The sequence below is a fragment of the Shewanella marisflavi genome, assembly GCF_023283925.1.
Lineage (GTDB): Bacteria > Pseudomonadota > Gammaproteobacteria > Enterobacterales > Shewanellaceae > Shewanella > Shewanella marisflavi.
The window spans coordinates 805,800-863,470 of record NZ_JAKIKX010000001.1; the positions used below are offsets into that span (position 1 = coordinate 805,800).

Genomic DNA, 57,671 nt, shown 5'->3' on the forward strand with positions numbered 1-57,671 from the left:
TGCAGACGCGCATCCTTCTGTTCCAGCCAAGAAGAGTAGTTGCCTTCCCATGGGATACCCTCACCACGGTCGAGTTCTAAGATCCAACCTGCGGCGTTGTCGAGGAAGTATCTATCGTGGGTAATGGCCACAACTGTGCCTGTGTATTCCTGCAGGAAGCGTTCAAGCCAGGCCACAGACTCTGCATCCAAGTGGTTGGTCGGCTCGTCCAGTAGCAGCATGTCTGGCTTTTCTAGCAGCAGACGGCAGATGGCGACACGGCGACGTTCACCCCCTGAGAGTACCTCAATCTTCTCGTCCCAGTCTGGTAGACGCAGGGCGTTGGCGGCGCGCTCAAGAATGTTGTCAAGGTTATGGGCATCCTGTGCCTGAATGATGGCTTCCAGTTCTCCCTGCTCCTTGGCCAGCGCATCGAAGTCAGCATCAGGCTCGGCGTACAGGGCGTAGACTTCATCGAGACGGGTCAGGGCGTTCTTGGCCTCGCTGACGGCCTCTTCGATGGCTTCGCGCACGGTTTGATTCGGATCTAGCTTAGGCTCCTGAGGCAGGTAACCTATCTTAAGATCTTGCATCGGACGCGCTTCACCCTCAATTTCGGTATCGATACCGGCCATGATGCGCAGTAAGGTGGATTTACCCGAGCCGTTGAGGCCCAAGACACCAATCTTAGCGCCGGGGAAAAAGCTTAAGGAAATATCTTTGAGGATCTGCTTCTTGGGCGGGACTATCTTGCCCACGCGTAGCATGCTGTATACAAACTGAGCCATAAAATTTACTCACTGACGAAACAATGGGGGCAATTCTACTGCAATCGAGTTTGAACTTAAATCGGATTTTTGACGGCTTTAGTACCTGATTCGATGGCGGCAAACTTTTGTTTCGAGCCTCAATGTCGCATTTGTTCATCAGGACGTAATAACACTGCGATTAATGAACTGAGTTCGCGTTTAATTGGCGTTGACTATTCACCACAACTTGGGCCTGAAACTGCGTGGTGAATGAAATAATTGCAGCGGAGCAAGCTGCTGCATAGATACGCATATCGCTTAAGAGAGGTCGATGGCCGCGAGCAAGGCTGTTGGCTGCAACTTTTTGACCATTACGCAGACGAAATGGCCGTTAGTGACCAGCTTTGTTGTTAAGTTTTTAAAACAGTGTTTTCGTACAAAAGGCTGTAATCGCGCCTTTTTATCCCTCATCAAAGAGTAATTGTTGCAAAACAAGGCGTCAGTGGCGTTATTTTGCCTTAAGGGCCAATTTGATGAGCATTTCTCAGTCTTAATCGCAACTATTTTCATGTCGCAAATGCTGGGATTGTGATCGAATGCACTGTAGAATACCGCGCAACCCTACCTTATAAGACTTTCACAGCTGGAGTGACCAATGCTGAAAAAAGAGATGAACATCGCTGACTTTGATCCGCAACTGTTTCAAGCGATCCAGGAAGAGACTCGTCGTCAAGAAGAGCACATCGAGCTTATCGCTTCGGAGAACTACACTTCTCCTCGCGTGATGGAGGCTCAAGGTTCTCAGCTGACCAACAAGTACGCCGAAGGCTATCCTGGCAAGCGTTACTATGGCGGTTGTGAGCATGTTGACATCGTTGAAAACCTGGCCATCGAACGTGCCAAGGAACTGTTTGGCGCGACATACGCCAACGTTCAGCCTCACTCCGGCTCACAAGCCAACAGCGCAGTTTACATGGCGCTACTGCAACCAGGCGATACCGTACTGGGTATGAACCTGGCTCACGGTGGTCACCTGACTCACGGCTCTCCAGTTAACTTCTCTGGTAAGCTATACAACATCGTTCCTTACGGTATCGACGAGTCTGGCAAGATAGACTACGATGAGATGGAGCGTCTGGCCCTTGAGCACAAGCCTAAGATGATGATTGGTGGTTTCTCTGCCTATTCTGGCATCGTCGATTGGGCACGTATGCGTGAAATCGCCGACAAGATTGGTGCTTACCTGTTTGTCGATATGGCCCACGTTGCTGGCCTGATCGCCGCCGGTGTTTATCCAAACCCAGTGCCACATGCACACGTAGTAACTTCTACTACCCATAAGACCCTAGCTGGTCCTCGCGGCGGTATCATTTTGTCTGCGGCGAATGACGAAGACCTATACAAGAAGCTGAACTCTGCGGTATTCCCTGGTGGTCAGGGTGGCCCATTGATGCACGTTATCGCCGGTAAGGCGGTAGCCTTTAAGGAAGCACTGTCTCCTGAGTTCAAGGAATATCAACAGCAAGTCGTTGTGAACGCTAAGGCGATGGCTAACACCTTCATCGAGCGTGGTTTCGATGTGGTATCTGGCGGCACAGAAAACCACTTGTTCCTGCTGGATCTGATCGCTAAAGATATCACAGGCAAAGATGCTGATGCGGCGCTGGGCCGTGCCAACATCACGGTAAACAAGAACTCAGTACCTAATGACCCACGCTCACCTTTCGTGACTTCAGGTCTGCGTATCGGTTCTCCAGCCATCACTCGTCGCGGCTTCAAAGAAGCAGAAGCGGTTGAGCTGACTAACTGGATCTGTGACATTCTTGATGACATCAGCAATGAAGCCACTATCGAGCGCGTGAAGAACCAGGTGCTTGAATTGTGCGCTAAGTACCCTGTTTACGGTTAACCTTAAGGGTTAAATCGGGTAAACTTCGATGGCCGCTACTGATGTTAATATTAGTAGCGGCCATTTTTGTATCTATTGCAAGGGAAAACTCTCTGAGATACTGATTAGCATTTGCTGGAGGCTCAATGCATTGTCCGTTTTGCAGCGCAACCGACACTAAGGTGATCGATTCTCGTCTGGTGGCCGATGGTCATCAAGTACGTCGTCGCCGCGAGTGTCTGCTTTGCCATGAAAGATTTACCACCTTCGAAGGCGCCGAACTGGTGATGCCCAGAGTGATTAAACAAGACGGTAGTCGCCAACCCTTCGACGAAGATAAGTTACGCGGCGGTATGCTGAGGGCGGTAGAGAAGCGCCCCGTGTCCATGGATGAGATAGAGCAGGCCCTGAGCAAGATTAAATCGACCCTGAGAGCCACAGGCGAGCGTGAGGTGACCTCTAAGATGATAGGTAACCTGATGATGGATCATCTGGTGAATCTCGATAAGGTGGCTTATATCCGCTTTGCCTCTGTATACCGCGCTTTCGAAGATGTGTCCGAATTTGGCGAGGCGATTGCCAAGTTGCAAAACGATAAGGCCAAACCGGCCAAGTAGGACAAATGCGTATCTGGGGCTTCCCCCTTTTTCTGACGAGATGGCGAGCGACACATGGCCTGGTCCAAATTTGATTCCCAGATGATGGCGCGCGCCATCCAATTGGCCCGCAAGGGGCAATACACCACAAGCCCCAATCCCAATGTCGGCTGTGTGATAGTACAAGGGGAAACCCTGGTGGGTGAAGGTTTTCATATCGCCGCTGGTGGTCCCCACGCCGAGGTGCATGCCCTGCGCATGGCAGGTGAAAAAGCTAAAGGTGCCACCGCCTATGTGACCCTAGAGCCTTGCAGCCATTATGGGCGAACACCGCCCTGCGCCGAGGCGCTGATAAAGGCTCAAGTGGCCCGCGTCGTGGTGGCGGTAACCGATCCCAACCCCCAAGTTTCTGGCCGTGGCATCAAGATGCTTGAAGAGGCTGGCATTCAGGTTGAGGTTGGCTTGCAACAAGAAGAGGCCGCCGCTCTCAACCCTGGTTTCATGAAACGTATGCGTACCGGCCTCCCTTGGGTCAGCATCAAGCTGGCGGCGAGTCTCGACGGCAAGACGGCGCTCTCTAACGGCGTCTCTAAATGGATAACCGGTCCAGAGGCGCGCCGTGATGTGCAGCGTATGCGTGCCCGTTTTGATGCCGTCGTGACCGGCATAGAGACGGTACTGGCCGATGACCCAAGTCTGAATGTTCGCCATCAGGAGCTGGGTGGCTTGGGTGAGCAACTAACCGATGCCGACATTCGTCAACCACTGAGAGTCGTGCTCGATTCCCGCGCGCGTCTTGGCGCTAAGCCAAAGCTGTTTGACACAGATTCGCCCGTGCTACTGGTGAGCTGCCAGCCCTATCCTGACGCCGTAGTGAGCGCCTGGCCTGAGCAGGTGAGTCAGTTGCAACTGCCGAGCGATAATGGACAGGTGCCGTTAAACGCGCTGCTGGAACATCTGGGCACTCAGGTCAACAGCGTGATGGTCGAGGCCGGGGCGACCCTGGCTGGCGCCTTTATGGCACAAGGGCTTGCCGATGAATTGGTGCTGTATCAGGCACCGAAAATCTTAGGTGGCCATGGGCGAAATCTATTGGCATTGCCAGACTATACTGAGATGGCGCAGTTGCCTGCCCTAAAGCTTTGCGATGAAAGGCGCGTCGGAGCCGATAGACGTTTTACCTTTCAATTGAGTCACAATCATTTACCTAGCGATAAGAGTAGTTAGTCATGTTTACTGGGATCATTGAGGCTGTAGGCAGCCTGAGAAAAATTGAACGTCGCGGCGATGATATTCGCCTGACGGTGGCTAGCGGCAAGCTGGACTTAAGTGACGTTAAGCTGGGCGACAGCATAGCGACCAACGGCGTGTGTCTAACCGTGGTTGAGCAGATGGCCGATGGCTATGTGGCCGATATTTCTGCCGAAACCGTTGCGCTTACCGGCTTTGCCCACTATCAGGTGGGACAAAAGGTTAACCTGGAAAAGGCGGTTACCCCCACAACGCGTCTTGGTGGCCATATGGTGAGTGGTCATGTCGATGGTGTGGCTAGCGTGGATGACAGACAGTATCGCGGCAAGGCGATCGAATTCTGGCTGACCCCGCCCAAGGGATTGGCACGCTATATCGCCCATAAAGGTTCTATCACCATAGATGGCGTCAGCCTGACAGTAAACGAGGTGGACGGTGAGCGTTTTCGTTTGACCATAGTGCCCCATACCGCCAGCGAAACGACACTCATCGATCTTAAGGCGGGTGACAGGGTCAATATCGAGGTGGATCTGATCGCCCGGCATCTGGAGCGCTTGCTAAGTTTTCAGTCGGCAGAGGAAAATCCAGCCAAAAGCTCAGCAGTCACTATGGATCTGTTAGCTCGCTCCGGCTTTTTAAGATAGACGCTGGCAATCCCAGCCAATAGCAGATTAAATAACTCCTACTATAAAAATATTTCAAGGTCTAACAATTCAAGGTCTAACAATGGCACTACACAGTATAGAAGCGATTATCGAAGATATCCGTCTGGGTAAGATGGTTATCTTGATGGATGACGAAGATAGAGAGAACGAAGGCGATTTGATCATGGCCGCCAACCTGGTGACGCCCGAGGCGATCAATTTTATGGCCACCTATGGCCGCGGCCTCATCTGTCAGACCATGACCAAGGCCCGCTGCGAGCAGCTTAACCTGCCGCTGATGGTAACTAACAACAATGCTCAGTTCTCCACTAACTTCACCGTGTCTATCGAGGCGGCTGAAGGTGTGACCACGGGTATCTCTGCCCATGACAGAGCCGTCACCGTTCAGGCGGCGGTTGCCCGCGACGCTAAGCCATCTGATATCGTGCAGCCAGGGCATATTTTCCCTCTGATGGCCCAAGAGGGCGGAGTACTGATCCGCGCTGGTCATACCGAGGCCGGTTGCGACCTGGCTCGTTTGGCTGGTCATGAGCCGTCTGCCGTGATCGTTGAAATCCTTAACGAAGATGGCACCATGGCCCGTCGCCCAGATCTTGAGGTGTTTGCCGAGAAGCATGGCCTTAAGATAGGCACCATTGCGGACCTGATTGAATACCGTAACACCAAAGAAACCACAGTGGTGCGTGAGGCCAAGTGCAAGCTACCGACTCGTTTCGGTGAGTTTGACATGATCACCTACCGCGACACCATAGATAACCAGTTGCACTATGTGCTGGTGAAGGGCGAAGTACAGCCTAATGCCTTGGTGCGTGTGCATCTGCAAAACACTTTTAATGATTTGTTGCATTCAGAGCGTGATGAGAAGCGCAGCTGGCCGCTGGAAAAAGCCATGGCGCGTATTGCTGAAGAAGGCGGCGTGCTAGTAGTACTTGGCCATCAGCAGAGTAACGAAGAGTTGGTTGCTAAGGTAAAAGCCTTTGAAGCTGAAGATAAGGGCGAGGCGGCAGCGCCAGCTCAGTGGCAGGGCACTTCACGCCAAGTGGGTGTGGGATCGCAGATCCTGGCCGATGTTGGTGTCACCAGTATGCGTCTGCTCAGCTCGCCTAAGCGTTATCATTCACTATCGGGCTTCGGTTTAGAAGTGACTGAATATATTGCAGAATAATTCACACGGATAGGATTTCACCTATTTGATATAAATTGCATGGGGATCAACGCCGTAGGCTGTGGTATTATACCGCCTCTTTTTTCCCGTGCCGGGTTTGTTAAGCTAATTTAGGTAAGATAAATGAACGTAGTTCAAGGTAATATCGAGTCGAAAAATGCCAAAGTGGCAATCGTGGTATCACGTTTTAACAGCTTTGTGGTTGAGAGTCTGCTAGAAGGCGCGGTGGATACATTGAAGCGCTTCGGTCAGGTTGCCGATGACAACATTACTGTTGTTCGTGTACCTGGTGCCGTAGAGCTGCCACTTGCGGCACGTCGTGTTGCAGCAAGCGGTAAATTTGACGGCATCATAGCGCTGGGCGCCGTGATCCGTGGTGGTACGCCACACTTTGATTTTGTTGCAGGCGAATGTAACAAGGGATTGGCTCAGGTAGCGCTTGAGTTCGATCTTCCTGTGTCATTCGGTGTTTTGACCACAGATACCATTGAACAAGCTATCGAGCGTTCTGGGACTAAAGCAGGTAACAAGGGCGGCGAAGCGGCACTTGGTCTGTTAGAGATGGTCAATGTTCTGCAAGAACTAGAACAGCAGTTGTAAGATTAGGAACCAAAATGAAACCTTCAGAGCGCCGTAAAGCCCGTCGTTTAGCGGTACAAGCTATCTATTCATGGCAGCTAAGCGGTAATAATGTTGCCGATGTGGAGCATGAATTTCTCACCGAGCAGAAGATCGATGGTGTCGACGTTAGCTATTTCCGTGAATTGCTATCAGGCACCACGACTAAATCGGCTCAGTTGGATGAGTTGATTATCCCTCACCTCGAGCGCCCATTCGATGAGGTTTCGCCTATCGAGAAAGCAGTGCTGCGCATTGCTGCCTATGAGCTGACTTTCCGTAAGGATGTGCCTTACAAGGTGGCGATTAACGAGGCGATTGAACTAGCTAAGGCCTTCGGGGCTGAAGATGGTCACAAGTTCGTTAACGGCATTCTCGACAAGATAGTCGCTAAAAAGTGATACAGTAAACGGCGTCCCAGGATGCCGTTTTTTATGTACAGGTTTAGCCTCGACACCTCCCTCGTCAAAAAGTGTGCTAGCTGATTAACCCTTACTATGGTTCTTAAGACTGTGAAAGAGTTTAAACTAATAGATCATTTCTTTGCCAACCTTGGTCAGACCCGCCGGGACGTTCATCTTGGTATTGGTGATGACTGCGCCCTCGTCCAGCCTGCCGAAAACAAGGCGATAGCCATCTCCTGTGATACCTTGGTTGAAAACGTGCACTTTTATGCAGACATGCCTGCCAAGGCATTGGGTTATAAGGCGCTGGCGGTTAACCTGTCAGACTTAGCTTCTATGGGGGCTGAGCCCGCCTGGATGACGCTCGCGCTTACCTTGCCCGAGGTAGATGAGAGCTGGCTCGAGGAGTTTAGCCAGGGGCTTAATGAGGCGGCGGAGTATTATGGCGTTGCGTTAGTGGGTGGCGATACCACTCGCGGCCCTAAGTCGATCACTATCACGATTAATGGTCAGGTGCCAGAGGGCAAGGCGTTAACCCGAGGCGGTGCCAAGAATGGCGATTGGATCTATGTTACCGGTTCGCTGGGTGATTCGGCCGTCGGACTGGCTATTTTAGGCGATAAGCTGGCCATTTCGGGCGCGGCGCGGGAGCACTTTATTCAGCGTCACTATTTCCCCACCCCTAGGGTATTGGCGGGGCAGTCGCTACGGGGCTTGGCCTCAAGCGCCATCGACCTGTCAGATGGCTTTGTTTCAGACATAGGTCATATTCTTAAGCGTTCGGCGGTGGGCGCCGTGGTGGATGTGAATCGTTTGCCTTTATCGGCCCAGATGCGCGAGTCTCTTGATGAGGCCGAAGCATTGGGTTATGCCCTGACTGGTGGTGAAGACTACGAGCTATTGTTTACCGTTCCCGAGGCCCAGCGCGGCGCATTGGAAACGGCGCTGGCTCACGCTGGCGTGAGCTTTAGCCAAGTTGGCCAGATTGCTACAGGTGATAAGCTGCGCCTTATCAAAGATGGCGAGCCTTACGCACCGACAAATTTTGGTTTTGAGCACTTTTAAGCATGCAGTTATGGTCAACCGATCCGGTTCTTAAAAAACTTTCGTTAGCAAATCCTATTCATTTTTTGGCATTGGGATTTGGCTCAGGTCTTGCGGCCAAGGCGCCAGGGACCTTTGGTACCTTGGCGGCTTTCCCCCTCTACTTCTTGATGGTAGGACTGCCGCTCAGTTGGTATCTGGGACTGACCCTGCTTTGCGTACTCGCCGGTTTCTACATCTGTGAAAGGGCGTCTAAAGATATGGGAGTGCATGATCACGGCGCTATTGTCTGGGATGAGGTGGCAGGGCTGCTTATCACCCTCATCGCCGCGCCAGCAGGCTGGACCTGGTTGGCAGTTGGTTTTGTGCTATTTCGCTTCTTCGATATCCTCAAGCCTTGGCCTATCAAGGTATTGGATGCCAAGGTCCATGGCGGTATCGGCATTATGATAGACGATGTGCTCGCCGGGGTGTTTGCGTTTTTGTGCTTGCAGGGGATTGTCTATCTGGTTGCATAGTGATTGGCTTGCCCAATTGTCATTGAGTTCAAATTAAATCCCGTGTGTCGAAGACCAGAGTGTCAAGACAATCGGGATTTTTGTTTTTAGCACAGCAGGGAAAATTTGATTTGTTGTGGGGCATAAATATATGCTCAGTTTTAGTTGCTGTCAGGCAAGAGGAGACAGGTTATGGATGATGAGAGCCCTAATCAAAACAAGTCGGACGTTGAGTTCAGTGGCAGTTGCCTTTGTGGCGGCGTGGCCTTTAGCTTAGTGGGTCGTTTCGATGCATTTTATTTGTGTCACTGTAGCCGCTGTCAGAAGGGCACAGGCTCGCTTCATGGAGCCAATCTGTTTTCCAATCATTTAGCCCTCAGCTGGCGGCGAGGGGAGGCGTTAGTTCAACATTTTCAACTGGCGAACAGTCGGCATAGCCGTTGTTTCTGTAAGGTGTGTGGCTCGCCTATGCCTTACCGGCTGGAGGCGTTAAATCTGATTGTGGTCCCAGCTGGTTGTCTGGATGTCGAGGTGCCTATTGCGCCGACAGCAAAGCTTTTTATGGCCGAGCGAGCAACCTGGGGTCAGGATCTATTAGCTGTGCCCGGTTTCGATTGCATACCGGAATAAACTTATGCGTTAAAGATCCCCTGATATATGTCAGGGGATGAGAGTAAGACGAAGATCGAATCAGAAGGCTTATTCTTCTGGCGAGTTCTGCCTAGCGTCTTCACTAACCTCAGTTTCCATCTCAGCTGAATTGGCAGGGTTAGCGGTTAAGCGTCTAATAAGCTCCTGGCGCTGTGATTCCAGGTTATTAGTGCGGGCCTGGTAACCCTCAAATGGTGGCACGCTGGAGCAGAGGATAAATTTCCCCATGGGATTGTAAGCGTACCCAATTAGAGTCGATAGCGAGAGTTCATTGGGGCACTGCTTGATGCTTGTCTTGCCAATTAAGATATCCGCGTAGCGGTTGGCGGTATCCTGTGGCTGCATCAGTGGCATCAGGAGTGCCTCGACTATTTGAGTGGTGATGTCTGCCTTGTCGTCAACGCCAGAGGCAGCCTTAGATATTTTGGTAAAGTAATGCCATTCACCTCTCTTGACGCGTTCAAGGGATAAGACGCCCTTGGGCATAGGCCGTTGCCAAAGGCTGGGCAACAAATAGTCTTCGCTCTCTCTATTCATCTGTTCGATGAGCGCTTCACCCAGCTTCATGTTTTGTTGGAGTATCGAGATGGCCATGAGTTTGTTGTGGAGCAAGTTTATTTGTGTAGATGCCTGCAGCCAGAATCGCATATCCTGATCTATATCCGCCAGAAACATGCTAGGTTCGTGGCGGTTTTTCAGAAAGCTATTGAGGATATATAGATGCTGCGCTGCTATAAGGCGGGCTCCGGGGATTGGATTGATAAACAGGTTAAAGTGCGTGTCATCTTGCCAGTGCCTAAGGGAGATTAGAGTACGGTAACGCTCAATCAACCAGGCATAGTCTTTAATAGTGAGTTGTAGTTCGTTTGATTCGGTGAGTAAGTTTATACATTCGCTCAGATAACCTTCTTGACTGCGACAAGTCGGAAGTATTGACTTAGGCAGCTCAAAGGGATGGGGAAAGGCCTTTTCGGGCTGCTGCATCACATCCAACTGTTTGAGCGCTTGATAGCGTTTAAGCCCGAGAGCCATTGGGTCATCATCTTTCGGCGCATCGAAACCCATGGCATAAAGATAGGGGTTGTTTTCAAGATGCTGACTCAAGGCGGTCTCTTCGGCGTTCACCTGCTCAAGGAAGGCGCTGGCCTGTGCTGATGGCTCGCTATCTTGCAGATTGACCAAGAGTAAGATGAGATAGCCGCCGACGGGAATGAGCAGTAGGGTGAATAAGATCCATTTCAAAGCATGGAAAAAATGACGCATTTCAAATCCTTGTGGTGTTCGATGCCGTATCGACAGTAGAGCAACTCAGTCTATCAGAGTCAGCTTTTTTTGTGCAAATAGCTGTGCGTTGGCGAGACCTCCTATCGGACACAAATAAAAAAGCGCGGCTAGAATATTGCCGCGCTTTGCTTGCTAACCAGCCTAATGGTGGCCAATTTTTTGATCTTACGGGCTTAGCCCTGTAGTAACTCTTTGGCATTGGCCAGGGTGTTGTTGGTGATGACATCGCCGCCCAGCAGGCGAGCCAACTCTTCGATACGTTGGTGCTTGTCTAGTGGCACCATAGAGGTCTCGGTTTGACCTGCCTTGCTCTGTTTGTTGACGAACATATGTTGGTGACCATTACCGGCGACTTGGGGCAGGTGAGTCACACAGAGCACCTGAGTCGATTCGCCCAAGCTGCGCAGCATCTTGCCGACCACGGCGGCGGTAGGACCTGAGATCCCCACATCGACCTCATCAAATATAAGTGTTGGCGTCGCTACCTTCTTGGCGGTGATCACCTGAATACCCAGACCGATACGAGACAACTCGCCGCCCGAGGCCACTTTGGCGATGGGCTGCAGCGGCTGCCCAGGGTTAGTGGTTACCTGAAACTCCACCGTGTCGCAGCCGTTGGGCGACATCATTTCGGGGTTAAACTGCACGTCGATGACAAACTTGCCCTTGGGCATGCTGAGTTCGTGAATCGAGCGGGTTACCTGCTTGTCTAGCTCCTTGGCGTAACGCTGGCGGCTCTGGCTGAGTTTTTGGGCATGAGCGATAAAGCTCTCGCGGCAACTTTCAAGCTGCTGAGCGATCTCATCGAGTTTCTCTTCATCCGAGTCCAGTTCGCTCAGCTCCTGGCTCAGTGCCTGATGGTGCTGATAGAGATCTTTGGGGCTTACATGGTGCTTACGTGCCAGCATCATGATTTTCGATAGGCGCTGCTCCAGGGCGGCAAAATGATCTGGGTCCAGCTCCAATCTATCTAAGTAACGTTGTAGTTCGCTGCTGCTCTCCTGAACCTGGATCAAGGCGTCATTGAGCATGTTACCCACCCCTTTAAGCTCAGGATCGTAACCTTCGAGCTCCTGGGCTTGATCTAGGCTCATGTTGAGCAAAGATTCGATAGCGCCCTCTTCGCTATCCTGCAAGAGGTAAAGGGTGCGCTGACAGGCCTGGATCAGCGCTGTGCCGTTGGCGAGTTTCTTATGCTCGGCCTCTATTTCGTCAAACTCTTCTTCGCCCAGGGCGAATTCGTTCAGCTCTTCAACCTGATATTGCAGTAGTTGTTTGCGGGCGATGCGCTCATGTTGCGACTGCTGCAGTTGGCTCAGCTCCTTTTGGATCAGCTTAAAGCGCTGGTAGCTGGAGCTGCAGGCTTCGAGCAGCATCTTATGGTTGGCGTAACTGTCGAGCAGGGTAAGTTGATGCTCACTCTTTAACATAGCGTGATGAGCATGTTGGCCGTGGATGCCGATAAGCAGCTGGCCTAAGGCGCGCATCTGATTAAGAGGCACTGGATTACCATTGATGTAGGCGCGTGAGCGTCCATCGCTGCCAATGGTGCGGCGCAGTATGCATTCGTCGTCAAGCTCAAGATCATTGTCTTCTAACCAACGTCTGGCCAATGGGATATCGTTGAGGGCGAAGCGAGCACTGACTTCTGCCTTGGTGGCGCCCGGTCTGACTGTGTTGGCATCGGCGCGGTTACCCAGGCAAAGCCCTAAGGCATCGATGGCGATGGATTTACCTGCGCCAGTTTCACCGGTAATGCTGGTCATACCGGACTTAAAGTCGAGTTCTAAAAAGCGGACAATGGCAAAGTTATTGATGCTGAGCTGACAAAGCATGATGACATCCTTTTACAAAGTACTGTATTCATGCACAGTATATACTGATTTTTTATACAGTAAATACCTGTGTGCTTTTTACCCGTCAAAATAGATTTTCACCGCCATAGAGTAACCAGTGGTGCAGTAAGGGAATGGTGATAAAGCTAATGACTATCCCCAGACTGATGGTTTGTGCGCTACTGGTGGCGCCCACGTTAAACCTGTGTGCCAGCAGATAGACGCTGGCGGCGGTGGGCAGCGCCGCCAAGAGCACTCCCATCTGCAGTAGTGGCCCTGAGATGCCAAGGGCGCTGAGCAGTAGATAGGCCAGCAGGGGCTGCAGTAGGAGTTTGCTTAGGTTAAGCATAGTCAGTTCGACAATGCGCGACTGGCTTCCTGCAGCGTTGCGGCTTCCTTGATTGGCTTTACACAGCACCATGCCGATGGCAAACAGAGCGCAGGGGCTAGAAGTCATACCAAACTGCCTGATGATATCGGCGATGGGGCGATACAGCTCTATGTGGGCCGCCGATAAAGCAACCCCCGCTAAACTACCCAATATGATGGGGTTTTGGATCAGGGCGAAGAACACTGTCTTCAGCGCACTGTCGGTTTGTCCCTGAAACAGCGCCAGCTGGGCCAGTACAATGGCAAATACCGTAACCGACAATAGACTGGCCAGCGCAGCGGCGGCCAGGGCCAGTTGGTCGCCGGGAAATAGCATCATCATCAGCGGTATACCGATAAACGAGGTGTTGCCAAAGGTAGTGTTGAGGGCGCGAATGGCGGCTAAGGGTTTGTCTTTGGGCTGCATCCAGAGGGAAAATAAGCCGGTGATCAGATAGATAACGGCCATCGCCAGACTGTAGCCGCCGATAAAGCCCCAGTTAGTGATCGCTTCAATTGGGGTTTCGGCCAGCACTATCATCATGATCGCGGGAAAGGCGATGTAGTACACATATTGGTTGAGCACATTGTCGCTGCCCTCGGGCAGTAGCCGGGCTTTCTGTACTATAAAGCCGGTGATCATGATGCCGAACACCACTATCAGTGGCGAGAGAGTGGGTAACATAGACAGGCTGCTTCCTTGGCGTGAGTCTAGCGGGGGGAATATCCGCTTTAGCTTAATACTGACCTTAAGGTTAACACTTAGCCTGGCGAGTCCCTATAACGCGAAAGTCTAATGCTGGGGGCCTGGTCGCCTTTGTAGAGGCTTGGGTGGCGGTAAGATGCCAAGTTCCTGATAGAAATGGATCTGGCGTCTGAGTTCAAATAGGGAGCCGACGCGTCGCTGCTCCCCGATAGTCAGACACCAGGTATTAGTTAACCCATCCGGGTTAGTGAGCACAAATCCTTGGTAGATAAGTTTGCGCATCACGCACCCACGGAGATCCCTATGTTGGAAACGCCTGACTGCACTATCTCTTTGCGCAGTGCCTTGACGAAGTCGGCAGTGATTTTAGGATTTTCTTCGATGATTTCCAGTAATGATGCCTGCAGGGTTTTCTCTTCCTGCATCACCTCATGATTGAAGATGAACTCATCCAGCGCTTCTTCATCCATCTCCTCATCGACTGTTGCCTCGATGTAGTTGGCTACGGTACTTGAGGAGAGTTTGCTGATATTGGTGATATCGTCTTCTACCTTGCTTTGAATGGCGCTTAGCAAGGAGGTTAGGGCAACGGCGGCATCCATGGCCGGGTAGACGCCATAAACATCGAAATCGGCAGGCTCAGGCGTGTTGAGATCCAGACGCTCCAGGTAGAGTTCGATATTGAGCTTAAGCTTTTGATCGTACATAGATTGCCACAGCAGGTTAAGCAGGGTGTCTAGCACTTGAGGATCGCCAAATTCGCACACTTCGCTAAACAACTGATAGTTGGGATACATGCGCTGACACAGGGCGATGGCGAAGAGCTTCTTCTGCTCCAGTTCGAGGGCCTTAAGGCGTTTAAAAAAACCGGGTTTATTACTCATCGATCACATCCATAGATAACTGGGCTATTACTTGATTTGCGGCAGATTCTACCTTAGAAAGCTCGTCAAGTAACTCAAGTATTTCCGGCTCGACCAGATCGACACCGGCATTTTGCTTGAGTGACTGTTCAATCTCTCGACAGAGCCGCTGAGTGGTAGGTACGCCGCAATAGCAGCTGGCGCCGTGGAGCTTATGAACATGGGCTATCATCGCCTCACTGTCCTGATGTTCCAAGGCGGTTGAGATATTCTCTCTGGTTTCGGGCAGCGAATCGATCAGCATCTGCAACATCTCTAGTGCCAGACTGGTTTTCTGGTTGGCCTGGGTCAGGCAGAGTTCCCAATTAAGGGTGTGCTGATCGAAGTGGGTAAACTGAGGCCTTGTCTTCCAGCGGCTGATCACGCTTTTAAGCGCGGCCTCGTCAATAGGCTTTGGCAGGTAGCCGTCCATACCGCTCTGGTCGATACGTTCTCGTTCTTCGGCAATCGCGTGGGCAGTCACCGCCACTATGGGAGTATTGCGGTTGAGCGAATACTCGCGTATCTGCTTGGTGGCGCTAAATCCGTCTGTGCCGGGCATCTGAATATCCATAAAGATAAGATCGAAGCTCTTTGCCTTAGCAAGCTCTACCGCCGCCTGGCCGTTGTTGGCCACAGTCACTTTGGTGACCAGCTCCTTGAGCAGGGTATCAATGAGTTTCAGGTTGGCCGGATTATCATCCACCGCCAACACGCTCATGGGCTCACGAACCTGGCTTGCCTTCACCGCTTCTTTAAAGGGCATGGCTTCATATTGAGCGCGGTGGGGATTAATTAGGGTCACGGCCAGGGCGCGCTCGCCTACAGGCGCCTGCATCACCTTGTCGACGTTTGGCTGGATAAGGTTCATCTTGGTGGCGCTATCGCTGCTACTACATATATAGAGGGTGTAGTCGCTGATTTGGGCAATCTTGTTGAGTACCTCTAGCAGTTCTGGGCTGCTGGCCAGATCGTTGCAGCTGATGATGGCGTAGTCGAAGTGACGTTCCTCTTCACCGGCAATACGGGCCAAGTCCTCGGGCGTGGTGATGCTGACACTCTGCATCCCCCAATGCTGCAGTAAGTTTTCGTGTACCTTGCGTGAAAGCTTGCGTGGCTCGAATAACAATACTGTCTTATCGATAAGCTTGTCGGTTTCCAGCGCCTGACTAATAGGGTATTGGCTTAACTTAAGTGGCAGTGTGAACCAGAAGGTGGAGCCTTTATCCGGTGCCGAGATACAACCAATCTGGCCACCCATACGATTGATCAGTCGCTTGGTGATGATGAGACCAAGACCCGTGCCGCCAAAACGGCGCGAGATAGAGGAGTCAGCCTGACCAAATGCCTGGAATAGCTGGGCCTGATGCAGTTTGTCTATGCCTATACCTGTATCTGTCACTTCACAGCGAATATTGATCTTTTCCGGCTCCTCACTGGTGAGGCGTATCTTAAGGTGAACGCTGCCGCTGTCGGTGAACTTGATGGCATTACCCACCAGATTAGTGATCACCTGGCTAACCCGCAGGGCGTCACCCGAGACGTTATCGTTGATGCTAGGTTCTATGTCGACCACGAGTTCGAGGTCTTTGTCCTTGGCGCTATTGGCCAGCAGAGAGATGGTATCGTCAATCACCTCGCGTAGGGCAAAAGGCATGTTCTCCAGTTCCATCTTGCCCGCTTCCAACTTGGAGAAGTCGAGAATGTCGTTGATGATCCCCAGCAGGTTAGTCGCGCTCTTTTCTATGGTCTTAATATAGTCCTGCTGACTGGCATGCAGTGGCGTTTTGAGCAGCTGTTTGGCAAAACCTATCACTCCGTTGAGCGGCGTACGTAGTTCGTGGGACATGTTGGCTAAGAACTCAGACTTGATACGGCTGGCCTCGAGGGCGCGCTTTTTGGCCAGATCCAGCTCGACGTTTTGGATCTCAATCTGCTCTAGGGTTTCCCGCAGATCTGAGGTCGCCTGGTCAATATTTTGCTGCATCTCCTCATGGTATTCCGACAGGGAGCTTGCCATGGCATTGATACCACGTTTGAGCAGATCCAACTCACCGATTAGGTTGCCATCGACCCTTGTGTCTAGCTTGCCCTCACGGATCTTGGCCACTACGCGCACCATTTCAGTGATGGGGTGAGTGACGTTTTTTACCAGGCGGAAGGTAAACAGTAGGTTCAGCTGTACGCCGATCAGCACTATGATGAAGGCGGCTACGGCTGCTCTGTGCTGTTCCAGCAGAGCGTTTTCTTTGTTGAGCAACACGGCAATATAGCCAAGCTTGGCAGAGTTAACTTGCTGGGCCATGGTGTTGCTGTCGTAGGGGCTGACCAAGAGCTCGCGCTGGCTGGAGAAGATGGGACTGCGCATAATGATGCTGTCGCCAAAGGGTTCAATCGCTGTGGTCTGCAACGAATCTATGGGCTCGTTATAGCGCATAAACTCATGATTTTTATAGTGGTGCGAGGTCACTATTACCCGGTTGTTGGTGTCGAAAATGGCGATAAACTGCACCAGATTAGACTTGTTGAGTTGCACCGAGGTGATCAGGCGTTTGGTGGTTTCGAAATTTTTGGTTTCCAGGCCAATTTCAGCGGAAATGGCCAGGGGCTCGATGATATTGCTGCCCCTTTCGATTAAGCTTTCTTCCAGTTCATAGAAACGATTTATGGTAAAATAGCTGCCAAGCAAAATACCAACCAAAATAGTGGGCGCTAATGCCAGCACGAGAACCCAGGCTCTCAGGCTGTATTTAGTCATATTATCTGCACTATTCATGGAGTTGGTTTTATTCGTCTGCGTTGGTTATAGGTTACATTAGACTGCCAGACTTTGTGCAGTCTTTACTAGTATTTTTATTGTTTTAGAGGCCTAGATGGCACAATTTTATAAAGCTAAACCCCGAAAAACTCAGCGAACTCTCGCCAAGCAAAGTTTCGATGTTACCCAGCTCGACCATCTGGGGGCAGGGATAGCAGATGGCGAGGGAAAAATTGTCTTTATTCCTGGTGCCTTGCCCGGTGAGAGAGTGACGGCGCAGATAACAGAACAGAAGAAGCGTCACGCCAAAGCCAAGCTCATAAAGGTTGAGAGCGCAAGCACTGCGCGTATCGAGCCCAACTGTCCCTATTATGGTCGCTGCGGCGGCTGCGACCTGCAGCATCTGGCGCTGGATTCACAGCGTGATGCCAAGCAAGCTGCCCTGGTGAATCTTATTGAGAAGATGGGGCGTACCCAGGCCCAGCATATCAGTGCGCCGCTGTCGGGTGAGGGCTGGCATTATCGCCGCCGCGCTCGTATGGCAACGCAATATCAGCGAGATAGCAAGCAGCTCAATTTAGGCTTTCGCGCCTTGGCCAGTAGCGATGTGGTCAATATCGATGCTTGCCCTGTGCTGGCTAAGTCGCTATCGGATCTGCTGCAACCTTTAAACCTTTGTCTGAATCAACTCAGTGGCAAACGCACTCTGGGTCATGTGGAGCTCTTGTCGGTGGACTCGGGCGATGGTGTGGTGGTGCGTATCACTACTGCGCTAAATGATAAGGATAAGGCGCTGTTAATCGCCTTTGGACAGGCCCATCAGGTCAGCGTCACCCTGCTGGACGACGATGGTCAGTTAGAGACTGTAACTGGTGAATCGGGTTTACCTTATTACCGCCTGAATGATGGAAGTCAGCTTGGCTTCTCGCCGGGTAACTTTATTCAGGTCAATGGCGAGATCAATCAGCAGATGATCACTCAGGCGATCGACTGGCTCCAAGTCGAGCCGGGCGAGCGGGTGCTCGACCTTTTCTGCGGCGTGGGTAACTTTACCCTGCCGCTGGCCAAGGCTGGCGCTAAGCTAGTGGGGGTCGAAGGAGTCGAGGCTATGGTTACCCAGGCTAAACGCAATGCCGAGGCGAGCGGTGTCGAAGGCACCGAGTTTTACCATGCCGACTTGAGTGCCGATCTCTCTAATGCGGCCTGGCTTGGGCGGATTGATAAGTTATTGCTGGATCCCGCAAGAGCCGGCGCCTTTGAGAGTCTACAATGGTTAAAGAAGATGAAGCCCAAGGCGATTGTCTATATCTCCTGTAACCCAGTGAGCCTGGCCAGAGATTGTGAGCCGCTACTGGCACAGGGATATGTACTGAGCCGTCTCGGGCTTATCGATATGTTTCCCCAGACTCATCATATCGAGGCCATGGCATTGTTTGAGTTGGATAAATAACTCGATTAAGCGGCCAAATAGTCGACGCATATCAATTGACATTGGCGGGGGAATCCCCAAGATAGTGGGTTCGGTATTGGCTATGTCATGTGACACTTTCAGGATGACAGAACAGGTCGAGCAATTTAGGGGCAATAACTTAAGTTATAAAGGACATGCAGTAGATGGTATCTGTTAGAGAAGCACATTTTAAAGACACAGATTTTCAATTAACCGAATGGGTTAATCGTTATCTGAGTGACGCCGAAGAGGCCAGCACCTTACTCGCTCTGATCAAACAGGTCGAGGATTTGGTGGCGAAACATGATGCTAACGATACCCTGCTGATCGGTCGTGCCCGCGAGTTGATCGAGATCCTAGCCCCACTCAACATGGATATCGAAACCCTACAAGCGGCAGTGATCTTCGTGGTGTTTGATGCCGGCCTGCTGACTGAGGAGCAGATGCTTGAGCTGTTTGGCGACAAGTTAACTACCTTAGTGAACAGCGTAGTGACCATGGATGCCATAGGTGCGCTAAAGGTCAATGAGCAGAGCCGCAACGCCGAACCTCAAATCGATAACATTCGGAAGATGCTGCTGGCCATGGTGGAAGATGTCCGCGCCGTGGTGATCAAGCTGGCCGAACGTATCTGTTTGCTGCGGGAAGTGAAAAATGCCGACGAGGAGACTCGGGTGCTGTTGGCCCGTGAGATCGCCGATATCTATGCGCCGCTAGCCAACCGTCTGGGGATAGGTCAGCTCAAATGGGAACTGGAAGATATCTCGTTTCGCTATCTGCACCCTGAGGTCTACAAGGATATTGCCAAGCAGCTTGATGGCAAGCGGGTGGATCGTGAGATCTATATCGAGAATTTCGTTAACCAGCTGCAGCAGCGGCTGGATGAGGAGCAGATCCGCGCCAAGGTCTATGGCAGACCTAAGCATATCTATAGTATTTGGAAGAAGATGCGCGGCAAAGATCTCACCTTCGATGAGCTGTTTGATGTGCGCGCCGTGCGTATCGTCACCGAGCGCTTACAAGACTGCTATGGCGCTTTAGGTGTGGTGCACACCCTTTGGCATCATATCCCGCGCGAATTCGATGATTATGTTGCTAACCCTAAGCCTAACGGTTATCAATCTATTCATACCATAGTGGTGGGCCCAGAGGGCAAGACGGTAGAGATACAGATCCGTACCGAGCAGATGCATGAAGATGCCGAGCTTGGGGTAGCTGCTCACTGGAAATATAAAGAGGGCACCACGGGTAAGCAGAGCGGCTACGAAGAGAAGATCAATTGGCTGCGTAAGATCCTGCAGTGGCAGGAAGATGTGGCCGAGAGTGGCAATTTGGTGGATGAAGTCCGCAGCCAGGTGTTTGAGGACAGGGTCTATGTCTTCACCCCTAACGGTGACGTAGTGGATCTGCCTATGGGCTCAACCGTGCTCGATTTTGCCTACTATATTCACTCTCAGGTGGGGCATAAGTGTATTGGTGCCAAGGTCGATGGTCGTATCGTCCCCTTTACCTATCAGGTGGAAACCGGTGAGCGGGTGGAGATCATTACCTCTAAGCATCCCAACCCTAAGCGGGATTGGCTGAACCCTAACCTAGGCTATATCAAGACCTCGCGCACCCGCTCTAAGATTCAGCATTGGTTTAAGCAGCAAGACAGAGACAAGAATATTGTCGCCGGCCGCGAGATGCTCGAGACCGAGCTGGCGCGCTCAGGCCTGACTCTCAAAGATGCCCAAAGCGCGGTGGAACGTTTCAACATGGTGGGCATGGATGATCTGCTGGCCGGAATCGGCGGTGGTGATGTCAGGCTTAATCAGGTGGTTAACCATGTTCAGAGCCGGATGCGCATCAATGAGGTGTCTGAAGAGGAAGCCCTTGAAGATCTGCTGAAGAAGAATCAGGCGCGCTCAACCGGAAAAGGCAAAGGCCAGGTTGAGGTTAATGGTGTCGGTAACCTGCTTAGTCATATCGCAAAATGCTGTCAGCCTGTGCCTGGGGATGAGATCTTTGGTTTTATCACTAAGGGTAGGGGGATCTCTGTGCATAGGGCCGATTGTGAGCAGGTCAAAGAGCTGATGCGAGTGCATCCAGAGCGCAGCGTCGATGTGGTCTGGGGCGAGAACTATTCTGGTGGTTATAAATTAAAGCTTAAGGTATTGGCCAATGATCGCAGCGGTCTGCTCAGGGACCTTACCTCAGTGTTAGCGGCCGAGAAATCGAACGTACTGGCCATGAGTTCATCTTCCGATGTGAAGACCCAGACCGCCGCCATCGAGCTGGAGCTTGAGCTGTATAATCTCGAGGGCTTGTCGCGAGTTATCGCCAAGCTGTCTCAGGTGAGCGGCGTTATCGAGGCGAGACGTCTTTAAGCCATTCGCTAATCGCTGAAACGATAAACTAAGAGGCGGCCTAGGTCGCCTTTTTGATAGGGAAGACGATGCAGAGTAAATCCGATATCCAGCAGCTGCTGACCATCATGGAGCGGCTTCGAGACCCAGAGACCGGTTGCCCCTGGGATAAGGCGCAGAGCTATCAGACCATAGTGCCTTTTACCTTGGAGGAAGCCTTCGAGGTGGCCGACACCATAGAGCGCGGCGCTCTCGATGAGCTGCCGGGGGAGCTTGGGGATCTACTGTTTCAGGTGATCTTCTATTGTCAGCTGGGTAAGGAGCAGGGGCGGTTCGATTTTGAGCAGGTGGTGGAAAAGATCTGCACTAAGCTCACCGAGCGTCATCCCCATGTGTTTGGCGAGATGAACCAGGCCTCTAGTGAGACGGTACGCGAAACCTGGGAGAGCATCAAAGCCAAAGAACGTGCCGGTCGCTCACTGCATTCAGTGCTCGATGATATTCCCAAAGCCCTGCCGGCCCTTTCCCGCGCGGCCAAGGTGCAGCGAAGAGTAGCGACGGTCGGGTTCGATTGGAATGATTTAGCGCCTGTGGTGGCCAAGATCCATGAGGAGATCGACGAAGTAATGGTCGAGGTTGCTGCCCAGGATAGAGACAAGATGGAAGATGAGCTCGGGGATCTGCTGTTTGCCGTAGTGAATCTGGCAAGGCATCTTAAGCTGGATCCTGAGCAGGCGCTGCGCCGGGCAACCCATAAATTTGAGCATCGCTTTCGCGGCGTCGAGGCCTTGGCTGCCCAGTCGGATAGATCGATGCAGGAGCATACGCTCGCTGAACTGGACGCTTATTGGGAGCAAGTCAAGCGAAATGATCCCCTAAAAGACTAAAATAGTTGCCGTTACCTATTTGTCGAAACCGATGGGCTTTGGTATAATAACGCCCCGTCCTAGTGCTTTCATACAAGCACATATTTCCAACTCATTTTCTCAGGTTCAGCATGACTACAAGGTATATCTTCGTTACTGGTGGCGTGGTTTCATCACTAGGTAAAGGCATTGCAGCAGCATCATTGGCGGCAATTTTAGAGGCTAGAGGCCTTAATGTAACCATTATGAAGTTGGATCCTTATATTAACTTGGATCCAGGTACCATGAGCCCAACTCAGCACGGTGAAGTATTCGTGACTGAAGATGGGGCTGAAACTGACCTCGACTTGGGTCATTACGAGCGTTTCATCCGTACTAAGATGAATCGTCGTAACAACTTCACCACGGGTCGTATCTACGAAGAAGTGCTGCGCAAAGAGCGTCGTGGCGACTATCTGGGCGCCACCATTCAGGTGATCCCACATATTACCAATGCAATTAAAGAGAAAGTGCTTGAGGGCGGAGAAGGGCACGACGTGGCGATCGTTGAGATTGGCGGTACCGTTGGTGATATCGAGTCATTGCCTTTCCTTGAGTCAATTCGTCAGTTGGGTGTAGAACTAGGCCGTGATCGTACCCTATTTATGCATTTGACCCTGGTGCCTTTCCTTGGCGCGGCGGGCGAAGTTAAAACTAAGCCGACACAGCACTCTGTGAAGGAGCTGCGTTCTATCGGTATCGCACCAGACGTATTGGTTTGCCGTGGTGATCGCGCGATTCCATCTAACGAGAAGGCGAAGATTTCGCTTTTCTGTAACGTTGAAGAGCGTGCGGTGATTTCACTGAAAGATGTCGATAGTATCTACAAGATCCCTGCACTGCTGAAGGCGCAAGGTTTGGATGATCTGGTCACCAAGCGTTTCGGTCTTGACTGTAAAGAAGCCGATCTGTCTGAGTGGGAAAACGTTATCTACCAAGAAGCCAACCCAACAGGCGAAGTCACTATTGGTATGGTGGGCAAGTACACCGAACTGCCAGATGCCTATAAGTCGGTTAACGAAGCACTAAAACATGCCGGCCTATTCAACCGCGTATCGGTGAACATTAAGTATATCGATTCACAAAATATCGAAGCCAAAGGCACAGAAGTACTGGAAGGCCTTGACGGTATCCTGGTACCGGGCGGCTTTGGTGAGCGCGGCGTCGAAGGTAAGATCATGGCGGCTCAGTATGCCCGTGAAAATAACCTACCTTATTTCGGTATCTGTCTAGGTATGCAAGTGGCACTGATTGAATTCGCTCGCCACGTGGCTGGTTTAGAAAATGCGCATTCAACCGAGTTCAACAAAGACACGCCGTATCCAGTTGTGGGCTTGATCACAGAATGGATTGACGAACAAGGTAATATCGAGCAACGTCATGAAGAATCAGATCTCGGTGGCACCATGCGTCTAGGCGCACAGCTGTGTCATCTGATCGAAGGTACTAAGGCGGCCGAAGCCTACAAGGGCCTAACCTGTGTAGAGCGTCACCGTCACCGTTACGAAGTGAACAACACATACAGAGAACGTTTAGAGAAAGCTGGCTTGGTATTTAGCGGTCTGTCAACAGATCGTCAGCTGGTTGAAATGATTGAACTCCCTAACCACCCTTGGTTTGTGGCGGGTCAGTTCCACCCTGAATTTACATCAACACCTCGCGATGGTCAGCCATTGTTCCAAGGTTTTGTTGCTGCAGCCGTAGCGTACCAAAAACGCGATTTAGGCTAATCTATATACAAGGGCCGCTTCCGACTCTCGGAGGCGGCTTTTTTGTTTCAGATGATGTAAATTTAGCGATAAGAATTTTAGTTTTGCATTAACTTTTTAAACTTAAATCTTAAACTTAAAGTCGAGGAAATTATGGCTAAAATTATCAATGTCATTGGTCGCGAGATCATGGATTCACGCGGTAACCCAACGGTTGAAGCGGAAGTACATCTAGATGGTGGTTTTGTTGGTATGGCTGCTGCGCCATCGGGTGCCTCTACCGGTAGCCGTGAAGCACTAGAACTGCGTGACGGTGACAAGAGCCGTTACATGGGTAAAGGTGTATTGACTGCTGTCGCTAACATCAACGGCCAGATCCGTGACGCCCTAATGGGTAAAGATGCAACGGCGCAGGCCGAGCTGGATCAGATCATGATCGACCTGGATGGCACTGAGAACAAAGACAAGCTAGGCGCTAACGCTATCCTGGCCGTGTCTCTGGCTGCTGCTAAAGCCGCTGCTGCTTTTAAAGGTATGCCTTTGTATGCACACATCGCCGAGCTAAACGGTACTCCTGGCCAGTACTCTATGCCTGTGCCTATGATGAACATCCTTAACGGTGGTGAGCACGCCGACAACAACGTTGATATCCAAGAGTTCATGGTTCAGCCTGTTGGTGCTAAGAGCTTCCGTGAAGCACTGCGCATGGGCGCCGAAATCTTCCACAACCTGAAGAAGGTTCTGCAAGAGAAGGGTCTTAACACTGCTGTGGGTGATGAAGGTGGTTTTGCGCCTAACTTAGCGTCTAACGCCGATGCTTTGGCTGTGATTAAGATTGCGGTAGAAAAAGCAGGTTACAAGCTGGGTGAAGATGTAACTCTGGCTCTTGATTGTGCAGCATCTGAGTTCTATAAAGATGGTCAGTATGATCTATCTGGCGAGGGTAAGGTATTTGACTCAAACGGCTTCTCTGACTTCCTTAAGTCACTGACCGAAGAGTACCCAATCGTGTCTATCGAAGATGGTTTGGACGAGTCAGATTGGGATGGCTGGGCATACCAGACACAAATCCTTGGCGACAAGATCCAGCTGGTCGGTGATGACCTGTTTGTTACCAACACTAAGATCCTAAGCCGTGGTATCGAGAACAAGATCGCTAACTCTATTCTGATCAAGTTCAACCAAATCGGTTCTCTGACTGAAACCTTAGCGGCAATTCGCATGGCGAAAGACGCAGGTTACACAGTGGTTATCTCTCACCGTAGTGGTGAGACCGAAGATGCGACTATCGCGGATCTTGCGGTAGCGACTGCAGCGGGTCAAATCAAGACTGGTTCACTGTGTCGTAGTGACCGTGTGGCTAAGTACAACCAACTGCTACGTATCGAAGAGCAGTTAGGTGAAAAAGCGCCATATAAGGGTCGTAGCGAGATTAAAGGCCAAGCATAACCGAGTTTTTTGCGGTTAAATTGGTAAAAGGCCACCACTTGGTGGCCTTTTTTGTTGTAATATCAGTTCAGCCTTTTAACAGAGATAAAGCCCATTAAGGATGAAGCGACTTCTTATCGCCATGTTTGCGCTGCTTGGCCTGCTCCAGTATCGACTCTGGTGGGGGCAAAATAGTTTACCCGAATCTTTTCAGCTGCAAGAACAGATCCAGTTGCAGCGTGAGAGCAACGCCAAATTAATCGAACGCAATCAGGTACTCAAAGAAGAGATCCTCGATCTTCGTCGCGGCACTGAGGCCCTTGAAGAGCGGGCTCGTAATGAGCTGGGTATGGTTAAACAGGGCGAAACTTTCTTTCGTGTAGTGGGCGAGCCTCAGCGTAAAGCCGAGATAGGCGAGCAGTAGGTAATGGCTCCCGCCATGGCCTTGAAACCTGACATGAGTTCAAATCAATGACAAGTTCCATCAAAGATCTCGTTGCCATCGTTCCCGCCGCCGGTATTGGTGCGCGCATGGGCGCTGAGATCCCTAAGCAGTATTTGATGTTAAATCATCAAGCTATTCTGGCGCATACCCTAGATCGCCTATTGGAACATCCGCGTATAACGCAGGTGATCCTAGCCCTGAGCCCAGAAGATACTCATTTTGCCAAGCTGACTCAGGCAACGCATCCCAAACTCATGACTGTCGTGGGCGGTAAAGAGCGTGCCGATTCTGTGCTGAGCGCGCTCAATGTGGCGCCAGATTCTGCCTGGGCGCTCGTTCACGACGCGGCTCGTCCCTGTCTAAGTCATGCCGATATCGATAAGCTGATCGCCGCCTGTGAAACCGAAGCTGGTAAGCACCAGGGCGCCATCTTAGCCATGCCAGTGCGAGACACCATGAAGCGCTCAACGGCCGATGGCAAGATAGCGAATACGGTTTGCCGAGAAAACCTTTGGCATGCTCTGACCCCGCAGTTGTTTCCTGTGGTGTCTTTGCGACAAAATCTTGCCCAGGCACTGGCGTCTGGAGTGGCTATTACCGATGAGGCCTCGGCGATGGAGTGGGCTGGTGGTCAGCCACTACTGGTAAGTGGCCGCTTTGACAACATTAAGGTAACCCATCCAGACGATTTGCAATTGGCTGCACTGTTTCTACAGGCGGCCCAGGCAGATGACCCAGATTCAACTAAAGGTGACTGAAAGATGAATATACGTATCGGCCACGGTTTCGACGTACACAAGTTTGGTGGTGAGTTGCCGCTGATTTTAGGCGGTGTTGAAGTGCCTTATGATACCGGTTTGGTTGCCCATTCCGATGGGGATGTGGTGCTGCATGCCATCTCAGATGCCATTCTTGGCGCCATGGCGCTGGGGGATATCGGCAAACATTTTCCCGATACCGACCCTGAGTTCAAAGGTGCTGACAGCCGAGTGTTACTGCGCCACTGTTATCAGCTCGCGCGGGATAAAGGCTACCAGCTAGGCAACCTTGATGTGACCATTATTGCCCAGGCACCTAAGATGCTGCCGCATATTGATGCCATACGCCAGTGCTTGAGTGAAGACTTAGCCAGCGATATTGAGGCTATTAATGTTAAGGCTACCACAACCGAGAAGCTTGGTTTTACTGGCCGAAAAGAGGGCATCGCCGTAGAAGCCGTGGTGCTCATGTGCGCTGAGCCAAGATAAGAGAGAGTTATGACCCCATTGCATTATTTGTTTGGCCAGCCTCAGGCGAGTGCCGATTTGAGAACCCATAACAGTGATTTTATCGTGCAGGAGATCCTGCCCTTTCTACCCACTGGTGAGGGGGAGCATCATATGCTGCATATTCGCAAGTCGGGGCTTAATACCGCCGATGTGGCACGTATGCTCTCTAGCTTTGCCGGTGTGCACCCGAAAGAAGTGACCTTTGCGGGGCAGAAAGACAGACACGCTATCACAGAGCAATGGTTTGGGATAAGGATCCCGGGTAAGAGCATGCCCGACTGGCAATCGCTAAACAGTGAACAGCTAACTGTGCTTTCCAGTGCCCGTCACGGTAAGAAGCTGCGCACCGGCGCACTTGCAGGCAATCGTTTTACCCTGACGCTCAGAGCCGTCTCCGATATGGATGAAGTGGTCAGGCGTCTTGAGCTGATTAAACACACAGGTGTGCCCAACTACTTTGGTGAGCAGCGATTTGGTCATGACGGTAAAAATTTGATTTTTGGCCGTCAGATGCTCAACGGCAGCAAGAAGGTCAAGGATAGAAATAAGCGCAGTATCTATCTGTCAGCAGTGCGCTCACATCTCTTTAATCAAGTGGTCAGCGAGCGTTTACGTCAGTTCGAGCTTAAGGTGCTCGAGGGGGATTGCGTGATGCTGGCGGGCAGTAAGAGTTACTTTGTCGCCAACCCTTGGGATGAGGCGCTACACAAGCGATTGGATGAGCAAGATATTTTGCTCTCGGCGCCCTTATGGGGGCGTGGTCAGGCGCTGTGTGAAGCCGAGGCTCTGACGTTTGAGCAGAGTGTGTGTGAGCCCTTTGCTGAAGATTGTGCTGGCCTTGAGCAGGCGGGATTGAATCAAGAACGTCGCCCGCTTATCTTGCTACCCCAGCAACTCAGTTACGAGATTAACGACGATACCTTGGTCCTCAAGTTTGCACTACCAGCGGGCAGCTTTGCCACTTCTGTACTGCGGGAACTGGTGGATTATCAGGATGTCAAAGAGCGAGAGTTTCAGGCTCGTCGAGCCGCAGCGAGTGAACAAGCCCATGATTAAAATATTAGTCAGCAATGACGATGGTATAGCGGCACCTGGAATTGCCGCACTGTCTAACGCCTTGGCAAAACAATATGAGGTGATGACGGTAGGGCCAGATCGTAACTGCTCTGGCGCCAGTAACTCATTGACCTTGACTAACCCTTTGCGAATTAATAAGTTAGAAAATGGTTATATTTCAGTCAGTGGCACGCCAACCGACTGTGTCCATTTGGCGATTCGTGAATTTTATGTTGAGGAGCCAGACATAGTGGTTTCTGGCATCAATGCCGGTGCCAATATGGGCGACGATACCCTTTATTCAGGGACGGTTGCCGCCGCGATGGAAGGGCGCTTTTTAGGCTTACCCGCCATTGCTATCTCTTTGGTAGGCCGAGAGTTGAAACATTATGATAGCGCCGCCTACTATGCCTGTAAGATAGTGGCAGGGCTTATTGAAAGCCCTATTGCATCGGACCAAATTTTAAATGTGAATGTGCCGGATCTGCCGCTGGATGAAATTAAAGGAATAAGGGTGACACGCCTTGGGGCGCGGCACAGGGCAGAGGGGATGGTGCGCATGCAAGATCCTGCCGGACGTGAAATATTTTGGCTCGGCCCTCCGGGTGAAGAGCAAGATGCTAGTGAAGGGACAGACTTTCACGCGGTTGCTAATGGCTATGTATCTGTGACGCCTTTAACTGTCGATCTGACGGCCTTTGAACAAGTTCCAAAAATAAAGCAATGGGTAGAGCAATTATGAATGGGGTAACCACCACGGCGGCACTGAATCTGGCACATAGCCTTCAGCGAGCTGGTATTAACAATACTGATGTATTATCTGTGGTGGCTAACACGCCAAGAGAACTTTTTCTTGATGCGGCTTTGGGGCACAAGGCTTATGAAAATACTGCCTTGCCTATCGGCCAGGGTCAGACGATCTCTCAGCCCTATATTGTCGCGCGGATGACAGAGTTGTTATTGGAAACCAAGCCCAAGCGGGTATTGGAGATTGGCACAGGCTCGGGTTACCAGGCAGCCATTCTCGCCCAGTTGGTTGACGAGTTGTGTACTGTTGAGCGGATTAAGAGTTTACAGATCCAGGCGCGTCAACGTTTAAAGCGACTCGATCTTCATAATGTTTCCTTTAAATATGGTGATGGCTGGAAAGGCTGGGCCAATAAGGGGCCTTTCGATGCCATCATGGTGACAGCCGCGGCAAGCAGTGTTCCCGAAGCACTGCTGGAGCAGCTGGTAGATGGTGGTGTGCTGGTGATCCCCGTAGGGGAAGAGACTCAGCAATTGATGCGAGTCAGTCGCCAGGGCAATCAATTTTTCTCGAAAACCATAGAAATGGTCAAATTTGTCCCTCTGGTTAATGGTGAATTGGCTTAGTGGTTGTGACACGTATAGAAAGGCCTTTGCCTTGGAGCAGAGGGCTGGCGCTATGATGAAAGTCTTGTCAAAGAGCGTCGTTCATTTTGTTATATTATTCTTCTTGTCGATCTGGATGACGGGTTGTAGCTTTCAGGCCCATACACCAGCACCTGTCGTTAACGTAAACACTCCGGTGAAGACTGCCTATAAAAGAGGTGGCCTCACATCCGACCACTATAAGGTCAAGCGTGGAGATACCCTGTACTCGATCTCCTGGGCTGCCAATAAAGATTTTGCCGAAATCGCCCGATATAACGGGCTTCGCAAGCCATATACCATCTATCCCGGACAGGTGTTAAAGCTAAAATCGACAAAGACTGTTACAAATGCCAAAACAAAGCAAAGCAGTCAAGTATTAGCGAGTAATAGGCAGCAAGACACTCACAAAGATATTAATAAACAACCAGTTAAGCAAAGCCAGGCGCCGACCGTCAGTAAAATGGCACCGGTGAAAAAATCACTTGATCGGGGCGATAAATCAGCATACGCTGTTACAACTGACCAACAAGATGTTAACGTTGTTATCCACAAGCCGAGTAGTACTCTACCTAAGAAGGTGCAGCGGTGGCATTGGCCCGTTAAGGGCAAGTTGATCGGAAAATTCTCTACCAAGGAACAAGGTAATAAAGGAATTAAGATCGCAGGATCTCGGGGCGATCGCATACAGGCTGCGGCTGATGGGCGGGTAGTGTATGCAGGTAGTGCGCTGAGGGGATATGGCAATTTGGTGATTATTAAGCATAGCGATGACTATCTCAGTGCTTACGCCCATGCCGATAAGATCTTAGTTGAAGAGAAGCAATTCGTTACTGCAGGACAAACGGTAGCGAGTATGGGACAGACGGGCACCAACCAGGTGATGCTGCATTTTGAAATTCGGTATCATGGAAAATCCGTTGACCCACTTAAATTTTTGCCTAAATCATAATTTTTATAGGCGCCATTTTGGCAATTGGAGGATAGCAAAGTGCAGTAAATTAGCATGTAAAATTTGGGAGAGTATATTATGGGTCGTAAACAATCTACCGCCGTCGCGGAGCCCTTGGTTGACTTGTCTAAGAACGAGTCTGATCTATCAGTGACTAACAGCAAGAAGGTGATCAAAGACGCAGAACTAGAACAGCAAGTACAAGATGACTTACAAAAGAACTTAGATGCGACACAGCTGTATTTAAGTGAAATCGGATTTTCCCCCCTATTGAGTGCGGAAGAAGAGGTATATTTCTCACGTAAAGCCCTAAAAGGCTGTGATAAATCTCGCAACCGTATGATTGAGAGTAATCTCAGACTCGTCGTAAAAATTGCACGTCGTTATAACAATCGTGGTTTGGCATTACTGGATTTGATTGAAGAAGGTAATTTAGGTTTGATCCGTGCGGTCGAAAAGTTCGATCCCGAACGCGGCTTTAGATTTTCAACCTATGCCACCTGGTGGATCCGCCAGACAATAGAACGTGCGATCATGAATCAAACTCGCACCATTCGCCTACCTATTCATGTGGTCAAGGAGCTTAATGTCTACCTTCGTACTGCCAGGGAGCTTGCGCACAAATTAGATCATGAGCCAACGGCAGAAGAGATTGCCGAGCAACTAGACTTGCCAAGTAGTGACGTGAGCAAGATGCTAAAGCTTAATGAGCGTATCACCTCAGTCGATACTCCACTTGGTGGCGACAACGACAAAGCCTTGCTCGATGTGCTGGCCGATGATGATAGCGTAGGGCCAGATTACAAGGTACAAGACGATGATATGTCTAAGTCTGTAGTGCGTTGGTTAGATGAGCTAAACAGCAAACAAAGAGAAGTGCTTGCCCGTCGTTTTGGTCTGCTGGGTTATGAGCCTTCGACCCTGGAAAATGTGGGTAAAGAGATAGGACTCACTCGTGAAAGAGTTCGCCAAATTCAGGTTGAAGCCCTGAAGCGTCTGAAGGATCTCCTCAGCGCACAAGGACTATCGGTAGAAGCGATATTCCGAGTTTAACAAAAGCAAGTGGGGTGTAGGCTTAGTGGTTCAAAGTTGATGCCTCTTCAAAGGTGTTGAGCCTGGAAGAGCCATGCTAGTGTGTTATGGTAATTTGAAGCCCAAGGAAGATATTCTTTGTTTTGAGAGTCGACCCCATACCTTATTTAAAAAAGCGCACCTTAAGGTGCGCTTTTTGCTGTTTAACGAAGTTGTTTTAGCTCATAAAGGAGATCAAGCGCCTGTCTGGGGGTGAGACTATCAGGGTCGATAGTGTCTAATCTGTCCAGTGCTTTTGAAGATTCAGGCATGGCGAGGCTTAGCTGTGCTTGTCTTAGCTCAGGCAATCTCTCTTCTCTGTCTCGGCTTTCCAAGTGATGTAGCTTATGCTTGGCTGCTTGCACGACCTTGGCGGGCACGCCAGCCAGCGCGGCGACCTGTAGGCCATAGCTTTTGCTTGCCGCTCCCTCTTGTACTGCATGCATAAAGGCGATGGTATCGTCATGTTCTATGGCATCTAGATGTACGTTGGCCACATTCTCGATTTGTTCGGGTAGCTGAGTTAGCTCGAAATAGTGGGTGGCGAACAATGTCATCGACCTGAGGCTTTGCGCCAGATGCTCGGCAGCCGACCAAGCGAGCGATAAGCCATCATAGGTTGAGGTGCCGCGGCCAATTTCATCCATGAGCACTAAGCTTTCTGGCGTGGCATTGTGGAGTATGTTGGCGGTTTCAGTCATCTCCACCATGAAGGTTGAGCGCCCCGAGGCGAGATCGTCTGCAGCGCCAATACGGGTAAAGATGCGATCGACCGGCCCTATCGCGGCCTTTTGTGCCGGCACAAAGCTGCCGATGTGCGCCATTAAGGTGATCAGGGCGACCTGGCGCATATAGGTTGATTTACCACCCATGTTGGGGCCGGTGACAATTAGCATGCGTCTTGCGGGATTAAGTGACACTGGGTTAGCGATAAACGGGCTTTGACTGACGCGCTCGACCACAGGGTGCCTCCCTGCCTCGATATGAATGCCGCTCTCGGCCGTCAGTTCGGGCCTGTGATAGTCAAGCTGCTCTGCGCGCTCGGCAAAGTTAGTGATCACATCCAGTTCTGCCGCCGCCCGAGCAAACTCTTGCAACTCATGCAGGCGAGGCATCAGCAGGTCAAACAGTTCTTCCCACAGCTGTTTCTCGAGCGCCAGCGCTTTACCTTGGCTGGAGAGCACTTTTTCTTCATGCTCTTTAAGCTCGGCAACGATATAACGCTCGGTATTTTTAAGAGTTTGTCTGCGTTGATAACTCATTGGGACGAGATCTGACTCACGCCGACTCACCTCGATATAGTAACCGTGCACCCGGTTATAGCCCACTTTTAAGGTGGAGGCGCCAGTGGCGGCTTTCTCACGGGCTTCGAGTTCGGCAAGGTAATCGGTCGCCCCTTGGCTGAGTTTGCGCCACTCATCCAGCTCGGCATGGTAGCCCTCTTTGATCACGCCGCCATCGCGGATCAGCATTGGGGGATTGTCGACGATAGCGCGGCTGAGCAGGGCATGTTCCTGTGGGAACTCACCCATTGACTGCGATAGCGTGCTTAGATGAGCGCTGTGACATTGGCTCAGTGTCTGTTGAATGTCAGGTAACAGGGTTAATGCCTGGCGCAGACGGGCGAAATCTCTTGGCCGAGCACTGCGTATTGCCAGACGTGCCGTAATGCGTTCAATGTCGCCAAGGGCTTTTAACTGTTCGTGTAGCGGCTCATGAAAGCCATTGTTTAACAGCTCGTCGATAGCATCGTGGCGGGCATTGATGATGTTGTGGTTACGCAGTGGTTCATGGATCCACCTTTGTAACATGCGACTTCCCATAGGTGTCGCCGTGTTATCTAGTACCGACGCGAGTGTGTTTTCACTGCCCCCTTGAAGGTTACGAGTAAGCTCGAGGTTCTTACGAGTCGCGGCGTCGAGTACTATGCTGTCACACTGGTTAAAACGGGTGATCGCATTGATATGGGGCAGGGCGGTGCGCTGGGTATCTTTGACATATTGGATAAGGCAGCCCGCCGCCTGCAGCGACAGGCGCACTTCTCCCAGGCCAAAACCGTACAGATCTTTGGTACCGAACTGTTCGAGCAGTAACTTGTAGCTGGTGTCATAATCGAACTCCCACTCTGGACGGCGGCGTTTGCCGGACAGGGAGTTAATCAGGCTCAGTTCGTTAAAATCTTCGCTATAGAGGAGCTCGGCGGGATTAGTACGCTGCAACTCCGCTTCCAGTGCCTCGCGACTAGCGAGTTCTGTCACGACGAATCTACCCGAGGAGACGTCTAGCGTCGCGTAGCCAAAGCCCACTTTCCCGTGGTAAACGGCCGCTAACAGGTTATCTTGCCGTTCCTGAAGTAGGGCTTCATCGGTCAAAGTGCCGGGAGTGACGATGCGAACAATTTTTCGCTCCACCGGTCCCTTGGTAGTTGCCGGATCGCCTATCTGTTCGCAGATAGCCACAGAGACTCTTAATTGCACCAGCTTAGCCAGATAGCCCTCCACTGCGTGGTAGGGAATGCCCGCCATTGGGATGGGGTCGCCGCCGCTCTTGCCCCGGGCCGTAAGGGAGATCCCTAACAGCTCTGATGCACGCTTTGCATCGTCATAAAATAGCTCGTAAAAATCTCCCATACGATAAAAAAGCAGCATATCAGGCGTTTCGGCTTTCAACGTCAGGTATTGACGCATCATAGGGGTGTGCTTTTCAAGGTGTTGAGTATCGACGGCGTTCATGAATTAACCAAGGTTTCCTGCTGCGAAAAGAGTCTGTAATAGCGTGCAGATTATTACAGAATGAATGGCGTCAATACTAACAATAAATTTAGACTGGTTGCGCATTTATCCCGCTCGTTTGGGTAAATTTAGCGCGAATAAACCAGTAATGTCTCTAGCAGGTCTGAACCGATTTAGGCAAAAATAATCGCATACAGTACTTGATACTGTATGATTGTACAGTATACTAGGTTGCATATTCAGATAGCCTAAAACGATGCAGTTGCCGTTTCCCAGGCTTAACCATAACGGATACCCCACAGCGCAGCGTCTGTGATTGAGAGGAAAGCAGAATGAAGATTGATGCGAATAAAGAGAAAGCCCTGAGCGCGGTCCTTGGCCAGATTGAAAAGCAGTTCGGTAAAGGTTCCATCATGAAGTTAGGTGAAAACCGCTCTATGGATGTTGAAACCATTTCAACAGGTTCTCTGTCGCTGGACGTTGCATTGGGTGCCGGCGGTTTGCCTCTTGGTCGTATCGTTGAGATCTATGGCCCTGAATCTTCTGGTAAAACGACACTGACACTGGAAGTGATTGCTGCGGCACAGCGCGAGGGTAAGGTTTGTGCCTTTATCGACGCCGAGCATGCACTGGATCCTATCTATGCTCAGAAACTCGGTGTAGATATTGATAACCTCTTGTGTTCACAGCCTGATACTGGTGAGCAGGCCCTTGAGATCTGTGACGCCCTGACTCGCTCTGGTGCGGTTGATGTGATCATCGTTGACTCGGTAGCGGCTCTGACGCCTAAGGCTGAGATTGAAGGTGAAATTGGTGATTCTCACATGGGTCTTGCGGCGCGTATGATGAGTCAGGCGATGCGTAAGCTCGCGGGTAACCTCAAGCAATCGAATACCTTGCTGATCTTCATTAACCAAATTCGTATGAAGATTGGTGTAATGTTTGGTAACCCAGAAACGACTACGGGTGGTAACGCACTTAAGTTCTACGCATCTGTTCGTCTGGATATTCGTCGTACCGGCGCCATCAAAGATCGTGAAGAAGTCATAGGTAACGAAACCCGGGTGAAAGTGGTTAAGAACAAGATTGCTGCGCCATTTAAACAGGCTGAGTTCCAGATTCTATATGGTGAAGGCATTAACCGTACTGGCGAGCTGGTGGATCTGGGTGTTACACATAAGCTGATTGAGAAGTCAGGTGCTTGGTATAGCTACAAAGGTGACAAGATTGGTCAAGGCCGTGCCAACGCAGGTAAGTATCTGGTTGAAAACCCAGAGGTGGCCGCAGAGATCGATCATGCGCTGCGTGCCATGTTACTTGGCGGTGGTGAAGTGGTCGCAAAATCGGCGACGGGCGATGAAAATATCGACCTGGAAACTGGCGAAGTATTTTAAGCCTTAGTCATAAGCTACACGTTTCCTTATGAGCATGTCGGCCATGCAAGTTGCGGTGGGTCTTTTGGCCCGCCGCGATTATTCTCGCTACCAGATTAAGAGTAAGTTGGCGCAAAAAGGCTTTATCGATAGTGAGATAGAGGCGGTTTTGACCCAGTGCGAAAGTCAAGGTTATCTGGATGACGCCAGATTTGCTGCATTACTATTACGTTCTCATATTGCTAAGGGGCATGGGCAGAACAAGATACGCCAATCGATGGCGCAGAAGGGGCTGGCTAAAGAGATTATTCAAGATACGCTTAATGCAAGTGACTGCGACTGGTTCGAGTTGGCGAAACAGAAAGCGGCCAAGAAATATGCTGCCAGCGGCCCGATAGAAGATCAAAAAGAGCGCGCTAAACGCGTTCGTTATCTACTTTCTCAAGGTTTCGCCTTTGACCAGGTGGCCTATGCGTTAGAGGTCGAACCCGACCTATAATTCGCTCTTAATGACTAGACCTTTTTAGCTATGCCCCTGGGGCAAACGCACGCTTTTTAGGGTTTCTTTAGTTATCCTCAGTTAAACCTCTGGTTGTTCACTAATAGACTGCTTATAATGCTTGGCTAACTAGAGCTGTCGGTGGAGCTCGAGCCTTCACCGCGAAAATAATCTAATTCAGGATGATTTCATGTATCAAACCACTGCAGCGCTGAGAAGTGCTTTCTTGGAGTTTTTCCGCAGAAACAGTCACCAGGTTGTGGACAGCAGTTCACTGGTACCTGGTAATGATCCCACCTTGCTATTTACCAATGCTGGTATGAACCAGTTTAAAGATGTTTTCCTGGGCGAAGACAAGCGCGATTACAGCCGTGCCACGACTGCCCAGCGCTGTGTGCGCGCCGGTGGTAAACATAATGACCTGGATAATGTTGGTTATACTGCCCGTCACCATACTTTCTTCGAGATGCTGGGTAACTTCAGCTTTGGTGACTATTTTAAGCACGACGCGATTCGTTTCGCTTGGACCTTCCTTACCGAAGAACTCAAGCTGCCCAAAGAGCGCCTGTGTGTCACGATTTATGAGACTGACGACGAAGCCTTTGAGATCTGGAACAAAGAGATTGGCGTAGCTGCTGAAAACATCATACGTATCGGTGATAACAAAGGGGCCGCCTTCGCCTCAGATAACTTCTGGCAGATGGGTGATACAGGTCCTTGTGGTCCCTGTACTGAGATCTTTTACGATCACGGCGAACATATCTGGGGTGGTCGCCCTGGCACGCCAGAGGAGGACGGTGACAGATTCATCGAGATCTGGAACATCGTTTTCATGCAATATAACCGTCAAGCCGACGGTACCATGGAACCGCTTCCAAAGCCCTCTGTTGATACAGGTATGGGCATAGAGCGTATTGCTGCGATCATGCAGGGTGTGCACTCTAACTATGAGATTGATATCTTCCAGTCGCTCATCAAGAAGACGGCTGAGATCCTCGGCGTGACAGACTTGGAAAACAAGTCACTGCGCGTAATTGCTGACCATATCCGTTCTTGTGCCTTTTTAGTGGCCGATGGCGTGATGCCATCTAATGAAGGCCGTGGCTATGTGTTACGCCGTATTATTCGCCGCGCCGTGCGTCATGGTAACAAGTTAGGGGCTACTGAGTCTTTCTTTTATAAACTGGTACCAACCCTGATTGAAGTGATGGGCGACGCCGCCAAAGAGTTGGTGGCCACCCAAGCGATCGTCGAGAAGGCACTTAAAGCCGAAGAGGAGCAGTTTGCGCGTACCCTAGAGCGCGGTCTTGGTATTCTGGACAATGCCCTTAGCCAGCTTGAAGGTAAGGTACTCGATGGTGAAACCGCGTTTAAACTTTATGACACCTATGGTTTCCCTGTTGATCTCACTGCAGACGTGTGCCGCGAGCGTAATATCACGGTAGATGAAGCCGGTTTTGAAGCCGCGATGGCCGAGCAGCGCAGTCGTGCTCAGGCAGCAGGTCAGTTTGATACTGACTATAACGACAGCCTTAAGATCGATGCCGAGACAGAGTTTTGTGGCTACAACAATCTGAACGGTGAAGCTAAGGTCGTTGCCCTCTACGCCGATGGTCAGGCAGTCGATGCCTTAGCTGAAGGTGAACAAGGCGTTATCGTACTTGAAAGTACGCCTTTCTATGGTGAGTCTGGTGGCCAGTGTGGTGATAAAGGGCTTCTTAACGCCGACGGCATTGAGTTTACCGTTACAGACACGCAAAAGTATGGCCAGGCCGTTGGCCATATTGGTCAGGTGAAGAGTGGTCGCATCAGCTTAGGTCAGTCCCTTAACGCAGCAGTTGATAAGAAGCTGAGACATCGCACTGAGCTTAACCATTCTGTGACACACTTGCTTCACGCCGCCTTGCGTCAGGTTCTTGGTAGTCATGTCAGTCAAAAAGGTTCTTTGGTTGAAGCTGATCGCTTACGTTTCGACTTTTCTCATTTCGAAGCCGTGAAGCGTGAAGAGCTAAAACAGGTTGAAGATCTGGTGAACACTCAGATCCGTCGTAACCATGAGCTTAAGGCTGAGGTGATGGATATCGACCAGGCTAAAGAAAAAGGTGCCATGGCCCTGTTTGGAGAGAAATATGACTCTCAGGTGCGCGTTGTCACTATGGGTGATTTCTCTATCGAACTCTGTGGTGGTACTCACGTGGGTCGCACTGGTGACATAGGTCTGTTTAAGATCACCTCAGAAGGGGGGATCGCAGCAGGGATTCGCCGTATTGAAGCCGTGACAGGTGCTGCAGCAATGGCCTATGTGGCTGAGCAGCAGGCACAGCTTGAACAAGCTGCCGCGCTACTTAAAGGCGACAGTGCCTCAGTGGTAACCAAGCTGAAGGCGCAGCTGGATAAGACCAAGCAGTTAGAGAAAGAGTTGTCACAACTTAAAGATAAGCTTGCTGCGGCAACCAGTGCCGATCTGGCTGGTGAAGCGCAAGAGCTTGGTGGTGTAAAGGTACTAGTGAAGCAGCTTGAAGGCGTTGAAGCTGGAGCGCTGCGTGGGCTACAGGATGAACTTAAGCAGAAGCTGCAGTCAGGCATAGTCGTATTGGGTATTGCAGGTGATGCTAAGGTGAACCTAATTGTCGGTGTGACCAAAGATCTGACCGCTAAGGTGAAGGCCGGTGAACTGGTGGCCATGGTTGCCGCTCAGGTGGGTGGCAAGGGCGGTGGACGTCCTGATATGGCACAGGCTGGCGGTAGCGAACCTGAAAACTTAAGTGCAGCGCTTGATTCTGTTATCCCTTGGTTATCAGAACGTTTGGCATAAGTTGTCTAATGAAAAAAAGCGCTCTTTGAGCGCTTTTTTTGTGTCAAATTGATGCTCTCTTAAGCTAAGGTACAGTTTAAAGTGCTAAATTTAATGCTGGTTTAATTGATCGTCCTTACTATCCCATTTATCTCTTATGCTCATATCTGATAAATCAGCGATGTGTGGCACATTTAAACGAATTAACATGCAATAAATGGGTGTTTTTTGTCAGAACACTATTAATTTGTACTAAGCTGACCGTATAATAAGGTTATAACGGAATAGTGCCGTAAAAGCAGAATTAGGAACTAAAGGAGCAAAAAAATGCTGATATTGACTCGTCGTGTTGGTGAAACACTGATGATTGGTGATGAAGTTACTGTCACCGTTTTAGGCGTAAAGGGCAATCAAGTTCGTATTGGTGTCAATGCACCAAAAGAAGTTTCGGTTCATCGTGAAGAGATTTATCAGCGTATCCAGTCTGAAAAGTCAGGTGGCTCTTCTGAAGGCGGCAATTTTTAAGCGAAAGATTTAACCAGTGTAACATGATAAGAGTCAGCAATTTTGCTGGCTTTTTTGTTTTTCATTGTAAGCTTTTTAACCATTACGGCGACATAGCATACAGGGCTGTAGGATAATCAGGGGTAACTGCTTAAAAACAGCTCAAACAGTATTTGTTTAGGAGAAATGGTTTGACTTATTTTCTTCAAACAGTAATATGTGCGCCAAGAAAACGGAGAGGTGGCCGAGTGGCCGAAGGCGCTCCCCTGCTAAGGGAGTATGGGCTTTAACTCCCATCGAGGGTTCGAATCCCTCCTTCTCCGCCATTTCTTAACTGACAAAACAGGGCGCGTGTAGCTCAGCTGGATAGAGTACCTGGCTACGAACCAGGCGGTCAGAGGTTCGAATCCTCTCACGCGTACCATTTGTTTTTCAGTGAAAGTAGGTTTATAGATATAAGATGCGCGTGTAGCTCAGCTGGATAGAGTACCTGGCTACGAACCAGGCGGTCAGAGGTTCGAATCCTCTCACGCGTACCATCTATTTCTTCTACTGTTTTATTCTGTGCGCGTGTAGCTCAGCTGGATAGAGTACCTGGCTACGAACCAGGCGGTCAGAGGTTCGAATCCTCTCACGCGTACCATATTTAAAAAATCGACGGTTTTTACCGTCGTTTTGTTTGTAAGACTAGAATTTGCGCGTGTAGCTCAGCTGGATAGAGTACCTGGCTACGAACCAGGCGGTCAGAGGTTCGAATCCTCTCACGCGTACCATTTTAGACGGAGAGGTGGCCGAGTGGCCGAAGGCGCTCCCCTGCTAAGGGAGTATGGGCTTTAACTCCCATCGAGGGTTCGAATCCCTCCTTCTCCGCCATTATTAAAACCCGCAACTTAGGTTGCGGGTTTTTTTATGTCTTGATTTTCCCTGCTCATTTATCCAGTCTTGCCTAGATAGTCCTTTGTTTACTGTTTTTTATGCATAAACTTGCATATTCAACTATGCCTTGTTCTTTTTTGTGAATTCAATTTTTAACTCATTTCTAGGTTTTTAACGTAAATCTAGTCTTGGTGCCTAAATTTCTGATGAATCGCTAAAATTACAGTTAATTTATTATGGAATGTAAGACGGTCTATCATCAATTAGTCTTATTATGGTAAGACCAATTTACAATGTGCTCGCCTTTTTGTTATAGATTGGTTAAGGTTTCCTGGTCGCAGGAGAGCTTTTTGCGCTTAACCGGTCGACACCTGTAGCGACTTGTGTTTATTTAAATGCGCATATTGTGAATAAATAGCTTGTAGATGGCTGAATCGTCAATCTAAAAGCGCGATTAACCTGAGAGGACTGTATGGATTCAATGGCTCAACAGATAATGGAAGCGTTGATGATCATGGGGCTAGGTATGGGATTGGTGTTTATATTCCTCACTATACTCATTGGGGTTGTGAAATTGGTTGCTTGGAAATTTGCACCAGAGGCCCATGTACCGCCTGTATCAGACGCTTCTGACGAAGGTGTACCCCATTTTACTGGTGTAGATCCTAAAATGGTCGCCGTAATTTCTGCAGCCATACATCAATACCGCGCCAAAGCATAATAAAGAGTAGGGAGTTTTTATGAGCAAGCCACTTGCATTAACCGATGTTGTTCTAAGAGATGCACACCAATCGATTCTTGCCACACGTCTTCGTATCGAAGATATGCTTCCTATCGCCGCCCAATTAGACAAAGTTGGGTTTTGGTCATTGGAGTCTTGGGGGGGCGCGACTTTTGATGCCTGTATTCGTTACCTGGGAGAGGATCCTTGGGAGCGTATTCGTGAATTAAAGAAAGCTATGCCTAACACGCCGCAGCAGATGCTGCTTCGAGGCCAGAACCTTTTGGGCTACCGCCACTATGGTGATGATCTAGTGCATCGTTTCGTTGAGCGAGCCCATGACAATGGTGTGGATGTCTTCCGTATTTTCGATGCCATGAATGATGTGCGCAATCTTGAGGCTGCAGTTAAATCTGTGGTCGACGTTGGCGCCCACGCTCAGGGGACTATCTCTTACACCACTAGCCCGGTCCACACCTTAAAGACCTGGGTCGATATGGCGAAACGCCTCGAAGATATGGGCTGCCATTCACTCTGTATCAAAGATATGGCAGGTCTGCTGAAGCCATTTGACGCCTATGAGTTGATTAGCCAGCTAAAGGCGCAGACCAATCTGATCGTTTCCATGCAGTGTCATGCGACCACAGGGTTAAGTACAGCGACCTATCAGAAGGCTATTGAGGCCGGTATTGATGTGCTAGATACCGCTATCTCCTCTATGAGCCAAACCTACGGTCATAGCGCTACTGAGACCTTAGTGGCCATGGTGGAAGACACAGACAGAGCCACAGGTTATGACATGGCGCTGCTCGAAGAGATCGCAGCCTATTTCAGAGAGGTACGCAAGAAATACGCGGCCTTTGAAGGGGAACTAAAGGGAATCGATTCGCGCATTTTGCGTGCTCAAGTGCCTGGTGGCATGCTCACTAATATGGAAAATCAGCTGAGAGAGCAGGGAGCTACAGACAAGTTAGATCTCGTGCTGGAGGAGATCCCTAAGGTTCGTGAAGACCTTGGCTTTATTCCGTTGGTGACCCCTACCTCACAGATTGTCGGCACACAGGCAGTGATTAACGTACTCACAGGTGAGCGTTATAAATCACTGACTAAAGAGACAGAAGGTGTACTCAAGGGTGAATACGGCGCTACGCCGGCGCCAGTGAACAGTGAGCTGCAGGCTAAAGTATTGGCCGGTGGTGAGGCGATCACTTGTCGTCCTGCCGACCTGCTGCCAGCCGAGCTAGACAGCCTTAGGGCTGAATTGAGGGACAAAGCCAGTAGCGAGCAGATAAGCTTGGCTGCAGAATTGGACGATGACGTGCTGACTTACGCACTCTTTCCACAAATCGGTCTTAAGTTCCTTAAAAACCGCAATAACCCAGATGCCTTTGAGCCTAAGCCAGAAGCGCTTCAGCCGTCGATTAGCAACGATGTACAGCAGGCAGCTCCATCGAAAGGTAAAGAGACCTATACGGTCAATGTACAAGGTCAGAGCTTTGTGGTTGAGGTCTCACAGGGTGGCGATATCAGTCAAATAGTGCCTAGCGAGAATGTCGTGCCTTTTGCGGCGCCAGAACCCGCTGCAACCAGTGTTGGTGAGGGTTCGCCCATGAATGCGCCGTTGTCGGGCAATATTTTCAAGGTGAATGTGCAGCCAGGCGATGCCGTTAAGGCGGGGGATGTGGTGATCATTCTCGAAGCCATGAAGATGGAAACCGAAATCCGCGCCGAATCAGATGGTGTGGTTGCCAAGGTTTGCGTTAAGGAAGGTGACTCTGTTGCCGTTGGCAATCAACTGCTTGCCATAGCTTAGGAGCCACAATGGACGGATTAATTGCCTTTTGGGCGGAATCGGGGATCGCCAATTTCACCTCTGGCCAGCTATTTATGATGGCGGTTGGCGTGGTGTTACTCTATCTGGCTATCGCCAGAGGATTTGAGCCGCTGTTGCTGTTGCCGATAGGCTTTGGTGCCATCTTGGCTAACATCCCTAATGGGGGCTTCACCGAAGAGGGCGGCATGCTTTACTACGCCTATCATGTGGGGATTGAAACCGGCGTCTTTCCGCTATTGATCTTCATGGGGGTCGGCGCCTTGACCGATTTCGGTGCCCTTATCGCTAACCCTAAGATGTTGCTTCTGGGGGCGGCGGCGCAGTTTGGCATCTTTGCCACCTTAATTGGTGCTATCGCTCTCAATGCCGTACCTGGTTTTGAGTTCTCGATGCAAGATGCGGCGGCGATTGCCATCATCGGCGGCGCTGATGGGCCAACGGCTATTTTCTTAGCCTCTAAGCTGGCGCCAGATCTGCTTGGTGCAATTGCGGTAGCGGCATACTCTTATATGGCTCTGGTACCTATTATCCAGCCGCCTATCATGAAGCTGCTGACGACAGAGGCCGAGCGTCAGATCAAGATGGAGCAACTGCGTGAGGTGAGTAAGAAAGAGAAAATCATCTTTCCTTTGTCGGTACTAGGGTTGACCATACTCTTCTTGCCCGCTGCAACACCTTTGGTGGGCATGTTCTGTCTGGGTAACCTAATGCGCGAGTCTGGTGTGGTCGACAGGTTATCTAGTACGGCGCAGAATGAGCTGATTAACTTAGTCACTATCTTCCTGGGTTTGGCGGTCGGCTCTAAGCTATCGGCGGATAAATTTCTCCAGGTGGAAACCTTAGGTATTTTAGTCTTGGGCGCCGTGGCTTTTGGTATTGGTACGGCGACCGGAGTGTTGATGGCCAAACTGATGAGCAAGTTGTCTGGAGGCACGATCAATCCTCTGATTGGTGCGGCCGGTGTATCGGCTGTGCCTATGGCCGCTCGGGTGGTCAATAAAGTAGGGCTGCAGGCTAATCAGCAGAACTTCCTCTTGATGCACGCCATGGGGCCCAATGTAGCGGGTGTCCTGGGCTCCGCCGTTGCCGCCGGGGTCCTCTTAGCGGTATTGGGTGGCTAATCGCTAAAGTTTTACTCGGTCTTGAACGGTCAGCCTGCGTGCTGGCCGTTTTACGTTTGGTCTATGCGATATAACTTAATCAAGCTAATGCTAAAGCAATTGATGCAGATCAACGCCTAGTGTGTCGTTTTAGTGTTTTATAAGTGTGATCTGGTTCGCATTCGCTGTGTTTTAGTGAGCCTAAGCCCATTTTGAGAGAGGATCGAATGATGGAGTTACGACCTAATTGCTATACCGATATCTGTGTTAACGGTAAATGGTTTCATTATGATCACGGTGAGCATTCAGTGTTTATGTTGAATGGCGGCCATCCATTGACCTTTGAGTTAAGCGAACTGCCCACCACAGAAGCAGAGTTGGAAGCGCACTTAGCGGCATTCACTGACCAGAAGTAAGTGTTGTCATAAAAGTCGTGCCTGTACTCGGCATTGCTGTTTTAGCCCCGTAGATTTTGTTCGGCGGTAAGCCAGAGCAGGAAGCCGAGTGACAGCATCAGGGTTGCACTGATTGCTATGATATAGATGAAGCCTTTCTTGCCTTGTCGTAACGGCACGCCGTTAAGATAGAGAAAGAGTGCCCAGAATAGACTTAAGATGATCGGCAGTAAAAACATGCGAGCCATAATGGTTTATCAGTACCTTATTGCTAGAGGCGAGTCTTATATGATTTAAACCCAGTATTTCTGTTTTAACAAGCAATTAGCAATAAAAAAGCCGCATTAAGCGGCTTATTGTTTTCTGGGGAGTGGGTAAGGCTTAGCCTGTGGCCTTTGAAGTTTCCACTTCATCATTGCGGTAGAACTGCTCTTCATCTAGCTGACCTTCAGACTTACCAACCACCACGGCAGTCATCATGTCGCCCGTCACATTGGTCGCTGTGCGCATCATATCGATCACTCGGTCGATGGCGGCGATAAAGGCGATTCCCTCAAGTGGCAGACCAACTACGCCTAAGGTTACCGAGAGCATGACCATGGCACTACCAGGTACACCGGCTGTGCCCACTGAAGCAACCGTTGCGGTGACCGCAATCAGCATGTAGTCGGTCATCTCTAGCGGAATACCGTAGATTTGTGCGATGAAAATAGCCGCGATTGCCGGGTAGATACCGCCACAACCATCCATGTTCATGGTGGCACCTAACGGCAGTACAAAGGCGCCATATTTTTTGGATACGCCCATGGTTTCTGTGGCGCGGGTACTGGCTGGCAGAGTGCCGAAGCTAGAGGCCGTGGTAAAGGCCACCAACTGAGCTGGCATCGCCTTTCTGAAAAATTGGACTGGGCTTAGCCCTGCCGCGAATTTAACCAGGCCGCCATAAACGAACAGTATGTGGATTAAGGCGGCAATGTAGATGGCGCCAATAAACTTACCTAGCGGCAGCAGGGTCGATAAACCATATTCGCCAACCACCCAGGCCATCAGACCAAATACGCCGATAGGCGTTAGTTGCAGCACCATACGGGTAAGCTGGAACATCACCTCTGCACCGGCTTCAATCGTACGTTTCAAAGGCTCGGCTTTTTCGCCAATCTTGTTGATGGCAATACCGACTAAGGCAGCAAAGACGATGATCTGCAGTACTTTACCTTCGGCAAGAGAAGCAAAAGGGTTAACGGGGATCATATCCAGTAGCACCTGGGCAAAGCCAGGCACGTTGCGTTCACGCACCTCTGTAGTGGCTAGCTCCATTGAGCCGCCCATGTCGATCAGACTACCCACGGTGAGGCCAATGAGCGAGGCGATAGTGCCGGTTAGCATAAACATTGCCAGTGTCTTAAAGCTTAGGCGTTTAAGACTGACATCATTACCCAGTGAGGTGATACTGACGACAATAGCGCAGAAGATGAGCGGGGCAACCAACATCTTGATGGCTGCGATGAAAAGATCGCCCAAAGGCTTAAGATGTGTTGCTTGTTCGCCCAGAATAATGCCCAGACTCACCCCTAAAATAAAACCGGCGAGAACTTTTTGCCAAAAGGGGATCTGTTTAATTGTTTGCCACATGGGTTTGTTCCAAATTTTTTAAGTTGTTATTGTGGATGGCGTTTTTTATCAATCGTGAATTGCTTGTTCTAGCATGAGCCATCCAGGTATTTCAACCTTAACGAGAGAGCCTGACATTGTATCTGGGCTTTACCTTGCTTACCAAAGCGATTTTGTTATAACTTATTGTGATATAAGAGTTTGTTTTAATAAGATTAAATTTTCACTTTTAGGTAACATTATTATTTTGAATAGATTGCACATAAAAATTTACTTTTTTTCATTAGGTAGCGAATTATGACCGCGTTATGGTTGATCTTTAGTGGCGCCTTTTTCGCCGCAACCTTGCTACCTGGAGGTTCTGAGGTTTTGTTGGTGGCGCTGATCGATCAGGCGCCTGATACCTGGCTTGCTCTGGTAATCGCGGCCACCCTGGGGAACACATTAGGTTCCTTGACCAGTTATTATCTGGGGGCTTTGGGCCGTGTGGCCAAGACGCCTGAGGAGCTGGCCAGTGGTCGGTATCGTCATAGCGTTAAATTGATTGAGCGTTATGGCTACTGGAGCCTGTTGCTCGCCTGGACGCCGCTTATCGGCGATATCTTGTGTCTACTTGCGGGCTGGATGAAGATGCCTTTGGTTAAATCCAGTCTGATGATTTTGATAGGGAAAGGGTTGCGTTATCTGCTAGTTGCGGCATTAGCGCTACATTGGTTGTAAGCTATTTGGCTGCTACCCTGGGTCGTTAACCTCGGCAGTAAACCTTGGTTGTTTCTTGTAGGAGTAATAAATGAAAAAATGGATATTGGCCGCGGCTATCTCAGCGGCATTGAGCGCCTGCGCGACTGCGCCTGTGCAAACGGCGCTCCCTCAGGGCGTCTCCCTGATTGAGAATGTGGCCTTAGCCGAATCAGGTGTCGGCATCCCCTATAAAAAATATCAACTGGCCAACGGCCTGACGGTTATCTTGCATCAAGATCGTTCAGATCCATTGGTTCACGTCGATGTGACCTACCATGTGGGGTCGGCAAGGGAGTTGCCTGGACGTTCAGGTTTTGCACATCTCTTTGAACATATGATGTTCCAGGGCTCTAAACATGTAGGCGATGAGCAGCATTTTAAGACGGTGACGGAAGCCGGAGGCACCCTTAACGGTACCACCAACACAGATCGAACCAACTATTTTGAGACTGTACCCAGCAATCAGCTGGAAAAGATGCTCTGGTTGGAGTCGGATCGCATGGGCTATTTCTTGCCAGCCTTGACCGAGAACAAGTTTGAGGTGCAGCGTGAAACCGTGAAGAACGAGCGGGCACAACGTATCGATAACCAGCCCTATGGTCGGATGAACGAGCGCTTCAATCAGGCGCTCTATCCGTCGGGTCATCAATACTCTTGGCCGGTGATTGGTTGGCCAGAAGATCTTGACCGCGCCGAGCTCGATGATGTGAAACATTTCTTCCAGCGTTGGTATGGACCTAACAATGCCACCTTGACCATAGGTGGTGATTTTGACGAGATGCAGGCCCTTGCTTGGGTGAACAAGTATTTTGGTGAGATCCCAAGAGGCCCAGAGGTGAAACCTGAGCCCAAGCAACTTGTGACCTTGGACAAGACACGTTATATCTCGATGGAAGACAGGGTACATTTGCCGCTGCTGCGCATGGCTTTTCCAACCGTCTATGCCAGCCATGAAGATGAAGCGGCGCTGGACCTATTAGCCAACATTATCGGCGGCGGCCCCACATCACTGGTTTATAAAAACTTAGTCAAAGATGGTTATGCTGTGCAGGCTGGTGTTAGCCATCCTTGCCAAGAGCTGGCGTGTCAGTTCTCTATCTACGCCTTGGCCAATCCAGCACGAGGTGGTCAGCTGGCTGATGTGGAGCAGCGTATCAAGGAGTCTATCGCCGAATTTGAACAGCGGGGCGTAACAGACGATGATCTGCAAAAAGTAAAGGTTCAGTTCGAGGCCAGCACTATCTTTGGCCTGCAAAGCGTCAAGGGTAAGGTATCGACACTTGCGCTGAATCAAACCTTCTTTGGTAATCCCGATATGATAGCGCACGATCTTAAGCGCTATGCCAGCGTGACCAAAGAAGATGTGATGCGGGTGTTTAACACCTATATCAAGGACAAACCTATGGTTGTGATGAGTGTAGTGCCCCAGGGGCAGAAGCAGCTGATCGCCCATGAGGATAACTTTGTGCCGCCTGCGCCGCGAGTGGCTGCTGAGGCGGTAACAGGCGTAACAGAGGTGGCTGAGGCCCACAGCAGTTTCGATCGTAGTCAAATGCCAAGCGCTCAACAGGCGCCGGTGATCACTGCGCCGAGTCTGTGGACAGATACATTGAGTAACGGTATCGCAGTAATGGGAACTGAAAGCGACGAGACCCCCACGGTCGAGCTGCTTATCTACCTCAATGGCGGGCATCGTCTTGTTGACGTTAAACAGGCGGGACTTGCCAGCCTGACGGCAGCCATGCTCAATGAGTCGAGCGAGCAGCGCAGCACCGAGGAATTAGCACAGGCACTGGAGATGATAGGCAGTAGCGTCAGCTTTGGTAGCAGTGTTTATCAAAGCTATATCAAAGTCTCAGCGCTAACCTCGCACCTTGATGAGACCTTGGCCATAGTGGAGGAGAAACTGTTTCACCCAGGGTTTAAAGAGCAAGATTTTACCCGCGTGATTGGGCAACACATGCAGAGCCTGCAGCATATGCAGTCCGACCCTAACTATCTCGCCGATACTCGGTTTGACGCCTTACTCTATGGTGGTGACACAGCACTGGGTGTGAGCGCCATGGGCACCCCGGATACTGTGTCTCAGCTGACACTCGATGATGTTAAGGCTTTCTACGACAAGCAATATCGCGCCGGTAACGCCCAGATAGTGGCCGTGACTAATTTGTCACAGTCAGAGCTGATGCCTAAGTTAACAGGCTTATCAAAGTGGACTGGAGAGGCGAGTAAACTGCCAGCTCTGGCGGAGCTGCCTAAACTCGATGCCGGTACTGTCTACATTCTCGATAAGCCGGGCGCGGCGCAATCTGTGATTAAAATCGGTAAGCGCGCCATGGCATTTGACGCCACCGGCGAGTTCTTTAAGTCCTATTTGATGAACTATCCCTTAGGCGGTGCCTTTAACAGCCGAATTAACCTTAATCTGCGTGAAGATAAGGGCTATACCTATGGTGCTCGTAGCTACTTTAGTGGCGGCAGCGAGCAAGGCTTGTTCGAGGCTTCAGCCAGTGTACGCAGTGATGTGACGGCTAAGGCACTAGTTGAATTTGCCAAAGAGATTGAGGGCTATCAGGCCACAGGCATGACGGACAAAGAACTGGCCTTTATGCGCAGCTCGATCTCACAGGGACAGGCGCTAGATTATGAAACCCCCTATCAAAAGGCGGGTTTCATGCGTAAGATCCAGCGCTATAATCTGTCACCCGACTATACCGAGCAGCAGGCAAAGATCATCAAGCAAATAGGAAAAGATGAACTTAATCGCCTGGCAAAGGAAAAACTCGAAATGGACAATATGATAGTGTTAATCGTCGGTGATAGCGCTAAAATCGAGACCGAGATTAAAGCCTTAGGCTACAAGGTGAGTCATTTGGAGTTGTAATTTCGATATTACGCCCATATATAAGGCATCAGCGGTGAGCATTAACTCTGCTCACCGCTTTATTTTTTCCCTTGCCAAGGATCTAGCACAGCGGCTATTTTGTGGTGATGGCGAAAGCAAACGCGCTTATTGCAGGTCTGACTTGCAAGGCAAACGGTTGAAGCAATGAGAGACAAAGATATTGAACTCTTTCAATGAAGTGATTGGCCTACTCGATAATGAGCAGGGACGAGCCGCACTGGCGGGGATGATACGGGGCATAGAGCGCGAGGCATTACGTATCGAACCATCTGGTCATCTGGCAACAGATAAGCACCCAAAGGCATTAGGAGCAGCGCTAACGAATTCGCGGATCACCACTGATTATAGCGAGTCGTTGCTCGAGTTCATTACACCCGTGTATCAAGACATTGACGCACTGCTGACGGATCTTACTCAAACCCACGCTTTCACTGTTCGTCATCTGGGAGAGCAACAGCTCTGGCCGGTTAGCATGCCCTGTTATGTCGGTGATGTGGCCGATATCCCCATTGCTGACTATGGCAGCTCTAACACTGGCAAACTTAAGCGTTTGTATCGTAAAGGGCTAACCTACAGATATGGTGCGCAGATGCAGATCATCTCTGGGGTACATTTTAATTTTTCAGTATCCGATGACCTGTGGCAAAAGCTTTATCAAGTGTCAGACAAGCGTCTGAGCCTTGGCGATTTTATTTCAGAGTCCTATTTCGGATTGATTCGAAATTACCGCCGTCTGGTGTGGGTACTCCCTTATCTATTTGGCGCCTCTCCGGCATTGTGTAGCTCCTTTATCAAGGATCAGAAAACCGATCTGGCTTTTGAAAAGCTAGGCAAGGGCACGCTTTATCTACCTTATGCCACCTCGCTGCGCATGAGTGACCTTGGTTACACCAACAAGGAGCAGGAACGGCTTAATATCAGTTACAACTCCCTCGGCGAATATCTGTCGGGGATCAATGCTGCCATTAAGATGCCGTCAGCCCATTTTGAGAAAATAGGCGTTAAGGTTGATGGTGAGTTTCGCCAGTTAAATTCTAATGTATTGCAGATAGAGAATGAGTTTTACTCGCCTATTCGTGCTAAGCGCGTGACCCAGGCGGGAGAGAAACCCTCACAGGCGCTCGCCCGTGCTGGGGTTGAATATATCGAGGTGCGCGCGCTGGATGTCAATCCATTTAGCCCGGTAGGTATCGATGCCGACCAGGTGCGTTTTCTCGATCTCTTCTTGCTCTACTGCCTGCTTACGCCATCGCCTAAGAGTGATGCTCAAGATGAGGCGGCGATTAGCGAGAACCTGAATCGAGTGATCACCCATGGGCGTCAACCTGGGCTCACCTTGTGTAAGGCAGGAGATGAGATAGGGTTGAAAGACTGGCTCGAATCGCTATTTGGCGAGCTAGAAACCTTAGCTAAGCTGCTCGATGGCGAGGAAGATGCGTATCAACAGAGTTTGGCTCATTGGTATGAGGCGGTTCAAGACCCTGCTAAGACACTGTCTGGCAGAGTGATGTCGGCCTTGATGGCTAAAGGCGTCGATCACAGTCTATGGGTTAAGGAGCTGGCTAAAGAGTATTATCACGCCTTGTTGGATTACCCCTTGAGCCCTAAGGTAGCATCGGATTATGAAGCGGCGGCCGAGCAGTCTCTGCAGGACCAGGCTCAGCTTGAAGCCGAGTCGGTGCAGGACTTTGAACAGTACCTAGCCGATTACTTTGCCGAGGCGCCGCAGCCAATAGAACAAGTGGTATAAGGTTAAGGCGAGTGACATGAGAGTCGGTTCAGCTTGTAGGAAAGTCAGTTGTTATCTTGCGGCGCTCGCTATCTTGTCAGGGTGCGCCTCTGGGCCTGACGAAGACGCCTTATGTGCAACTGTGTCCGGCTATCAGATGCCGGATGAATCCCTGGGGCTTTATCGCGCCGTGGTGACACACCTTAATGGTAAGCCGGTGATCTCAAGGCCAAATTACCGCCTGGCGCCAGGGGAGTATCAATTTACCCTGGCCGAGCTTATCGACTCGCCGCGATTGAAAGTGAAACTCGCGGCGCGTCAAACCAAGACTTTGACCCTGCACCTTGAAGCCAACCAACGCTATCATCTGGCGGCCCAATTTAATCAGGATAAGATCTATCGAGGTTTAGATACCGATTACTGGCAGCCTGTCGTTTGGGCGCAGGAACCCCATGAATGTGAGTTTATTAGCGAAACCAATTAGTAAACAGCCTCTTGGCGTTAAATTTGACCGCTGCCGATTGCTTCTCGTGGGTAAGGATGTGAAACTAAGCTCTGTTGAGCTTTGAAGTTTACTTCTGTTTGATCTAAACGCATTTTGAGCCAAGCGCGAACCTTGAAGTACTGTTTCGCGATGTTAATGGCAACAAACAAGCAATCGCCGATAAACGGACGCAGAAACTAACGACAAAGATTAATAGCCCCTATTTTGAATCGCTTATTGTTTTGGGTCTTTTTGATGACAAGAATTTCCGCCCTAGTTACCGCCATGTTATTGCTCTCCCTTGGAGGCTGTGCCACCTCACCGCCTAAGGATCCAGAAAATCTTTGCGCCATCTACCAGGAGAACCGTGACTGGTATGAGGCCGCGGTCGATACCCGTGAAAAGTGGGGCGTGCCCGTGCATGTGCCCTTAGCCATGATGTACCAGGAAAGCTCATTCAAACATAACGCTGCTCCGCCGATGGAATATTTCCTCGGCTTTATCCCTATTGGGCGAGCCAGTGACGCCTATGGCTATGCACAAGCCAAAACCATGACCTGGGATGATTATGTCCGTGAGACAGGTAACTCCTGGTCCAGTCGCAGTAACTTCGATGATGCGATGGATTTCATGGGGTGGTTCATCTATAAGACCCAGAAGATCAACGGCGTGTCTAAGTGGGATGCTCGCAATCAATATCTTAACTATCACGAAGGTTGGGGAGGCTATAAGCGTGGTACTTATAGGCAAAAGCCCTGGCTGATTAAGGTGGCCGACAAGGTGGATAAGCGTGCTAAGCGCTATGCGGCTCAGTATCGCACTTGTCAGGAAAACTTAGATTCTTCCTGGTTGTGGCGGTTGTTTTTTGGGTAAGCAACAGGTCAGAACTCACTGTTTTATCAGCGGTACAATATTTTTAAGGTAAATTTAAGCTAAGCTTTTGCTGCTTATGCTTTTTTTCTTTGGTCGAGTTAATCCGCTCGGCCCCTGTTATCTGCATTTAAAAATGACTATAATGCGCGCAAAACAATAGCCTTACCTACAAAAAGGATAAAAGATGACTAAGCCATTTGTTGCCGTATTAATGGGATCAGATTCTGATCTCCCAACAATGCAAGCCACCTTAGATGTGTTAAAAACCTTCGGTATTCAATTTGAAGCTAAAGTTACCTCGGCGCACCGCACGCCAGCGGCAACTCACGCTTACGTTACCGATGCCGAAGCGCGTGGTTGTAAAGTCTTTATCTGCGCAGCGGGTCTGGCTGCTCACCTGGCAGGTGCTGTCGCGGGTATCACTACTCGCCCAGTGATTGGTGTGCCGGTTGATTGTGGTCCATTGCAGGGACACGATGCCCTACTATCAACAGTTATGATGCCAGGCGGTGTACCGGTTGCGACAGTGGCGATTGGTAGCGCAGGTGCGAAGAACGCAGGTTACCTGGCAGCGCAAATGCTTGCAGTTGGTGACGATGCCTTGGCGCTAGCAGTAAAAGAAGAACGTGCCAAATCGGCAGAAGCCGTACAAGCCAAAGATGCCAAGCTGCAAGAGAAGCTAGCTCAAGCATAATTGCGCAACTTATCGAAAATAAACCGCGAGCCTTAGGTTCGCGGTTTTTTTATGGGCAGCAATAACCCCTTTTGCTAGCTGATACGTTTACATCACTAAAGGCTTACCTAAAACTCAGTACGCGAAGCACTGAAATTTGGTGCGTTAGTTAGCCATATAGTTGAATTAACTCGCAAGTTATTGGCTAAGCATGGACAAACCACGTCGGGCGATGCAAACTCACTATTGCATCCGTTTCTCTCCGCTGAAGGAGCTGACATGAGGGAGTCCCAGCGTGGAACAAGTATCTGAAATCGAGACAGATAGTGATCAGGCTTTAATGGCGCAGTATGCCCAAGGAGATCAGAAGGCCTTTGAGCTGCTTTACCATAAGCATAAGGGTGGCCTGTATCGTTATTTCATGCGTCAGATAGGTGACAGTGCCCTGGCTGAGGATCTTTATCAAGAGACCTGGAGCCGAGTGATAAAGGCGGCCAGTGGTTATCAGCAAAGAGCCAAGTTCACCACCTGGCTCTATCGAATCGCTCATAATTTGCTGATCGATCACGTCAGAGCCCTTAAACCGGTAGACAGCTTAAGTGAGCCTATAGGGGAAGAGCAGACATTAGAGTCACTGTTAACAAGTGATGTGGCGGTGCCCGATAGTCAGCTTGAAGAAGAACAGAAGGCGATAATTTTAAAGCATTGCATTAGCCAGCTTCCCCATGTGCAGAAGGAGGCTTTCTTGCTCAATGTGGAGATGGGATTTACGGCGGCAGTGATCGGCGAAATAGCCGGTGCGGGCATGGAGGCGACCAAGAGCCGTATTCGTTATGCCAGTCAGGCGCTCAAAGCCTGTGTGCAACAGAAATGGCAGGAGCACGCGAATGTCAGATAGAAGCGAACAGGAGATCTCGGATCTTCAGCTAAAAGCCCTGTATCAGGCTAAGGCTAACGAAGAGCCTTCGGCCGAACTCGACGCGCGTATATTGGCTATGGCGAGCCAACATCAAAGCCAGCCTAATGAGTCGGCGGGCAAGGGGGATGTTAAGGTCGTCAGTTTTTGGCGTCAATATCGCTGGCCATTATCATCGGCCGCCTCTGTCTTATTGCTCTCAAGCTTGTTACTGCTTAATTTAAATCAGCCACAGCCACCCATTACTGAGCAGATGATGCCTATGATGGCCAGCGATCAAGCCGTCGAGTCGATGAGAGCCGTCAAGCCGTCAGACGGTGCGAGTCAGATGCAGCCGCGGATAATGTCGCAGCAAGCACCAGAATCTAGTGAGCAGCAGGGACCTGCTGCGCAAAGCGAAAAGAGTCATAAGCTGGCAGCACCGATAAAGGCGGATGGGCAAGCTAAGGCGAATATTTCAGATATTCAGGCGGTAAATCATCTACAGCAGCTGGTCGATAGTGAGCTGTGGCGCGATGCTGATACCCTGTACCAGCGACTGTTAAAGGAGCGTCCAAGATTGCAAGACAGCAGCCATCCTCAGCATGAGCAGTGGTTAGCGCTTGTAGATAAAATTAAGGCCCATCGGCAGGGGAAAGAGTGACTTAAGCTGAAGCATTAGCATGATAAACGGGGCCTTAGCGCCCCGTTTTGCTTATGCAATCAAGTATGTTATCGGATCCATAATCCCCTGAGCCCCCGAATAGATTGATCCCAAGGAGCAATATCTAGTCAAAATGCCAGATGATAAAAGAGGGAGAAGGGATAAAAGGGATGAAAAAGGTGCCTAGGCTGTCTATGGCGTGTCGCTGCCAGGCCTTATCTATCAAAGTTGTGCCTGACTATCGCTTTCCGCCAGCGCCTCAGGCTGGCTCGAGAAAAACTACCCAATGCGCTTACTCTGTCCGCAGAAGCTGAAACCTTAGCCGTTACCTTATTATCCATATATTGTCCTCTAGCGACTTCAGGTCAGGAGTTGTTACGCCTCAGTAAACTTGTACACATTTGCTAATACTTCTTTGGTTATAAATTACTGTAGATTTAAGGAAAGTTTGCTACCTTGTTGCCCCATAAGAATAAATTTGATCTTACTTTGAGCGTATTATGAAACTTTCTCATCTTTTTGCCTGTTGCGTCTTGGCATTGGGCACGGCTTCATCCTCTCCGCTTTTTGCTTCTCAGACCAACAATATTCAGACTGTCAATTCAACCGCGTCAGAGAATATTGGCTATTACCGCTCTCCAGCCCTACATGACGATACCTTGGTCTTTACCGCCGAAGGCGATCTTTGGCTGCAGCAACTGGGTGATCCCCAGGCCAGGCGTTTAACCAGTCTTCCGGCAGAGGAGCTCGGGGCTGCCATTTCAAACGACGGTCGCCAGCTGGCTTTTGTCGCCAACTATGAGGGAGCGAGTGAGGTCTATGTGATGCCGCTTAAGGGCGGCGTGGCCAAACGAGTCAGTTTCGAAAATAGCCGAGTGCGGGTTCAAGGCTGGACTCATGATGATCAGGTGCTGTACGCCACCGATAATGCCTTTGGCCCGGCGAACTACTGGGTGCTGCGCAGCGTCGAGCCTAAGACACTTAAGACGCAAGATTTGCCATTGGCGGATGCCATCGAGGGCGTGATTGATAGTGTAGGGCAATATGTCTACTTTACCCGCTTCGGTCTGCAGGCCACGGGCGATAACGCTAAGGTTTATCGCGGCGGCGCCAAAGGAGAGTTGTGGCGCTTTAAGTTGGGTAGCGAGCAGGAAGCGGAGCCGTTAACCGCGGGTCATGACGGCTCTGTTCGTCAGCCTATGCTGTGGCAAGAGCGTCTTTATTTTGTCAGTGATAGCAGTGGCAACGATAACATCTGGTCGATGACGCTCGATGGGAAAGATTTGCGTCAACACACACAATTTGATGCCTGGCAGGTGCGCGGTGCCCGATTGGATAATGGCCGTATCGTGTTTCAGCAAGGCGCCGACATCAAGCTTTTTGATATTGCCAGCAATCGCCTCACCACAGAGGAGATCCACTTAACCTCAGATTTTGCCGAGCGTCGTGAGCACTGGGTCAACCAACCCATGAAGTTCGCCACCTCTACGCACTTGGCTCCTAAGGGTGACAAGGTGGTGATCACTGCTCGCAGCCATGTTGCTGTGGCGGGCACAGATGGGTCGCGGCTGGTGGAGCTGGCCTTGCCAGGGGATTACCGGGTGCGCGGCGCCGTGATGAGCCCAGATGGCAAGTGGGTCTATGGTATCAGTGACGCCTCTGGCGAACAGGAGATCTGGCGCTACGCGGCCGATGGCAGTGCGTCGGCTAAGCAGTTGACTCAGGATGCCAGCGCCTTGCGCATGGGGCTGAGCCTGTCACCCGATGGCCGCTATATTGCCCATGATGATTACAACGGCGATCTCTGGTTATTGGATCTCAAGAAGGGTGGCAACACTAAGATCATGACCAATGGTCAGGGACTTGGCCCCTATGGTGATGTGGTCTGGTCTAACGATAGCCGTTTTATCGCCGTGACCAAGGATGAACGTGGCCAGCTTAGACCACAAATTGTGCTCTATTCGCTGGAGGAAGGTAAAGCCCAGGCGCTGACCAGCGACAAGTATGAATCTTTCTCGCCAGCCTTCAGCACTGATGGCCAATGGCTCTATTTCATTTCAAACCGTGCCTTTAACGCCACGCCGACATCGCCTTGGGGCGATCGCAACATGGGCCCGGTATTTGACAAGCGTGGGCAGATCTTTGCCCTGGCGCTTACACCTGAGGCGCGCTTTCCCTTCAGTAAGCCGAATGAGCTCAGCCTGACAGCTGAGAAAAAGGACGAAGCGGATGACACAAAGATACAGGTGCAGTGGCAGGGGCTCAGCGAGCGCCTGTGGCAGGTGCCTGTCGCTTCGGGGAATTACAGTAAGCTACAGGTGACAGACAAAGGCCTTTATCTCATCTCGCGGTCGGTGGATGCTAACCAGGCACCTAAGCTCGATTGGATTAAATTTGATCCACTGGCGCCTAAGGTGGAGACCTTCAGCGAAGATGTCGCCAGCTATGCGCTTTCGGCCGATGACAGCAAGTTATTTTTGCGTCGTCACAGTAAAGGCGGCGAAGAGATGCTGATTGTCGATGCGGGTGATGCCTTGCCGAAAGATCTGGCCCACGCCAGAGTGCAGACCGAGCAGTGGCAACTGGCCATTTCGCCTCAGCTAGAGTGGCAACAGATGTTTGAAGATGCCTGGCTGATGCACAGAGACTCCTTCTTCGATAAGCAGATGCGCGGTCTCGACTGGCAGGCGACCAAGGCCAAGTATCAGCCGCTGTTGGCTAGGCTGACAGATCGCCATGAGCTTAATGATATCTTCAAACAGATGATGGGTGAGCTGGATGCCTTGCACTCGCAGGTGCGTGGCGGCGATCTGCCGCAAAACCCTAACCTTCCTCAGGGGGCCAATCTAGGGGCTCGTCTGTTGCAGACAGAAAATGGGGTCA

50 protein-coding genes and 6 tRNA genes (2 of these 56 cut by a window edge) are annotated in these 57,671 nt (G+C 50.5%); 46 read left to right on the forward strand and 10 right to left on the reverse strand.

Annotated features, from left to right (window positions below):
* Window positions 1-767: the 5' end (the start) of an energy-dependent translational throttle protein EttA gene (gene ettA, locus L2712_RS03410; RefSeq protein WP_033538597.1), read on the reverse strand. Its footprint begins 898 nt before the window's first position; only the first 767 of its 1,665 coding nucleotides appear in the window; its start codon is at window positions 765-767; the stop codon falls past the left edge of the window.
* A gap of 616 nt (window positions 768-1,383) precedes the next feature.
* Between ettA and glyA the strand changes: the two genes are divergently transcribed.
* The 10 genes from glyA to L2712_RS03460 all read left to right on the forward strand — a co-directional run bounded on the left by glyA (window position 1,384) and on the right by L2712_RS03460 (window position 9,486).
* Window positions 1,384-2,637: a serine hydroxymethyltransferase gene (gene glyA, locus L2712_RS03415; RefSeq protein ID WP_033538596.1), complete on the forward strand. Its 1,254-nt coding sequence runs from the start codon at window positions 1,384-1,386 to the stop codon at window positions 2,635-2,637.
* Window positions 2,638-2,762: 125 nt separating this feature from the next.
* Entirely contained in the window at window positions 2,763-3,233 is a 471-nt protein-coding gene (gene nrdR / locus L2712_RS03420) for a transcriptional regulator NrdR (protein ID WP_033538595.1), read from the forward strand.
* Window positions 3,234-3,287: 54 nt separating this feature from the next.
* Window positions 3,288-4,439, forward strand: a complete 1,152-nt coding sequence (gene ribD, locus L2712_RS03425) for a bifunctional diaminohydroxyphosphoribosylaminopyrimidine deaminase/5-amino-6-(5-phosphoribosylamino)uracil reductase RibD (protein ID WP_248976882.1) — start codon at window positions 3,288-3,290, stop codon at window positions 4,437-4,439.
* A 2-nt stretch (window positions 4,440-4,441) separates the two neighbouring features.
* Window positions 4,442-5,107 carry a riboflavin synthase gene (locus L2712_RS03430; protein WP_088905129.1) on the forward strand — a complete coding sequence of 222 codons (666 nt, stop codon included), beginning with the start codon at window positions 4,442-4,444 and terminating at the stop codon, window positions 5,105-5,107.
* Between the two features lie 82 nt (window positions 5,108-5,189).
* Window positions 5,190-6,293, forward strand: a complete 1,104-nt coding sequence (gene ribBA / locus L2712_RS03435; RefSeq protein ID WP_033538592.1) for a bifunctional 3,4-dihydroxy-2-butanone-4-phosphate synthase/GTP cyclohydrolase II — start codon at window positions 5,190-5,192, stop codon at window positions 6,291-6,293.
* Window positions 6,294-6,416: 123 nt separating this feature from the next.
* Window positions 6,417-6,893 (forward strand): 6,7-dimethyl-8-ribityllumazine synthase, encoded by a 477-nt coding sequence (gene ribH, locus L2712_RS03440; protein WP_033538591.1) that lies wholly within the window; start codon window positions 6,417-6,419, stop codon window positions 6,891-6,893.
* Window positions 6,894-6,907: 14 nt separating this feature from the next.
* On the forward strand, window positions 6,908-7,312 hold the full coding sequence (gene nusB / locus L2712_RS03445; RefSeq protein ID WP_033538590.1) for a transcription antitermination factor NusB: 405 nt from the start codon (window positions 6,908-6,910) through the stop codon (window positions 7,310-7,312).
* A gap of 111 nt (window positions 7,313-7,423) precedes the next feature.
* Window positions 7,424-8,380, forward strand: coding sequence for a thiamine-phosphate kinase (gene thiL / locus L2712_RS03450; protein ID WP_248976883.1), 957 nt, complete (start codon window positions 7,424-7,426; stop codon window positions 8,378-8,380).
* Window positions 8,381-8,382: 2 nt separating this feature from the next.
* Window positions 8,383-8,877: a phosphatidylglycerophosphatase A family protein gene (locus tag L2712_RS03455; protein ID WP_088905127.1), complete on the forward strand. Its 495-nt coding sequence runs from the start codon at window positions 8,383-8,385 to the stop codon at window positions 8,875-8,877.
* A 171-nt stretch (window positions 8,878-9,048) separates the two neighbouring features.
* Window positions 9,049-9,486 (forward strand): GFA family protein, encoded by a 438-nt coding sequence (locus tag L2712_RS03460; RefSeq protein WP_248976884.1) that lies wholly within the window; start codon window positions 9,049-9,051, stop codon window positions 9,484-9,486.
* Window positions 9,487-9,555: 69 nt separating this feature from the next.
* On the opposite strand, the gene L2712_RS03465 is transcribed toward L2712_RS03460, so the two are convergent.
* The 6 genes from L2712_RS03465 to barA all read right to left on the reverse strand — a co-directional run bounded on the left by L2712_RS03465 (window position 9,556) and on the right by barA (window position 17,361).
* Complete coding sequence (locus L2712_RS03465) at window positions 9,556-10,770, reverse strand: hypothetical protein (protein ID WP_248976885.1); 1,215 nt, start codon at window positions 10,768-10,770, stop codon at window positions 9,556-9,558.
* A gap of 194 nt (window positions 10,771-10,964) precedes the next feature.
* Window positions 10,965-12,626: a DNA repair protein RecN gene (recN, locus tag L2712_RS03470; RefSeq protein ID WP_248976886.1), complete on the reverse strand. Its 1,662-nt coding sequence runs from the start codon at window positions 12,624-12,626 to the stop codon at window positions 10,965-10,967.
* A gap of 85 nt (window positions 12,627-12,711) precedes the next feature.
* Window positions 12,712-13,680, reverse strand: coding sequence for an AEC family transporter (locus L2712_RS03475; protein WP_248976887.1), 969 nt, complete (start codon window positions 13,678-13,680; stop codon window positions 12,712-12,714).
* 108 nt (window positions 13,681-13,788) lie between these two features.
* Window positions 13,789-13,983 (reverse strand): DUF3319 domain-containing protein, encoded by a 195-nt coding sequence (locus L2712_RS03480; protein WP_081953785.1) that lies wholly within the window; start codon window positions 13,981-13,983, stop codon window positions 13,789-13,791.
* Window positions 13,983-14,585 carry a YjaG family protein gene (locus L2712_RS03485; RefSeq protein ID WP_033538584.1) on the reverse strand — a complete coding sequence of 201 codons (603 nt, stop codon included), beginning with the start codon at window positions 14,583-14,585 and terminating at the stop codon, window positions 13,983-13,985. The genes L2712_RS03480 and L2712_RS03485 overlap by 1 nt, the downstream gene beginning before the upstream one ends.
* Entirely contained in the window at window positions 14,578-17,361 is a 2,784-nt protein-coding gene (gene barA / locus L2712_RS03490; RefSeq protein WP_428848604.1) for a two-component sensor histidine kinase BarA, read from the reverse strand. Before barA ends, L2712_RS03485 begins: the two co-directional genes overlap by 8 nt.
* A gap of 115 nt (window positions 17,362-17,476) precedes the next feature.
* Between barA and rlmD the strand changes: the two genes are divergently transcribed.
* From rlmD to rpoS, 13 genes are all read left to right on the forward strand, one after another.
* A complete protein-coding gene (gene rlmD / locus L2712_RS03495) occupies window positions 17,477-18,811 on the forward strand; it encodes a 23S rRNA (uracil(1939)-C(5))-methyltransferase RlmD (protein WP_248976889.1) in 1,335 nt (444 codons plus the stop codon).
* 164 nt (window positions 18,812-18,975) lie between these two features.
* Window positions 18,976-21,180: a GTP diphosphokinase gene (gene relA, locus L2712_RS03500; protein WP_033538581.1), complete on the forward strand. Its 2,205-nt coding sequence runs from the start codon at window positions 18,976-18,978 to the stop codon at window positions 21,178-21,180.
* A 68-nt stretch (window positions 21,181-21,248) separates the two neighbouring features.
* On the forward strand, window positions 21,249-22,046 hold the full coding sequence (gene mazG, locus L2712_RS03505) for a nucleoside triphosphate pyrophosphohydrolase (RefSeq protein ID WP_248976890.1): 798 nt from the start codon (window positions 21,249-21,251) through the stop codon (window positions 22,044-22,046).
* Window positions 22,047-22,156: 110 nt separating this feature from the next.
* Window positions 22,157-23,794, forward strand: coding sequence for a CTP synthase (gene pyrG, locus L2712_RS03510; RefSeq protein WP_033538579.1), 1,638 nt, complete (start codon window positions 22,157-22,159; stop codon window positions 23,792-23,794).
* Between the two features lie 132 nt (window positions 23,795-23,926).
* Complete coding sequence (gene eno / locus L2712_RS03515) at window positions 23,927-25,222, forward strand: phosphopyruvate hydratase (RefSeq protein ID WP_033538578.1); 1,296 nt, start codon at window positions 23,927-23,929, stop codon at window positions 25,220-25,222.
* A gap of 100 nt (window positions 25,223-25,322) precedes the next feature.
* Window positions 25,323-25,625: a cell division protein FtsB gene (gene ftsB, locus L2712_RS03520; RefSeq protein WP_033538577.1), complete on the forward strand. Its 303-nt coding sequence runs from the start codon at window positions 25,323-25,325 to the stop codon at window positions 25,623-25,625.
* 47 nt (window positions 25,626-25,672) lie between these two features.
* Window positions 25,673-26,404, forward strand: coding sequence for a 2-C-methyl-D-erythritol 4-phosphate cytidylyltransferase (gene ispD / locus L2712_RS03525; RefSeq protein ID WP_033538576.1), 732 nt, complete (start codon window positions 25,673-25,675; stop codon window positions 26,402-26,404).
* 3 nt (window positions 26,405-26,407) lie between these two features.
* Entirely contained in the window at window positions 26,408-26,893 is a 486-nt protein-coding gene (gene ispF, locus L2712_RS03530) for a 2-C-methyl-D-erythritol 2,4-cyclodiphosphate synthase (RefSeq protein WP_088905118.1), read from the forward strand.
* 9 nt (window positions 26,894-26,902) lie between these two features.
* Window positions 26,903-27,970, forward strand: coding sequence for a tRNA pseudouridine(13) synthase TruD (gene truD, locus L2712_RS03535; protein ID WP_248976891.1), 1,068 nt, complete (start codon window positions 26,903-26,905; stop codon window positions 27,968-27,970).
* Window positions 27,963-28,712: a 5'/3'-nucleotidase SurE gene (gene surE / locus L2712_RS03540; RefSeq protein WP_248976892.1), complete on the forward strand. Its 750-nt coding sequence runs from the start codon at window positions 27,963-27,965 to the stop codon at window positions 28,710-28,712. Before truD ends, surE begins: the two co-directional genes overlap by 8 nt.
* Window positions 28,709-29,344: a protein-L-isoaspartate(D-aspartate) O-methyltransferase gene (locus tag L2712_RS03545; protein ID WP_033538573.1), complete on the forward strand. Its 636-nt coding sequence runs from the start codon at window positions 28,709-28,711 to the stop codon at window positions 29,342-29,344. The genes surE and L2712_RS03545 overlap by 4 nt, the downstream gene beginning before the upstream one ends.
* A 52-nt stretch (window positions 29,345-29,396) precedes the next feature.
* Window positions 29,397-30,314: a peptidoglycan DD-metalloendopeptidase family protein gene (locus L2712_RS03550; protein ID WP_428848605.1), complete on the forward strand. Its 918-nt coding sequence runs from the start codon at window positions 29,397-29,399 to the stop codon at window positions 30,312-30,314.
* Between the two features lie 78 nt (window positions 30,315-30,392).
* Window positions 30,393-31,367: an RNA polymerase sigma factor RpoS gene (gene rpoS, locus L2712_RS03555; protein ID WP_033538572.1), complete on the forward strand. Its 975-nt coding sequence runs from the start codon at window positions 30,393-30,395 to the stop codon at window positions 31,365-31,367.
* 182 nt (window positions 31,368-31,549) lie between these two features.
* Here rpoS and mutS read toward each other — a convergent pair whose 3' ends face one another.
* Window positions 31,550-34,117 carry a DNA mismatch repair protein MutS gene (gene mutS / locus L2712_RS03560; protein ID WP_248976893.1) on the reverse strand — a complete coding sequence of 856 codons (2,568 nt, stop codon included), beginning with the start codon at window positions 34,115-34,117 and terminating at the stop codon, window positions 31,550-31,552.
* Window positions 34,118-34,449: 332 nt separating this feature from the next.
* Here mutS and recA point away from each other — a divergent pair, with 332 nt between their 5' ends.
* From recA to L2712_RS03630, 14 genes are all read left to right on the forward strand, one after another.
* A complete protein-coding gene (gene recA / locus L2712_RS03565; protein WP_033538570.1) occupies window positions 34,450-35,511 on the forward strand; it encodes a recombinase RecA in 1,062 nt (353 codons plus the stop codon).
* A 28-nt stretch (window positions 35,512-35,539) separates the two neighbouring features.
* Window positions 35,540-35,989, forward strand: coding sequence for a recombination regulator RecX (gene recX, locus L2712_RS03570; protein ID WP_081953784.1), 450 nt, complete (start codon window positions 35,540-35,542; stop codon window positions 35,987-35,989).
* 190 nt (window positions 35,990-36,179) lie between these two features.
* Entirely contained in the window at window positions 36,180-38,804 is a 2,625-nt protein-coding gene (gene alaS, locus L2712_RS03575; RefSeq protein WP_248976894.1) for an alanine--tRNA ligase, read from the forward strand.
* A gap of 306 nt (window positions 38,805-39,110) precedes the next feature.
* Window positions 39,111-39,308: a carbon storage regulator CsrA gene (gene csrA / locus L2712_RS03580; RefSeq protein WP_033538568.1), complete on the forward strand. Its 198-nt coding sequence runs from the start codon at window positions 39,111-39,113 to the stop codon at window positions 39,306-39,308.
* Window positions 39,309-39,521: 213 nt separating this feature from the next.
* A tRNA-Ser gene (locus tag L2712_RS03585) sits at window positions 39,522-39,613 on the forward strand.
* A 21-nt stretch (window positions 39,614-39,634) separates the two neighbouring features.
* Window positions 39,635-39,711: transfer RNA gene (locus L2712_RS03590), tRNA-Arg, on the forward strand.
* Window positions 39,712-39,749: 38 nt separating this feature from the next.
* Window positions 39,750-39,826 (forward strand) — tRNA-Arg (locus L2712_RS03595).
* Between the two features lie 27 nt (window positions 39,827-39,853).
* Window positions 39,854-39,930, forward strand: a tRNA-Arg gene (locus L2712_RS03600).
* 53 nt (window positions 39,931-39,983) lie between these two features.
* Window positions 39,984-40,060: transfer RNA gene (locus tag L2712_RS03605), tRNA-Arg, on the forward strand.
* An 8-nt stretch (window positions 40,061-40,068) separates the two neighbouring features.
* A tRNA-Ser gene (locus tag L2712_RS03610) sits at window positions 40,069-40,160 on the forward strand.
* A 475-nt stretch (window positions 40,161-40,635) separates the two neighbouring features.
* Window positions 40,636-40,884, forward strand: a complete 249-nt coding sequence (locus L2712_RS03615; protein WP_088905114.1) for an OadG family protein — start codon at window positions 40,636-40,638, stop codon at window positions 40,882-40,884.
* 19 nt (window positions 40,885-40,903) lie between these two features.
* Window positions 40,904-42,697, forward strand: coding sequence for a sodium-extruding oxaloacetate decarboxylase subunit alpha (gene oadA / locus L2712_RS03620; protein WP_248976895.1), 1,794 nt, complete (start codon window positions 40,904-40,906; stop codon window positions 42,695-42,697).
* An 8-nt stretch (window positions 42,698-42,705) separates the two neighbouring features.
* Window positions 42,706-43,839, forward strand: a complete 1,134-nt coding sequence (locus L2712_RS03625) for a sodium ion-translocating decarboxylase subunit beta (RefSeq protein WP_033538565.1) — start codon at window positions 42,706-42,708, stop codon at window positions 43,837-43,839.
* Between the two features lie 209 nt (window positions 43,840-44,048).
* Window positions 44,049-44,234, forward strand: coding sequence for a hypothetical protein (locus L2712_RS03630; protein ID WP_033538642.1), 186 nt, complete (start codon window positions 44,049-44,051; stop codon window positions 44,232-44,234).
* Window positions 44,235-44,275: 41 nt separating this feature from the next.
* Here the strand turns inward: L2712_RS03630 and L2712_RS03635 are convergent, their stop codons facing one another.
* Window positions 44,276-44,461, reverse strand: coding sequence for a hypothetical protein (locus L2712_RS03635; RefSeq protein WP_033538564.1), 186 nt, complete (start codon window positions 44,459-44,461; stop codon window positions 44,276-44,278).
* A 133-nt stretch (window positions 44,462-44,594) separates the two neighbouring features.
* The gene (locus tag L2712_RS03640) at window positions 44,595-45,845 is read right to left on the reverse strand and encodes a dicarboxylate/amino acid:cation symporter (RefSeq protein ID WP_033538563.1); all 1,251 of its coding nucleotides are present in this window, start codon (window positions 45,843-45,845) and stop codon (window positions 44,595-44,597) included.
* Between the two features lie 276 nt (window positions 45,846-46,121).
* Between L2712_RS03640 and L2712_RS03645 the strand changes: the two genes are divergently transcribed.
* The 9 genes from L2712_RS03645 to L2712_RS03685 form a co-directional block, all read left to right on the forward strand.
* Window positions 46,122-46,544: a YqaA family protein gene (locus L2712_RS03645; RefSeq protein WP_248976896.1), complete on the forward strand. Its 423-nt coding sequence runs from the start codon at window positions 46,122-46,124 to the stop codon at window positions 46,542-46,544.
* Window positions 46,545-46,614: 70 nt separating this feature from the next.
* Window positions 46,615-49,449 carry a M16 family metallopeptidase gene (locus tag L2712_RS03650; protein WP_248976897.1) on the forward strand — a complete coding sequence of 945 codons (2,835 nt, stop codon included), beginning with the start codon at window positions 46,615-46,617 and terminating at the stop codon, window positions 49,447-49,449.
* Window positions 49,450-49,630: 181 nt separating this feature from the next.
* Complete coding sequence (gshA, locus tag L2712_RS03655; protein WP_283104731.1) at window positions 49,631-51,220, forward strand: glutamate--cysteine ligase; 1,590 nt, start codon at window positions 49,631-49,633, stop codon at window positions 51,218-51,220.
* Between the two features lie 16 nt (window positions 51,221-51,236).
* Window positions 51,237-51,683 (forward strand): hypothetical protein, encoded by a 447-nt coding sequence (locus tag L2712_RS03660; RefSeq protein ID WP_248976898.1) that lies wholly within the window; start codon window positions 51,237-51,239, stop codon window positions 51,681-51,683.
* 255 nt (window positions 51,684-51,938) lie between these two features.
* Window positions 51,939-52,556: a transglycosylase SLT domain-containing protein gene (locus L2712_RS03665; RefSeq protein ID WP_248976899.1), complete on the forward strand. Its 618-nt coding sequence runs from the start codon at window positions 51,939-51,941 to the stop codon at window positions 52,554-52,556.
* Window positions 52,557-52,740: 184 nt separating this feature from the next.
* Window positions 52,741-53,250, forward strand: coding sequence for a 5-(carboxyamino)imidazole ribonucleotide mutase (gene purE, locus L2712_RS03670; RefSeq protein ID WP_088905107.1), 510 nt, complete (start codon window positions 52,741-52,743; stop codon window positions 53,248-53,250).
* 319 nt (window positions 53,251-53,569) lie between these two features.
* The gene (locus L2712_RS03675) at window positions 53,570-54,127 is read left to right on the forward strand and encodes a sigma-70 family RNA polymerase sigma factor (protein WP_248977066.1); all 558 of its coding nucleotides are present in this window, start codon (window positions 53,570-53,572) and stop codon (window positions 54,125-54,127) included.
* Complete coding sequence (locus tag L2712_RS03680; RefSeq protein ID WP_248976900.1) at window positions 54,117-54,788, forward strand: hypothetical protein; 672 nt, start codon at window positions 54,117-54,119, stop codon at window positions 54,786-54,788. Before L2712_RS03675 ends, L2712_RS03680 begins: the two co-directional genes overlap by 11 nt.
* 500 nt (window positions 54,789-55,288) lie before the next feature.
* Window positions 55,289-57,671: the 5' portion of a S41 family peptidase gene (locus L2712_RS03685; RefSeq protein WP_248976901.1), read on the forward strand. It continues 926 nt past the right edge of the window; the window shows 2,383 of its 3,309 coding nt (coding positions 1-2,383); the start codon lies at window positions 55,289-55,291; its stop codon lies off the right edge, out of view.

Coding starts and splice junctions, on each gene's coding strand:
- ribD (WP_248976882.1), top strand. CDS start 3,288: ATGGCCTGGTCCAAATTTGATTCCCAGATGATGGCGCGCGCCATCCAA.
- L2712_RS03430 (WP_088905129.1), top strand. CDS start 4,442: ATGTTTACTGGGATCATTGAGGCTGTAGGCAGCCTGAGAAAAATTGAA.
- L2712_RS03460 (WP_248976884.1), top strand. CDS start 9,049: ATGGATGATGAGAGCCCTAATCAAAACAAGTCGGACGTTGAGTTCAGT.
- L2712_RS03635 (WP_033538564.1), bottom strand. CDS start 44,461: ATGGCTCGCATGTTTTTACTGCCGATCATCTTAAGTCTATTCTGGGCA.
- recA (WP_033538570.1), top strand. CDS start 34,450: ATGAAGATTGATGCGAATAAAGAGAAAGCCCTGAGCGCGGTCCTTGGC.
- L2712_RS03625 (WP_033538565.1), top strand. CDS start 42,706: ATGGACGGATTAATTGCCTTTTGGGCGGAATCGGGGATCGCCAATTTC.
- ispD (WP_033538576.1), top strand. CDS start 25,673: ATGACAAGTTCCATCAAAGATCTCGTTGCCATCGTTCCCGCCGCCGGT.
- L2712_RS03465 (WP_248976885.1), bottom strand. CDS start 10,770: ATGCGTCATTTTTTCCATGCTTTGAAATGGATCTTATTCACCCTACTG.
- glyA (WP_033538596.1), top strand. CDS start 1,384: ATGCTGAAAAAAGAGATGAACATCGCTGACTTTGATCCGCAACTGTTT.
- ribH (WP_033538591.1), top strand. CDS start 6,417: ATGAACGTAGTTCAAGGTAATATCGAGTCGAAAAATGCCAAAGTGGCA.
- csrA (WP_033538568.1), top strand. CDS start 39,111: ATGCTGATATTGACTCGTCGTGTTGGTGAAACACTGATGATTGGTGAT.
- oadA (WP_248976895.1), top strand. CDS start 40,904: ATGAGCAAGCCACTTGCATTAACCGATGTTGTTCTAAGAGATGCACAC.
- L2712_RS03645 (WP_248976896.1), top strand. CDS start 46,122: ATGACCGCGTTATGGTTGATCTTTAGTGGCGCCTTTTTCGCCGCAACC.
- rpoS (WP_033538572.1), top strand. CDS start 30,393: ATGGGTCGTAAACAATCTACCGCCGTCGCGGAGCCCTTGGTTGACTTG.
- L2712_RS03680 (WP_248976900.1), top strand. CDS start 54,117: ATGTCAGATAGAAGCGAACAGGAGATCTCGGATCTTCAGCTAAAAGCC.
- surE (WP_248976892.1), top strand. CDS start 27,963: ATGATTAAAATATTAGTCAGCAATGACGATGGTATAGCGGCACCTGGA.
- L2712_RS03550 (WP_428848605.1), top strand. CDS start 29,397: ATGATGAAAGTCTTGTCAAAGAGCGTCGTTCATTTTGTTATATTATTC.
- mutS (WP_248976893.1), bottom strand. CDS start 34,117: ATGAACGCCGTCGATACTCAACACCTTGAAAAGCACACCCCTATGATG.
- L2712_RS03485 (WP_033538584.1), bottom strand. CDS start 14,585: ATGAGTAATAAACCCGGTTTTTTTAAACGCCTTAAGGCCCTCGAACTG.
- L2712_RS03455 (WP_088905127.1), top strand. CDS start 8,383: ATGCAGTTATGGTCAACCGATCCGGTTCTTAAAAAACTTTCGTTAGCA.
- recN (WP_248976886.1), bottom strand. CDS start 12,626: ATGCTTTGTCAGCTCAGCATCAATAACTTTGCCATTGTCCGCTTTTTA.
- L2712_RS03545 (WP_033538573.1), top strand. CDS start 28,709: ATGAATGGGGTAACCACCACGGCGGCACTGAATCTGGCACATAGCCTT.
- mazG (WP_248976890.1), top strand. CDS start 21,249: ATGCAGAGTAAATCCGATATCCAGCAGCTGCTGACCATCATGGAGCGG.
- ispF (WP_088905118.1), top strand. CDS start 26,408: ATGAATATACGTATCGGCCACGGTTTCGACGTACACAAGTTTGGTGGT.
- L2712_RS03650 (WP_248976897.1), top strand. CDS start 46,615: ATGAAAAAATGGATATTGGCCGCGGCTATCTCAGCGGCATTGAGCGCC.
- alaS (WP_248976894.1), top strand. CDS start 36,180: ATGTATCAAACCACTGCAGCGCTGAGAAGTGCTTTCTTGGAGTTTTTC.
- barA (WP_428848604.1), bottom strand. CDS start 17,361: ATGACTAAATACAGCCTGAGAGCCTGGGTTCTCGTGCTGGCATTAGCG.
- L2712_RS03615 (WP_088905114.1), top strand. CDS start 40,636: ATGGATTCAATGGCTCAACAGATAATGGAAGCGTTGATGATCATGGGG.
- ftsB (WP_033538577.1), top strand. CDS start 25,323: ATGAAGCGACTTCTTATCGCCATGTTTGCGCTGCTTGGCCTGCTCCAG.
- L2712_RS03660 (WP_248976898.1), top strand. CDS start 51,237: ATGAGAGTCGGTTCAGCTTGTAGGAAAGTCAGTTGTTATCTTGCGGCG.
- eno (WP_033538578.1), top strand. CDS start 23,927: ATGGCTAAAATTATCAATGTCATTGGTCGCGAGATCATGGATTCACGC.
- L2712_RS03630 (WP_033538642.1), top strand. CDS start 44,049: ATGGAGTTACGACCTAATTGCTATACCGATATCTGTGTTAACGGTAAA.
- nusB (WP_033538590.1), top strand. CDS start 6,908: ATGAAACCTTCAGAGCGCCGTAAAGCCCGTCGTTTAGCGGTACAAGCT.
- L2712_RS03475 (WP_248976887.1), bottom strand. CDS start 13,680: ATGTTACCCACTCTCTCGCCACTGATAGTGGTGTTCGGCATCATGATC.
- purE (WP_088905107.1), top strand. CDS start 52,741: ATGACTAAGCCATTTGTTGCCGTATTAATGGGATCAGATTCTGATCTC.
- L2712_RS03675 (WP_248977066.1), top strand. CDS start 53,570: ATGGCGCAGTATGCCCAAGGAGATCAGAAGGCCTTTGAGCTGCTTTAC.
- pyrG (WP_033538579.1), top strand. CDS start 22,157: ATGACTACAAGGTATATCTTCGTTACTGGTGGCGTGGTTTCATCACTA.
- truD (WP_248976891.1), top strand. CDS start 26,903: ATGACCCCATTGCATTATTTGTTTGGCCAGCCTCAGGCGAGTGCCGAT.
- ribBA (WP_033538592.1), top strand. CDS start 5,190: ATGGCACTACACAGTATAGAAGCGATTATCGAAGATATCCGTCTGGGT.
- nrdR (WP_033538595.1), top strand. CDS start 2,763: ATGCATTGTCCGTTTTGCAGCGCAACCGACACTAAGGTGATCGATTCT.
- rlmD (WP_248976889.1), top strand. CDS start 17,477: ATGGCACAATTTTATAAAGCTAAACCCCGAAAAACTCAGCGAACTCTC.
- relA (WP_033538581.1), top strand. CDS start 18,976: ATGGTATCTGTTAGAGAAGCACATTTTAAAGACACAGATTTTCAATTA.
- L2712_RS03640 (WP_033538563.1), bottom strand. CDS start 45,845: ATGTGGCAAACAATTAAACAGATCCCCTTTTGGCAAAAAGTTCTCGCC.
- L2712_RS03480 (WP_081953785.1), bottom strand. CDS start 13,983: ATGCGCAAACTTATCTACCAAGGATTTGTGCTCACTAACCCGGATGGG.
- recX (WP_081953784.1), top strand. CDS start 35,540: ATGAGCATGTCGGCCATGCAAGTTGCGGTGGGTCTTTTGGCCCGCCGC.
- L2712_RS03665 (WP_248976899.1), top strand. CDS start 51,939: ATGACAAGAATTTCCGCCCTAGTTACCGCCATGTTATTGCTCTCCCTT.